The sequence below is a fragment of the Pandoraea sp. LA3 genome (assembly GCF_022696215.1).
GTDB classification, from domain to species: domain Bacteria; phylum Pseudomonadota; class Gammaproteobacteria; order Burkholderiales; family Burkholderiaceae; genus Pandoraea; species Pandoraea capi.
On record NZ_PTPY01000017.1, the window covers coordinates 56,108 to 104,432 of the forward strand.

Consider the following 48,325-nt stretch of genomic DNA (forward strand, 5'->3'; position numbering starts at 1 on the left):
TAGACATGAAACGGCTCTCGACTTAGTGGGGACTGGTATTTGTAATGACTACTGCTGCTGCGGGGTCGCGTACGCGGGCGCATGGCTGTCGTTCGTCATCTTGTTGACGTAGGCCATGACGACGGCGGAAAGCAGGAAGGCACTGTGAATGATCACTTGCCACATGATCGTGTGCGGCGTTTGCTGGGACGCATCGATGAACGTCTTGAGCAGATGAATCGACGAGATGCTGATGAGCGCCATCGACAGCTTCACCTTGAGTACACCGGCGTTCACGTGATCGAGCCACTCCGGTTCGTCCGGATGGCCCTCGACACCGAGGCGGGAGACGAAGGTCTCGTAACCGCCGATGATCACCATGATGAGCAGGTTCGAGATCATCACCACGTCGATCAGGCCGAGCACGACGAGCATGATCTGCGTTTCGTCGAACGTTGCTGCGTGGGTGACCAGATGGAACAGTTCGACGAGGAACTTGTAGACGTAGACGCCTTGCGCGGCGATCAGCCCGAGGTACAGCGGCAGTTGCAGCCAGCGGCTGAAGAAGATGACGCGGGGGAGCGGACGCATGGGACGCGTCGGAGCAGGCGGTCGGCCAGGAGTCGACATGGCTATTTTGACGGGGTGAATACGTTGACCCGCGCCTCGTGACGCGGGCTGTAGTTATCAGTTACGCAAATCGAATTCGGAATACGAAACCACCAAGCCGGGCGCCATCGAGGCGCCCGGGCACGGATAGCGCGTCGCGATATCCGGCATGGGCGGCATTTTACAACGTCTTGGCGGCGCGACCGCGTTCGATTCAGTCGCGCACCGGCAATAGCGTCTTTCGCGAGCCGGCGGAGCGGCCGGGAAGCGCCGCGAGCACAATGCCCGCGACCGTGAGCGCCAGTGCCCCGCCTTGGGCGACGGACAACCGTTCCCCCAGGAAGATCACGCCATAAGCGGTGGCGGCCACCGGCACCATCGCCGTAAAGACCCCGGCGAGCTGTGCGCTGACATGGCGAATCCCGCGCATCCACAGGAAAAACGAGAAGACGCTTGCCGCGAGGCCGTACCAGACGATGAGCGCCCAGTGCCCGACGCTCAGCGCCGAGTAATCCACAGCCATCAGTCCGATGACCCCGAAAGGCAGCATCAGCGCCCCGCCGATCAGATGCGTATAGGCGCAGATGTCGATGGCGGGCAGTTCCGCGGCAAGCCGTTTCGAGACGATCACATAGATGGCTTCGCAGACCACGGCACCGAGCACCAGCGCGTTGCCGAGCCATGCGCTGGCAGTGGCGTCCGTGGCGCCGGCTGCGCCATGGCCGTCGCCGCGCGAGACGTTGAGCAGCGCCACGCCGGCAATCGCCAGCGCGATGCTGAGCAGCGTGCGTCGCGACGGGTGTTCGCGCAGCACGGCCCACGACAGCAGCGCGACGCAGGCGGGCAGCGTGGCCGTGATGACGCCGGCGGCGGTGGCCGTCGTCATACGCACGCCAGACAGGATCAGTAACGTGAAGAGAAACGTGCCGAAGAACGTCTGCACGAAGAGGTGGCCCCACTGGCGGCGCGTGACGCGTCGCATGGCTGACGGCCGGTAGCGCGGGGCGAGCGCGACGATGGCGATGACGAAGCGCCACAGCGCGAAGGCGGCCACCGGCATGACGGCGACCATCGTCTTGCCGATGCCGACGTTGGTCCCGACGAAGGTCATCGCCAGGGCGAGGGCGAAACTCGGGAAGCGGGCAAAGAGGCCGTCGACCCGGTTGGGATGCAAGGCGGCGGCGCTTGCCGTTGTCACGTTGTCGCGGCTCGATGGTGGCGTAGATGTCGAATTCACGGGCGCTCCGGGCGATTCCGGGGTGGCGGGAAGGGGGTGATGAGCGTAGGATTGTAGCGAATACGCCACAGTTTGCTGCAATGCGACAATGCGATCTGCGTGAGTCCCGCACGCAAGGAACGGGAGTCGAATGCACCAGTGTAAGGCGTTAGTAAGTCGCTCGTCTTAATGTGACGTTAGCGATTTGTTTTGGCTTGATTGCAATCGTATTTGCATATCCATAAGAGGGGACAACTCATGGCAGCAATTGAATCGGTATTGCAGGAACAGCGCGTTTTCGCGCCGCCACAGGCGCTGGTCGCCAAAGCGAACATTTCCGGCATGCCAGCCTATGAGGCGCTGTGCGCCGAGGCCGAGAAGGATTACGAGGGATTCTGGGCGCGTCAGGCGCGTGAGAATCTGGCCTGGCACAAGCCGTTCACCAAAGTCCTCGACGAGACCAATGCCCCGTTCTATACGTGGTTCGAAGACGGTCAGATCAACGCATCCTACAACTGCCTGGACCGCCAGATCGAAGCGGGCCTGGGCGACAAAACCGCCATCCTTTTCGAAGCCGACGACGGCACGGTGACCCCTGTCACCTACCGCGACCTGCTGGCGCGCGTGAACCGCTTTGCGAACGCGCTCAAGGCCAAGGGGGTGAAGAAGGGCGATCGCGTGGTGATCTACATGCCGATGTCGATCGAAGGCGTGGTCGCGATGCAGGCGTGCGCCCGCATCGGTGCGACCCATTCGGTCGTGTTCGGTGGTTTCTCGGCCAAGTCGCTCAACGAGCGCGTGATCGACGCGGGCGCAGTCGCGATCGTCACGGCAGACGAGCAGATGCGCGGCGGCAAGGCGTTGCCGCTCAAAGCCATCGTCGACGAAGCGCTCGCGATGGGCGGTTGTGAGCATGTGAAGTCGGTGATCGTCTACCGTCGCACGGGCGGCAATGTGACGATGCAGGCCGGTCGCGACGAAGTGCTGCAAGACCTTGTCGCCGGTCAGTCGGATCAGTGCGAGCCGGAATGGGTGGGCGCGGAACATCCGCTCTTCATCCTCTATACCTCGGGGTCGACGGGCAAGCCGAAGGGCGTGCAGCACAGCACGGGCGGCTATCTGCTGTGGGCATCGCTCACCATGCAGTGGACCTTCGACATCAAGCCGGACGACGTTTTCTGGTGCACGGCCGACATCGGCTGGATCACGGGCCATACGTACATCGCCTACGGTCCGCTGGCCGTGGGCGCCACGCAAGTGGTGTTCGAAGGCGTGCCGACCTACCCGAACGCCGGGCGTTTCTGGGAGATGATCGGCCGTCACAAGGTGACCGTGTTCTACACCGCGCCGACGGCGATCCGTTCGCTGATCAAGGCTGCGGAGCAGACGCCGGAAGTGCATCCCAAAAAGTACGACCTGTCGTCGCTGCGGATTCTCGGGTCGGTCGGTGAGCCGATCAATCCGGAAGCGTGGATGTGGTACTACGAAAACGTTGGCGGCGGGCGTTGCCCCATCGTCGACACGTGGTGGCAGACGGAGACGGGCGGTCACGTGATCACGCCGTTGCCGGGTGCCACGCCGCTGGTGCCGGGGTCGTGCACGCTGGGTCTGCCGGGTGTGGCGGTGGCCATCGTCGACGAGACGGGCCAGGACGTGCCGAACGGGCAGGGCGGGATGCTGGTGATCAAGCGTCCGTGGCCGTCGATGATTCGGACGATCTGGGGTGATCCGGAGCGTTACAAGACGAGTTACTTCCCGTCGGAGCTGGGCGGCAAGATCTATCTGGCAGGTGACGGGTCGATTCGCGATGCGAAGACCGGTTACTTCACCATCATGGGCCGTATCGACGATGTGCTGAACGTCTCGGGACACCGCATGGGCACGATGGAAATCGAGTCGGCGCTGGTCGCGAACCCGATCGTGGCGGAAGCTGCGGTGGTGGGGCGTCCGGACGACACGACGGGCGAGGCCATCGTGGCGTTCGTGGTGCTCAAGCGTTCGCGTCCGACGGGTGACGAGGCCAAGCAGCTCGCGCTCGAACTGCGGAACTGGGTGGGCAAGGAAATCGGTCCGATCGCCAAGCCGAAGGACATCCGTTTCGGGGACAACCTGCCGAAGACGCGTTCGGGCAAGATCATGCGTCGTTTGCTGCGTGTGATCGCCAAGGGCGAAGAGATCACGCAGGACACGTCGACGCTCGAGAACCCGGCCATTCTGGATCAGCTCAAGCAGGCGCAGTAAGCGCGGGTTTGCACACCCAAGCCACCTGCAATGACGCAACGCTCGCGGCCCGGCGCGCCGGGCTCCGCTGACGACGGCGGGACGTCGCCGGACGACACGTCCGGCGGCGCAGCGGGCGTTTCGTCGACATCGTTTGTGGTGCGACGCGGCGATGCCGTCACCTCGCCTTTCGCCTCGGGCGATCACCACGACATCGCGTCGACGTCGGCGTCTTCGGGGCGGCGTGGCGTGTCCCCTATGTCTGCCTTATCCCCTGATGCCACAGGCAGTCATGTCGGTGCACCCGATGGGGCGACGCCGACGGATCTTTCTCCCGACATCGACTGGCATGGTCAGGCGGCGGCGATTGCCGCGCTTCATTGGCGCCGTACCTTGTGGTTGGTGGCCGTGCTGATGGGGATCGGTTTCGTGGTGACGTTCGTGCCGCAGTTCTGGGCGCGCGAATGGGCTGCGATGCGCTTTGCCGGATGGCCGTTGCCGTTCTACATGGGCGCGCAGGGTTCCATTCTGGTAGACATCGGGCTGATCGTTGTCTACGCGTTGTTCCAGCGGTTCAACGATGCACGCTATCGCAAGGCGCTGCATGCGTTGCGCGACGCGCGTCGCGACAGCCTCGGCCTCACTGACGACACGCTGGAGAGCGCAATGGCGCCCGCCACCTCCCGAAGTGCGTCTTCTCGCGCCGCGTCGGCGCACATCTACCGATGAGTTTCACGCGCAGGTTGCTGCGCTACTACCTGTATTACACGGCGGGTTTTCTCGCGTTCGTGTTGATGATCGGCCTGCTCGAAAAGGTCAATGGCCCGGGCGTGTGGATCGGCTATGCATTCCTTTTCGTGACGATTGCCGTCTACGCGGTGATCGGCCTGATTTCGCGGACATCCGACGCCACCGAGTACTACGTCGCAGGACGGCGCGTGCCGCCGATGTTCAACGGCATGGCGTGCGCGGCGGACTGGATGAGCGCGGCGTCGTTCATGGGGCTGGCGGGTTCGCTTTACGTGTCGGGATACGACGGCCTCGCCTACGTCATGGGATGGACCGGCGGCTACTGTCTGGTGGCGTTCCTGCTCGCGCCGTATCTGCGCAAGATGGGGCGATACACGGTGCCGGACTTTCTCGGCACGCGATACGACAGCAATCTGGTGCGCGCGTTGGGTGTCTTCTCGACGATTCTGTGTTCGTTCGTGTACCTCGTCGCACAGATTCAGGGCGTGGGGTTGATTGCGTCGCGCTTCATCGGTGTCGAATTCACGATCGGGATTTTCTTCGGGCTGGCGGGCATTCTCGTGTGCTCGTTTCTGGGTGGGATGCGGGCGGTGACTTGGACGCAGGTCGCGCAGTACATCATCATGATCACCGCATTTCTGGTGCCGACGGCGATGATCGGTCATCAGACGGGCAACGGCTGGTTCCCGCAATTCACTTACGGTGAGGCGCTGGCGAAGGTCGAGGTGCTGGAGAAGCAGCTCAAGAATTCGGTGCCTGAGCAGGAAGTGCGCGATTACTACCGTGAGCAGGCGGAGCAGATGCAGCGTCGGCTAGACGGATTGCCGGACACGTTCTATACGGAGCGAGCGGAGCTTGAGCGGCAATTGCTGGACACGAAGCGTCGCAATGGGCCGTTGCGCGACGTGAAGGTGCTCGAGACGAGGCTGGAGGCGTTCCCGCGAGACGTGGGCGAGGCGCAGAACCAGTGGCTGGAGATGCGCAATCAGTACGTGGAGCGCAGTGAGCCGCCGCGCGCGATGACGGAGCCGTTCCCGGCGCGCGACGATACGACCCGCAGTTCGCAGCGGCTGAATTTCCTGTTGCTGATGGTGTGTCTGATGATCGGGACGGCGAGTTTGCCGCACATCCTGACCCGATATGGCACGACGGCGACGGTGCAGGGCGCGCGGAGTTCAGTGGGATGGACGTTGTTCTTCGTCGCGTTGCTGTATGTGAGTGCGCCGGCGTTGGCGGTGATGTTGAAGTACGACGTGCTGTTGCATCTGGTGGGCGCGCGATACGAGAACCTGCCGGGATGGGTGACGCAGTGGCGGCACGCGACGCCGGTGCAGTTGGACATCTCCGACGTCTATCGGGATGGTGTGGTGCAGTGGGGCGAGATCTGGATGCAGCCGGACATGTTGGTGCTGGCCGGGCCGGAGATCGCGGGGTTGCCGTACGTGATCTCGGGACTGGTGGCGGCGGGCGCGTTGGCGGCGGTGTTGTCGACGGCGGATGGATTGCTGTTGACGATTGCGAATGCGTTGTCGCATGACGTCTACTTCCACATGGTGGACCGGAATGCGTCGAGTCAGAAGCGGGTGACGACGTCGAAGATCTTGTTGTTATGCGTGGCGATGTTTGCGTCGTATGTGACGTCATTGAAGCTGGGGAACATATTGTTTCTGGTGGGGGCGGCGTTTTCGTTGGCGGCATCGTGCCTGTTCCCGGCGCTGGTGCTCGGGGTGTTCTGGAAGCGGACGACGCGACTGGGTGCGACGGCAGGGATGGTGAGTGGGTTGTTGGTGTGCGTGTACTACATCATGACGACGTACCCGTTCTTCACCCGCCTGACGGGCTTCGCGGGTTCCCGCTGGTGGGGCGTGGACCCCATCTCGGCGGGGGCGTTCGGTGTCCCGGTCGGGTTCGCGGTGGCGATCGCGTTCAGCTTATTGGGCGCCCGCCCGAGCGAGCGTGACCGGCATCTGGTGGATCATCTCCGACGCCCATGAGGCGGGGCTCCGAAAGGATTTTTGCCCGAGTCGCCACGAAATGGGTGAGATGTTGCCGCCGACCTGCTATAATGCGCGACCATTCAGGAGAGATGGATGAGCGGTTTAAGTCGCACGCCTGGAAAGCGTGTATAGGTTAATAGCCTATCGGGGGTTCGAATCCCCCTCTCTCCGCCAAAGATGTGAAAAAGCCCTTGATTTCAAGGGCTTTTTTTATTGATGTTTCGATCGACTATCAGTTCGACTATCAAGCCAAATGGCCCCGCTGGGCATTGATCAGCCGAAAATAGCCCGCACATCCAGGTCAAGGGCGCCGACGAATTTTTCCAGAGTATCAAGCGTAGGAAGTTCTTCGGACCGCTCTATCGTGCTTACGTAGTTCCGATCCATCCCGATCATATCTCCCATCGCCTTTTGTGACAGGCCGCGAATCACGCGCGCATCTCTAACCGCGTGACCGAATACTTCAGGCGGCACCGATTTCATTGACTGCTCGGTGTATTCGCCGACGAGCAATGCGCCCGGTTTCGTCTGAAGTGCTTGGGCGATCCGAAAGACCGTTCGGATTGAAACGTTTGGAGCGGTGCGCTCGATGCGGCTAATCGACGTTCTGTCCATGTCCACTTTGTCCGCGAATGCCTCCTGCGACAACTTCAAATGTTTGCGGCGGGCTCTGACCGTTTCGGCAAAGCACTCCCTCAAGCTTCTCATCAAGACCTTCCCGAAGAACGAAGTCCCCGGGATTCTTGGTTGAAACACGACGCGTAACCACGGCACCTATCTTGTAGACATTTTTATTTACAAGACAAATACTACAATTTGTCCTGAATGAAGCAATGGGAAAACGTCCGACGAACTTTCGGGAAACTGAAGAATGAAAAAGATGTTGTATTCGGGGCTCATCGTCCTGCTGGCTGGTGCCGCAGAAAGTGTCACGGCACAGTCCATTCCTCCGGCCTGCCAGCAATACGTCACGGCGATCAATGTGTGTGGGGCGGATTTGGTCAGGCTCATCGAGTTGCGCAGGCCCGCCGACTTGGAAAACACCAAGCGGTCCGTGGACACGCGCGAATTGGTGGCGGATATCCGGGCGCACATTAAGAGCGATGGTTATGACCAGGTGGCTCAAGCCTGTGCAACGACCGCGCGCGATGAACTGCAAAAGGGAATTATCAACGTCACGACGATCCTCACGTTCGGCGGCGGCATGACTTCACGATGCCAGCAGGCTGCGGGGGCAATCCGATGAGTCGAGGGATAACGAGTTCGAATCGCGCGCGAAGCGTGCTGTTGGTCACGTCCGTCGTGATCGGATCTGCTTTCGCAGGTTGGGCGCGGGCCGAGACGTCGCAGCCCTCGTTCGACTGCCGCAAAGCGACGAGTTTGGTTGAGCGTTCGATCTGCATTAACCCTGAGCTTTCGGCGTTGGATCGTCAACTTGCACAGGCGTTTGTTGCGGCGTCGGCCCGGACAACTGACAAGGTCGGGCTTCGAAAAGACCAGAACAAGTGGCGGACGACTATTCGCGACAAGTGTCGTAGCAGCGAGTGCATTGCTGACGCCTACGGCGCTAGAACGAGCGCACTTAGCGTGACCGCAGAAAACGGCCGAGTGCTTGTTCTCCCCGGCACGGGACCAGCCCCACTACCCCCGAAGACGTCCGTAATCGCAGGGGTGATCCTTTATGGAACCCTCGTATTTGACCACGACGCCGCCGGCGGATTTACCGCACTACAGGTGGGTGATCGTCAGTACAAGCTTCGTTACGTCTGGAACGTGCCCGAAAGTGCTGCCGAGCAAATTAACCGGCTCGAAGACGCCTCTCAAACGGTGAGCGTTATCGGGGATCTCCTCGTTTGGCCCGACGGCACGAAGGCATTCGACGAGCGTTCGAGGGCAATGGTGCTCATTCCGAAGAAGTAAGCCGCTGCGGCATTCCTTGCCGATCGAAGTCGGACACATAGGTGGGAAAGAAACATGAATGTTCTGATGAAAAAAGATGAAACCGTCGTCTCAGTGAAGATCGGCGTAGCTTGGTCGTTTTGGTTCGGCTTTGCGTTTCCAATCGTAGCGATTGTTGCGTTTGCAAGGCGCCGTCTGTACATCCCGGCGTTGATCGTCATCGGCTACATCGTCGCGCAAACGTTGCTTCGCACAGGCAATTCGATATGGATTGGGCTCATCGACGTGATACCGGAGGAGCTCGCATATGCGAACAGGGACTTCTACTTGGTGTCTCTGTTGCTGTGGTGCGCGTATGGCTTCTACGTGGGACGTTACGCGCTATGGGGCAACAAGATCACTGCACGAACGCTCGCTCGACGCGGCTACGTTTGCCCGATGGCCGATCATGCTGAGCTCGCCCGGACCGCTTGGTCGATAACTGGAAGCCCGAGCACCGATGTGGGTCCTCAGAAAACATGATTCAGGTGCGGGCGCAATTTCGATAAACGCGCACAGTGTTTTAGTCCGCGCGCATTCAATGGACAGGGCTAATGAGTAATCCGGCAGATTTGCTCTGCGCGATTCAATTTGCGGCCGAGCGGCACAGGAATCAACGTCGGAAGGATGCTGAAGCGTCACCGTATATCAATCATCCGATTGCCGTCGCTCATTTGCTTGCGACAGTGGGTGGGGTTAGCGATATTTCAGTATTGATGGCTGCCGTTCTCCACGACACCATCGAGGATACGGGGACGACGGTTGACGAACTGAGATCGCTGTTCGGGGCGGAGGTCGCGCAGATTGTTTCGGAAGTGACGGACGACAAGACGCTGCCAAAGCAAAGGCGTAAGGATCTTCAGGTGCAATTAGCGCCACAAAAGTCACACAAGGCTGCTCTCATCAAAATCGCTGACGCTACTTGCAACTTGCGCGATCTGGTGGACGCGCCGCCTCCGAAGTGGTCTCTTGAGCGGAGGCAGGAATACTTCAACTGGGCCGCTCGAGTCGTCGCTAGGCTCCGCTGTGAAAATGCCTCACTTTTGCTCGCGTTCAGAATTGCGCATGGTCGGGGCGATCGAGAATACTCCCCCATGGACGTATGAAGTGCGCCGTAAGTAGAACGGCAGAGAATTATGTCCCCTCATTCCTGCCGACTTGAATGACTCAGCATGCTCTTCCCGACATAGGAGCGTCAACTCGCCGATGGCGCGGTTGTACCGAAGCTTGAAAATGGAATGGGCGCTGAATACAAGACATATCACGGCCCCCCCAGCCCATTGAGATATCGGCTATTTCCTGATGCAACGATATAACTGGCCGCACCCGCATCAATTTGACGATGGGACGATCCCCGAGGTTGCGGAATAAATACCTAGCACACTGTCCGAGATGAGGTGACCGCAACGCTACAAGACATTCAGTTGGTGCACCGCCGGTCGGCAGAGCGTTCGGGGAGCGCGTACTAAAGGGGGGCGGTGCAGTACGTCGAAGGCTGCGTGCTGCACTGAGAGTCACCAGTGGTATTGCAAACCGGCTAGCACGATGGGACCTTGTCCCCAGTTATAGGTATCGTCGTTGCACCACGAGATGAAGCGCCAGTCGAGCGGGTTGCTCGCCTTGAGCGAGACGAGCCAGCCGCGCATTCCAGGGAAACGACGGCCCAAGTCATAGCGCAAGCCGCCTCTTAACTGAAGTCCCGAAAGCCCTCTCGCCTTGGCCTGTAATCGGTCCACACATAAGGCCACGTTACGCGGAATGCTAACCGGTGACTTTCCCTGTGCGCTATTGCTCCGCACCTTCACGAGGTTCGTGTAGGTGTAGTTCGCGATCAATTCCAGATTATTCGTGAGACTCGCATGCACCTCGAGTTCGATACTACGCGAGCGCGCCTGCACGGTCTGGGCACCGAAGTTAGTGTGCACGGGGTCGGCCGTCCTCACGTTGTCCTGTGTGAGATGGAAGCCGCTCACGGTGACAGGGCTGTTGTAGCCGCGCGGCTGGAATTTCAAACCGATTTCGCGCTCTTTGCCAGTCGGTGGGAGTGGCTTGCTCGAATAATCCGTGACGAGGCCAGCTTTAGATATTCTCGGGGCCGGCTTTTTCGGCAGGGAGGGGCAGTTGTTTGTTGAGCGAACGAGGGAGCTGGCTGGCTCCTTGTCACTGTGGAATTCACGTCGAAGTTAAAAGGTCCGGATCAAAATTTGAACGAAAAATTCAATCGATCGTTTGAAGTTAGGGTAAAAGTGGTGTGCATAAAACACAAATTGGTTCAATTTTTAAGGGTTTATACTTAGTTGTGCGAATGTAAAATTTAATGTCTTATCTTTGTGGAAAGAAGGCGCTTAACGAGCTGATGTGATGATTATGGATTAACCGTGGAATGTGGGGTGGGAATTGAGAAAAAATGCCAAAGTAATGATTGGGATATTTTTCCTCATCGTAACATCATTTGTGGGGGTAAATTTTAATTCGGTTTTTGCGGTTGAAGAATTATCAATTTTTGATGGGAGAGAGAATAGAAATGTTCGGATGTGTATTCCAAGTGATTTCGGTCCTGCAGTTGGGGATTCGCACGTTACAATCACGACGATTTATCCGTCAATGGCAGCGGCACCTGCAAACGGTGTGATTGGTAACGATAGAATTCGTTTGAATTTTCTGGGGCGATACCGGCGTGGATATGGATTGGAGCTTTCTTTGATTAACGATCCAAATGCTAAGCTGGTCGGAGATGCTCCGGTCGATGGCATTAGAGAATTTGTCCTCCGTGCTCCCCAGGGGGGCGTGACGGAATATTTTGCCTTCAAATCGTCGGATGGAAGAAACGTGCTATTTGTAGATGGAGATGCAAATTTGGCCGCGTTTTCATATTTCACGACCTTCGATTCAGGTGTGTACGTTAGGGGGTCGGTTAGCAAGGGAATTAATAAAAATTTCCGAGATTTGGACGTTTTTATAAAAAATTTTGTTGATAAGATGATTTGCAAATAATATTAATTTGGGGGTGGTATGTCTGATTCTATTAAGCTTACTCAATATCAGCGGGACACAATTCAGCTTTATATAGATAATGCAGACTACGCCAACGGATATTTGTACGTAAAGACATTGGTGGTTGATGAGATTTCCAGTGGAAATCAAGATGCCTCGTTAAAGGGGTTGGCGAATTGGTTCGATTACGCATCGTCGATAAATGAGAATGATGGTCGGTTTGTTAGCCAGTATGTACGCGGGGCCACTGAGGCATTTGCTGCGCTAATGAATAAGCCGGTGGATGATGCGAGATTCCAAGTGGCGTCAAACAATCTGGCAATACGAATGCTTGACTCGATGGTCGCTAGCGGCGAAATAGCAAGCTTGTCAGACACGGTTTCCCTTGATGTGGCCAGTATGTACACGGAATTCGGGTTGCCAACCTGGGGATGGTCGGGAACGACGGTAGATTGGATACCTTTAGATTTGTACCCAACGGGCATTGGGTTGAATGTTTCTCACATCACAGGGGAGGATCCACGTACTGGATATGTGCCTACCGATCCTGAGCAATATCTCCAAAATCAGATGAGTAATGCTGCATTGATTCTGGTTTCAGAGACGATTGGGGTGTATCGAGGACTAGACGTTGGTCTGTCGAAAACTATGGGGGGGTGGCTTCAAGATTTAGCGGACGCCCTAGGAAGAAGATATAACTTCCAGCCTCCAGAGGTGTCTTCCTTGATGTCGGTCAGTGGCGAGGGGATTGACCCAGCGATGGCGGTGATCGGGATGCAGGTGGTTGCGGGGGCCGCATCGTCGGTGCTTGCATTTCCGTTCCTGACTAGCTCGAATGTTTCTGCGAAGCTCTTTGGGAATTTGATGCAAATTTATGCGGCTTTACTTTCTCAAGGTGAGGCAGGACTTTTGGCGATTGGTGGTCTACTGAGGGATATAGCGCAAGCGATCGATACAAGCGAAAAAGATAATGCACGTATGTGGGGCGCAGACGCCTCACTCGTGGCCGCCTTAAGGGCTGAGCGAGCGGCTAACAATGCAAGAGATCCAATTGTCTTGGATTTGAGTGGCACTGGCATTCACCTCACGGAGCTTTCAGCGGCCTCACCATATTTTGATATTGAAGGCGATGGATTTTCTCGTAAGACTGGTTGGATCGGCGAAGGAATGGGGCTTCTGGTTTTCTCGCCAGCAGCGGGCGGAGTCACCACTGGGAAGCAGTTGGTTGCATCTTTCGCCCAGTTGAGCGAGATGGATTCGAACGGCGACGGTGTAATTGACATAAGCGATGCCGGTTTTTCTGCTCTACGAGTTTGGGTGGACGCGAACGGTGATGCCACGAATCAAGCAGGGGAGCTCTTTACACTCGCAGAAATCGGTATCAAATCGATTAGTTTGGCTGCCGTCAAAAGTGACGTCCAAATTGCCGGAAACTCGGTCAATGCTATCGGTACTTATACGCTGCAGGATGGATCTGTACGCGATATTGCCGCTGTTTCCTTAGTCAACAACCCTTCACTCACTCGCCCAGACGAGGCAACGCTCGTTTCGGGGGCAGTTGCCGCACTTCCTCAGTTGGTTGGTCACGGCACCCTCGCCGATTTGCACTCGTCGATGATGAGTAACAATGACCTTAGAGCTCGTGTCGAAGCTTTTCAAGCGTTGCCTTTGTCAAGTGATGCTGAAATCGTTGAGGCCGCCGCTGAGTCTATTTTGATCGCTTGGTCTGGGGTGCCGACGGCGGATACTCAGACGTCGAGGTTGGCGTTTCTTGAAAAATATACAGGGGTCAAATTTGACGGCGGCGGAACAGGCCTATCTGGGGTGTACCACGCTCAACCATCCCTCAATCAGGCATGGAATGCTTTGTTCGACGCTGGTCTCGCCCGCTTGATTCTTCAGTCGCCTAATGGCATTGCGTGGCTTCCCGAGTTTACTTATGACGCCGCGAATGACCTAATTTTTCCAACTACGGACATCGTTACATCAATTCAAGGCGCCCTTGCGCGACTTGGCGCAGTTACGGAGACGAATTTCCACAGTTGGGAAATATTTCTGCGCGCCTTGGATGCCTATCGAATGGAAATTGGGCTTGGTGCCGACACCGCAACTTACATCGTTTCGACAACCACGGATGGTCAACTTGGCTCGGTAGCGAACGCCATTTTCACGAATCTGAGTATCAGCTTGAGCAATCACGGCATTGTCGAAACAGGAACGTCGATTGGTGATGTCTTTTATGCTGGAAACGGCATCTCCGCACTTGTTGGCAACGGCGGGGGAGAGACGTTTGATGACTCCACGTTGGACCACGACACATTTATTTACTCTGTGGGCAGCGGATCAGTGCGCATTGAGGAGTACGACAACCTCGCGGTGCATCCGACCAACAGACTCGAGTTTGGCGCAGGAATCGTTAAGTCAGACGTCACTATTTCAGCGAATAGCAGTGGGGACATTTTGCTCACGCTAAAGTCTGGCGATGTCATAACTCTTGCTGGAATGGCTTATGGGCCTTTCAATGGAGTCCAAGTGGTGGCCTTTTCAGATGGCACTGCTTGGTCTCGATCCCAGATCATGGCTCTTGCGTCGGGGGCTTCGGGCGGGGCGACGTTCAATTACGTGTCGGGAACCACTGGCGCCGATGTCTTGGACGGAGGTGCGGGGCAAGTCTTCGCAGATGGCAACGGCGGTGATGATACCTTTGTTTTCAACGCCGGATATGGCTCGCTAGAGATTGGGGAAACGCAAAGTGCAACGCTAGATGCGGGCGTTCTTCGGTTTGGCGCGGGAATCGAATCCCAAGATGTGAAGGTTCGAGCCGACAGGTGGGGCAACGCCATTCTGACCGTTGGTTCCCCCGGCGATGTTGTGCAGATTGACGGAATGTTTATTGACGGTGCATCAGAGATAAAAACGATAGCGTTTGCCAACGGGGACTCGTGGACAATTAGCGATTTCTTGCAGCGCGAACTTGCTTCCAGCACTAGCGGTGCAGACGTCCTTTATGGAGGGCGCAATGCTGATTTGATCGACGGAAAAGGGGGCGACGATTTTGTTTCGGGTGGTGGCGGTGGCGACACTTTCGTTTTCAATAGTGGGTACGGCAATCTGGAAATTTATGAGCAGGACACCACAGCCTCGACAAATGTCTTGCGATTTGGGGCCGGGATTTCCGCAGACTCGATAACGGTGCGAATTGGTGCGTTGGGCGACCTTCGCATCTATGACGGTATTTCCGGAGACGCGGTGCAACTTGATGGGATGCTCTCAAGCGCCTCTTCTGGAGTACAAGAAGTTCAATTCGCTGACGGGACGGTGCTTTCCCGCCAGCAACTGATCGAAAGAACCACGCTCGGCACTGCCGACGGCGATTACCTTATAGGGACCTCCGCGGCCGACTACTTCGATGGTCACGGTGGGGCGGATACGGTCGTTGGATACGGAGGGGGGGATACCTTTGTATTTAATCAGGGTTACGGGACGCTCACGATCAATGAGACCGATTACTCGCCGGGCCACTTGAATGTTCTTCGACTCGGCGCAGGAATTAACCCCGGTGATGTGACGTTCTCCAGCGACGTATCAGGAACAGGTATCACGCTGACGGCGGGGGCGGACCAGATAGTTATTCAGAATATTCTCGCGAATCCGGGAGCATCGGGGGTTGATCAGGTCATTTTCAACGATGGAACCGTCTGGACGTCGTCAGACCTCATTGCAAAGCTGAACAACGTTTTCGGCAGTCTCGGCAACGACACTATTTTCGGCACCAGCCTAGCGGAGGTCATTGACGGGCGGGGGGGAAGCGACCTTGCCGTGGGCAATGGTGGTCGCGATACGTTCGTATTCAACGGGGGTTATGGTTCGCTCGAGATTCGGGAGTTGGATTACGCAAACGGAAGCACCGCCGTTCTCCAACTCGGGGCGGGTATTGACCCGAATGCGGTGCAAGTCTCTGTTAATGATAAGCACGGCGTTGTACTCCGTTTTGGTAGCGACCAGATCACCATTGACTTCATGGCCATCGGGATTCAGGCCGAAGGCGTGAGCGAGGTTAGGTTTGCGAATGGAGTGATCTGGACACGAAGTGAAGTTCTAGGGAAGGCCGGGCATTCCGTTGGGACGCTGGGCAACGACTCGTTGTGGGGCACGACGGGAGCGGACGTTTTCGATGGACAAGGGGGCATCGATCTTGTGACCGGGAATGGTGGTGCCGACACCTTTAATTTTGCAAAAGGCTACGGTTCACTTGAGGTTGTAGCACAGAGGACGGGGGCATCAGCGGGGAGTACTCTCGCGCTCGGCCAAGGAATTCTGGCTAGTGACATCACTGTTCGCGCGAATTCGGCTCACGATATTGTCTTGCAGATGGGGGCGGACAGCGTCACTTTGGACAGGATGGCGGGCGATGCAACACAAGGCGTTGATCGCGTCACTTTTGCCGACGGCACCATCTGGAGTTCGAGCGATTTGCTCGCATTGACCACTCAGGTTGCCAATCTCAATACCAACGATATCCTCTACGGCACCACCGGCGCTGATTTGTTCGATGGCAAGGGGGGCGATGATTCTATGATTGGCTTTGGAGGCGGGGATACCTTCGTCTTCAATAAGGGGTATGGAAAACTAGAAATTAACGAGACCGATACCTCGATCTCTCCCATGAACGTTCTGCAATTTGGAGCCGGGATACTACCTGGCGACGTGAGTGTTTCGGTTACCTCGGATGCTGCAATTCTGCTAACTATCGGGACGGATCAGGTAAAAATCGACCTTATGTCGAGTCCTGGCGTTTTTGGTGTTCAGGAAGTCCGGTTTGCAGACGGAACAACGTGGGGATTCGCCGACGTAATTCGATTCGCCCGAAGCGTCACGGGGACCAGCGGGAACGATGATCTCTATGGCCCTCAGGGGAATGCTTACTTTGACGGTAAGGGGGGGGATGACACTGTCACCGGTTGGAGCGGGAACAACACGTATGTTTTCAACCAAGGATACGGGCATCTTGAGATCAGAGATATATCTTCGGGCTCGATTCTCCAACTCGGCGAAAACTTGTTACCTGGACAGGTAGTCGTATCGGCAACACAAGATAACGCTATTTTGCTTAGCTTCTCGTCCGGAGACGTCGTCCGAATCGACAATGCGCTCACTTCCCTCCAAGGAGGCTTGAGCGAAGTCAAATTTGCAGACGGCACGATTTGGGACGCTGCGACCGTCGCCCAAAAGGCTCGCACCATCACCGGATCGACGGGTGCCGACATTTTGTACGGGACACCGGGTGGTGATCTCATTGACGGCAGAGGTGGCAACGACACCGCATACGGTCGCGGAGGAAACGATACCTACGTATTCAACGCTGGGTATGGAAATCTCACGATTCATCCTACGGACGGTGCGCTGGCAGAGGTAACGCTTCAATTTGGCGCCGGAATATCGAGCTCGGACCTTGTTGTATCTCGTAACCAATACGACGTGATTCTCCAGGCGGGGACGGATACGATCACCCTCGTCTCGATGGCAAATTCCAGCCTTCTCGGTAGCGAGATGCACTTCGCTGATGGAAGCGTATTGACCGGCGAGCAGATCTTATCCATGTTGAGAAATGTAGTGGGAGGGGCGGCTAGCGATACGCTTTATGGCACCGATCTTGCTGACTACATCGACGGCCACGGTGGAAATGACGTCGTGTACGGAAACGGTGGTGGTGACACCATCGTGTTCAATGCTGGCTACGGCAACCTGGAAATCAACGAACTGGATTATGGATCTGATCCGCATAACGTTCTTCGCCTTGGACCAGGGATCTCGCCAGCTTCAATTTCAGTGTCGATTGATGCGCAGACTTCTGGTTTTGTGCTGACTGACGGAGTTACAGGAGATCGGATACTACTTTCGGGCTCAGCATACGCTTCTACTCGTGGGGTTCAGATTATTCAGTTTTCCGATGGCACCACGTGGACTCGAAGTGACCTCATGTCTAAGATCGGAACGATAGGAACCCTCGGTAACGATTCGCTAGTTGGTACTTCGGCAGCAGAGTATTTCGACGGGCGCGGCGGTGACGACACGGTGATTGGGGGGGGAGGAGCCGACACATTCTTTTTTGATGCTGGATATGGGGCCCTTCACATTACTGCGGGGGACTACAGTAATGTCGTTAGCGTATTGCAATTCGGGACTGGCGTAGATAAATCCAGCGTATCGGTTAGAGCGACCACCAATGGAGATATCGTTGTACGTACTGGTGTGAGCGGCGATGTGGTCACACTTGCCAACGGTGAAATGATTGGGGCAGGGGTTCAACAGGTAAAGTTTTCTGATGGCACGACGTGGACGGGGGACGAACTACGGGCCATGGCGATTGCGCCGACTACAGGTGCCGACACAATCGTCTCATATGTCGCGGGACACTATTTCGATGGGCTTGGGGGAGGCGACTATGAGAGCGGTTCAGGTAATGATACTTTCATCTATAACCCAGGATATGGAGCGCTAGAAATATCCGACTACGCATCCTCGGGGGTCACAAACGTACTTCAATTCGGCGCAGGCATCGTTCCAGAATCAATTACCGTTAACGTTGACGATAAGAATGGAGTGCGCATAAGCGACGGAATCGCAGGGGACGTCATCACGATCGACAATATGGCAATGAGCCCGGGAGTCTATGGTGTGCAAGAAGTGCAGTTTGCCGACGGGACAGTGTGGACCGCCGCAGACCTTATGAGCAAGGTGAAGCCCGCTGATGGAACTACTGGAAATGATCACTTGGTTGGTACTGCTGCCGCGGAACTATTCGATGGTCTGGGAGGGGACGACACGATCGACGGTGGCGGTGGCGGCGATACCGTCGTGTTCAATCCCGGATATGGAAAGTTGCTGGTAAACGAGTTCGACTTTTCGGGAAATGTCGTCGCGAATGTTCTACGTCTGGGGCAAGGGATCACCCCCTCGTCTCTACAGATCAAAGGCGGAGCCGATATCGGTGTGGCGATAACGGATGGAGTGCCCGGTGATCAAATTCAAGTGACATATGGTTTAGCACCTTCCATGGCGGGTTTCCAGACGATTGAATTTTCCGACGGTTCCTTGTGGACGCTCGCAGATATTTTGCAGCGACTCGACACAGGAACCGCCGGAGATGATGCGATGTTTGGTGCGGTTGGGATGAATGATCGGTTCGATGGGCTCGGGGGCAATGACACCATTACCGGTTATGGCGGAGATGACACGTATGTTTTTCATTCGTCTTATGGCCAGCTCAATATCGTTAATGGCTTAGCGTATAACTCCACGGCAAGCGGTGAACTGGATCTCGATGGGGTTGGTGTAAATCAACTTTGGCTCGAACGTGTTGGCGATGATCTCAAAGTCGCAGTGATGGGAACTGGTTCTGCGGTAACTATAGATGGCTGGTACGCGAGTGACGCCAGCAAATTATCCAGTATCAATATCACCGGCGCGCTAGGTGGGGATTGGGTATTGGATAATCAAATCGACCAACTTGTCCAAGCGATGGCAGCTTTCTCGGCTAGCCAGCCCGGATTTGATCCAGCATCAACAGCGAGCTCCGTGATTACAGATCCGACGCTCTTAACCGTAGTTTCGACCGCTTGGCACCATTAGTCACTATATCAATGAAAGCGACGCTCGGAGGGCATCCGAGCGTCGTCTATCTGTCCGTTCTTCGTGATAGCCGCAATCAAATGACGGTAGCGCCGTCGAGCGTGCTTCTCATATCAAAGAAAAACAATGAACGAAAATCCAATCGGGGATTGGGGGCTGACGTCATTGATGGTGATTGCCAAGCTCCATGGCATCAACACCGATGCGGCGCAGGTCCGGCATCAAGCGGGACTTCAAACGGATGTGTTCGAGGAGCGCGACCTCATCTTGGCCGCTCGCCGTATTGGCCTTAAGGCGCGAGCCACGACGACAAATGTTGAGCGCTTGGGCAAGCTTCCCTGTCCGGCAATGCTCATGGAGAAATCCGGGCGTCACTGTGTCCTTGCGGCGGTGAACGGCACTCGCGCACTTGTGCTCGAACCGGGTGCACCTTCACCCAAGATTTTCACGCCTGAGGATCTGGTGGATCGCACCGGGGGCCGTGTCATTCTGTTCGCGTCAAGAGCGTCACTCGCGGGGGACTTGGCACGCTTTGATTTCTCGTGGTTTGTGCCGGCAGTCGTCAAGTATCGAAGACTGCTTGGTGAGGTGCTCGCGGTTTCCCTTCTCTTACAGATCTTTGGCCTCGTCACACCTTTGATGTTTCAGGTTGTGATGGACAAGGTTCTCGTGAACCGGGCCTTCAGCACGCTCAATGTCGTCTGCGTTGCTCTTCTCGTTTCGACGGCTTTCGAGACACTGCTTACACTCCTAAGAAACTACGTTTTCTCACACACGACGAATCGAATTGACGTCGAGTTGGGAGCGCGTCTGTTCCGTCATCTCTTGGCGCTTCCACTTTCATATTTCGAGGCACGTCGTGTAGGCGACACCGTCGCGAGAGTTAGGGAGCTAGAGAACATTCGTAGTTTCCTGACGGGGCAGGCGTTGACCGCAGTGCTAGATCTCTTGTTCTCAGTGGTGTTCCTCGCTGTAATGTGTATCTACAGCGTGAAGCTAACGTTAATCGTCCTTGCATCGTTTCCTCTGTACGTTGGAATTTCCTTCTTGATCAATCCGTCGTTACGAACGCGTCTCGATGAGAAGTTCGCGCGAGGGGCAGACAATCAGTCTTTTCTCGTGGAAACGGTGACTGGTGTGGGAACCGTTAAGGCTGGTGCCGTCGAGCCGCAACTCATTTCTGTATGGAACAAACAACTTGCGGCATACGTTTCGGCGAGCTTCAAGGTCACTCAGCTCGGCAATTTCGGTCAGCAGTCCGTGCAGATGGTTGGAAAGCTCGTCACGGTCGGCACGTTGTTTTTCGGCGCAAAGTTCGTGATCGATGGCAAGCTGACGGTCGGAGAACTCATCGCATTCAACATGCTGTCGCAGCGTGTTGCCGCTCCGGTTTTACGTCTGGCTCAACTTTGGCAAGATTTCCAGCAAGTCGGTATTTCCGTCTTGCGACTCGGCGATATTTTGAACGCGAGACCTGAGGCCGAAGCCAATCGCCAAACCTTGCCCACGCTACGCGGCGAAATCGGTCTCGAATCGGTTCGCTTTAGGTATCGCCCGGATACGCCATACGTGCTGGATTCCATCGATCTCCGGATAACGGCGGGACAGACCATTGGGATCGTGGGCAGATCAGGGTCTGGGAAAAGCACGCTGACGAAATTGATTCAAAGACTGTATATCCCGGAGCACGGCCGAGTGACAGTCGATGGAATCGACGTTGCTCTGACCGACCCGGCCTGGTTACGCAGGCACATTGGGGTCGTATTGCAAGAGAATTTTCTCTTTAACAAATCTATCCGCGACAACATCGCACTTTCCGATCCTGGCGCTGACTTAGCTCGGGTTATCCGCGCGGCTACGTTGGCCGGAGCGCACGACTTCATTTCAGCTTTGCCCGAAGGGTACGAAACGATAGTGGGGGAACGGGGGGCCTCGCTTTCTGGCGGACAACGTCAGCGTATTGCCATCGCGCGTGCGTTGATTACCAACCCAGTCATCTTGATCTTCGATGAGGCAACTAGCGCGTTGGACGTCGAAACTGAGGCCATCATCCAACAGAACATGTCCGCCATTTGCAAAGGGCGAACGGTCATCATCATCGCTCACCGATTGAGTGCCGTCAGGCATGCGCATCACATTGTTGCGATGGAGGGAGGGAAAATCATTGAGCAGGGTACACACGAAGCCCTGCTTGGTCGCGGAGGTTATTACGCTCGGATGGTTTCTGCTCAAGCTGCCTAAAAATATATGCGATTCTTGCGAGCCCAAGCATTCGGGGACCTCCTGCGGAGGTATGGGACTGTACTCAAGGCCGCATGGGGAATGCGGCACCAACTGGATGCAAAAGAACGGCCAACTGATGAGCTTCAGTTCTTGCCAGCGAACCTGGAGTTGATCGAAACCCCACCGCATCCGATACCGAAATGGACCATGCGCCTTGTTTGTCTTCTGGCGGTTGCGGTGCTTCTGACCGCAATTGTTGGGCGATTAGATATCGTTGCGACGGCAAAAGGAAAGCTGATTCCGAGCGACAGGGTCAAGATCATTCAGCCAGCCATAACTGGTGTGGTCCGAAGGATCGATGTGCGAGATGGTCAGCGAGTCACAGGTGGTCAGTCGTTGGTAGTTCTCGATGCGACGCAGGCAGCTGCCGACGCACATAAAGCCAAGACGTCAAAGGTTGATGCGGCGCTTACTGCTGCGCGTGCGCGTGCGTTACTCATTTCAGTCAAAGCGGGAACGCACCCGCAATTGGAGCCGGTGGATGACGCGTCTGAAACGCAACAGCGTGAGGCGCAGAGCTTCGCCAACGGGTCCTTCGACGAATACGTCAACAAGCTGTCGAGCGCTCGCGCCGAGCTTGACCGACGCCAAGCTGAGTTGGCGACAAACCTTCGCGTGCTTGAGAAGCTGAGCGCAACTGCCCCGCTGATGCGTCAGGAGGCCAACGACTATCGTGAGTTGGCGAGAGATAGGTATGTTTCTCAGCACGACTATCTCGAAAAGGAGAGGGCTGCGATCGAGCGGGAGCATGAGTTGGCTGCGCAAAAAAGTCATTGTCGAGAGCTGTCGTCGGCCGTTACGCAACAACAGTCAATCGTGGCTCAGACAGTCGCGCAGTTCCGGCGGGAGCAACTCGACGAGCTGGATAAAGCAACACATCAATTTACGCAGAACCAAGACGATCAAACAAAAGCTGAGACGCGTCAGAACCTTCTCACACTGAGTGCTCCTGTGGACGGAACGGTGCAGCAGCTTGCTGTCCACACCGTAGGCGGTGTCGTGACCACTGCGCAAGCCCTGATGGAGATTGTTCCCGACGATGCAATTGAGGTGGAAGCCAATGTCGAGAATAAAGATATCGGATTCGTGAAGGAAGGGCAGATTGCCGTCGTGAAGTTCGATGCCTTCCCATACACTCGTTACGGTTTTATGGAGGGGCGAGTCATTTCGGTCTCAAACGATGCCGTCCAAGACAAGGGGCGCAAAGGCGAGATGACTTTCTTGGCGCGTATCAAGCTTCCTTCCGGCCACATGAAAGTGGACGGAAAGTCTATCAACCTCACGCCAGGCATGTCGGCAGTGGTCGAGATCAAGACAGGGCGACGAAGTGTCATTGGGTACTTCATGGAGCCGCTACTCCAACACGCGGATGAGAGTCTCCATGAGCGGTGAATTTCAGCATCAATGCATGCAGGCACGGCGAGTCATTCACGTCAAATGGTTCTTCTCGGCAGCGATGATGTTGGCTGTATCGCAGTCCGCATTCGCCTTTGACGTATTCAACACCGAGTCGCAGATGTCGAATCCCCGCTGGATTTCGGGGCAATCGACTATGTCTTACCGAGGCTGTCGGGGCGATGTCGCAACGGAGCCACTTGAACTTGCCGACGCTGTTGATCAGGCGCTATGCAACAGTCCCAAAACGCGAGCGGTTTGGGCCCAGGTAAAAGCACAAGCCGCTCAGGTCGGACAAGCGAAGGCGGCATTTCTGCCCACGATTTCCGCGTCATGGCAGGGCGTGCGAGATGATCAACTGACAGATGTTGCAGATCATCCGACGTTGAGCTCGAACCACCGAGCCACCATTCAAACATCGAGTGTTTGGATGGACTGGGTTCTCTACGACTTTGGTGCTCGGAGCGCAGCGCTTTCTAATACTAAGTCGTTGATGAATGCTGCCAAATATCAATTCGACGCGCAGTTGCAGGAGACCTTTTCAACTGTCGCGACGGACTACTACGGCGCCGTGGCTGCTGACGAGAAATTTGCAACCGCGCGAGAGTCGGCAAGTATTGCCGAAAACAGCCTCAAGGTGGCAGCCGCTCGTGTAGCGAGGGGCGTCGCATCGATAAGTGATGAGTTGCAAGCCAGAACTGCTTATACGAAGGCTCGCCTTCAGGAGACGCAAGCTGAAAAGGCGAAGCTGACGTCACTTGGTGTCTTGCTAAGTGATATGAATCTCATTCCCGATGCGGGGGTGGTGTTGGCGAAGGAGGAGATTGGACCGTCGTCTGCGCAACGTTTCGTTGAGTCTGTCGGCGATTTGATGACAGAGGCGCGACTGACTCACCCGAGCGTGGAAGCAGCACGCGCGCAGGTAGACGCCGCGGAGGCTAGCGAAGCACAGCTCCGGGCGCAAGGGTTGCCCAAGTTCAGCCTCGTCGCAAAATACAGCCGAAACAATCAGCCGGCTAGCTTGGGGTTAGGGTCACCGCAGTTTGCTGCGACGGGACATGATTGGTACGTCGGGTTCCAAGTTCAGATCCCCTTGTTCGAGGGGTTTGGACGCGTCTATCAGGTCCGTGAAGCACATGCGAAAGCAGAGCAGAAGCGATTTGAATGGGACGAAGCAAAGCGACAAGTTGGCCTAAACGTGTGGAAGGCCTATCAGGACCTCCAGGGCAACACCGTGAGTCTGCGCACCGTGGACGAGTTGCTCGATGCGGCACAAGGCGCGTTCGACGCTGCAACGCGGCGGTACGCCATCGGTGCTACGAGCATTATCGAACTGCTCAACGCGCAGGCCTCGCTGGCTGATGCAAAGCAGCAGCGTGTACAAGCTATTGCAGATTGGAACGCATCGCGGCTTCGACTAGCGGCAACGGTTGGACGGCTTGACTCAAACGTGTTTGCCGAGCTCAGCGGAAATCTACCGAGGCGATAGTGTGCAGATCCTTTTCATCCACCAGAACCTTCCGGGCCAGTTTTGCCATCTGTTAGCCCACTTATCCGCAGATCCTAATGTCACCGTATATGGATTGGGCGAGGCGAGACGGATTCGCGAAAACTACAAGCGTCTGCCTCCAACAGCAAAGGTGTTTGGGTATTCATTCGCGCCCGATGACGCTAGCAATCGCGTGGCCGGGGAGGGAGGGCTGAATACTATGCTTCGTCGTGCTCGGGCGGTCGCCAAGAGTCTGCGAGAGTTGCGTCATCAAGGGTTGAATCCGGATGTCGTATACGGGCACCCCGGTTGGGGGGAGATGTTGTATGTACGTGACGTATTTCCGAATGCGCGCATAGTGAATTACTGCGAGTTTTACTTCAATCGGTATGGACAGGATTATGGGTTCGATCCTGAATTCACCAGAGTTGTCGACGACAACTCTGGCGCGTTTTCGGAGAACATGATTCACTCCGCTAGCCTCCTGACAAGCGACTGCGGAATTAGTCCCACGCACTGGCAGGCGTCTCGGTATCCCCTTGAGATTCGGCAGAAGATCACCGTGGTGCACGACGGTATCGACACAACACTGGTACGCCCCGCCGCAAAGGATTGCGTCGCAATACAGTTAGGAGATAAAACGCTTTCCCTCGGAGACGAAGTCATCACTTATGTGGCGCGCAACCTTGAGCCGTACCGAGGGTTTCATATCTTTATGAGATCACTGCCCAGGGTTTTGCGAGAACGACCAACAGCGAGGGTGGTCATCGTTGGGAGTGACGGAGTGTCTTACGGCCGACCACTGCAAGGGATGACATACCGGCAGTATTTGTTACGAGAGGTAGGTGCGCAGCTCGACTTGAGCAGAGTTCATTTTCTCGGGCATCTTCCACATCACCAGTATCTTCAGGTGCTGCAGATGTCGACGGTACATGTGTATCTCACGTACCCCTTTGTTCTCTCTTGGTCGATGCTTGATGCAATGGCGTCCGGCTGCCTGATTATTGGCTCGAGAACTGTACCTGTGGAGGAGGTGTTGCGGCACGAAGAAAACGGACTTCTAGTCGATTTCTTTGACGTTGACGGACTTGCCGATCAGATAATTTTCGCCTGCAGTAGGCGACGAGAGTTGTCTGCGCTTCGCTCGACCGCTAGAGATACAGTGCTTAAATCATATGACCTTCGCGATGTTTGCCTGCCACGGCAGATAGAGATTTTGCGGGGAGACCAGGGGCGTGATAGGGGGATGACGATGTGGACACGTTGCATATCAGTTTGAGCGTGTTCCTGCAACGTTCGACCACCAGCGCGAGAACCACGCGAACTTCAGGTCACGACCTGGTTTTATTTACTGGTATCGACTATCTTGGGCCCTCAGGTCGATATCGGGATCGCGGTCGCACTATGCCGAAGTCTCCGGTTGACCATGAGTAGCTAGGGGCTGCTTCCGATTCGGATTTGAGGTTGACGGAAAGTTCAGCCGTATCTGTTTCGCCGAGTCGAGCATCGAGACGCTCTGATGGCCGCGAACGCTGAGGCTTTTTGATTAGTGCACTGAATAGCAGAAATGGCGGCGCATCCCACGTGTATATATGCGGGTAGACCGTCAAGAGACGGTGATCGACGAGAATTTTCACGTCGATCACGTGTACCGTTGATCAGATATTGATTAACCGGACCCCCACGTATTCGTTCCCTTGCTTGATGCGTTTCTGTTCAATGCCTAGGTTCACCATGCGAGCCCTGAATTTCTGAATGGTAAGCGGTTCGATGTCGAGCTTGCTCGTGAATCTCGAATACGCATCGTAGGCTGTTTGCGCCGCAATTCTGCCCTTTTCCGAAAGTTCGCATTCCGCGTCGATCCACATACGTACAGAGTCGGCACGCTCACGTGCATCTTCCGTTGCCGCATCGACCTGCGGACAGCTTGGCAGTCCACCGGCCTTGAGATAATCGTGAGCGCCAGCGATGAGCCAATTCAGAATTCCTGACGCTTCGGCCGCGAGCTTTTCGTCCAAATCATTGTCACGCGAGGTCCCGGAGAACTGCTGTGTGAACGGGATAACCAGGACGCGGCGCCATAGCGCGTCGCTCTCCCGACTCCAGTCCGGCATTTCGTTCGTGCTCAACAATAATTTGCCGCGTGGCCGAAACGACTCCTGTTCTCCGTAGTTGTGGCGACCGCTCAATTGATCACCACCGGTTAGCTGCTTAAAGAACGGCTCATCAACGCCTCGGCGCTTCTCCGATTCGGTGCAGAACAGAACACGCGGACGTTGGAGTGCCATGAGGGCCGGGGTGGGGCCGTTACCACCGCCCTTATTTGCGCCCTTCAGGAACGCAGGTGAAACCTGTGTCGCATAGCGTTGGCCCATCACGTTTTCGATCGCTCGCGTCAACGTCCCTTTCCCGTTGCTGCCGCGCCCCAGCATAACGAACGCCTTCTGCTCTCGGGTAAGCCCCGTAATTGCATAACCGAGCGCGGTACGAAGAAACATCCGCAGCGACCGATCAGGCATGATGCTGGTTAGAAATTTTCGAAATTCGGGGCATCGCGCGTCCGGATCAAACTTCGCGTCGGTCGTGCACGTGATCATGTCTTGCGGTCGGCCCGCACGGAACTCCTTTGTACGAAGGTCCACGACCCCATTCGGAACCCCGAGCAGATGCGGATCCGTATCAAAGTCTGACGCCTTTGCGTCGAGTTCCGGAAACGCCTGCATACCGGTGAGGATCCGCTGCGCACTCTGATAGGAAGCCATACGTTTGAGGATCGATGCGGCTGTCGAGTTGCCGGCTTCTTCTGCGCAGACTACGAGTTCTTCAATTTCTCCCAAAACAGATCGGCACGCTGCACGTTTATCTTTGCTCCAGTGATGGTCGATGAAGACTCGGCACGATTCATCCTCAACGATCTTCAAATTTTCACCGAGTTTTACTGCGACGAATTTCGCAACGTCGGCATCGTTTGTCGGGAACCAGGATCGTCCCGGACCGTCCCCTGACGCGTTGTATTGATCCGCGTAGTAGCGGACGGTCTTGATTGTTAGACTGCCGTTCGGATCGAAGTCGGCCCAAGTTGATTTTTGTCTAGCCTCGTCGTATTTCTCGGGGGCCGATCTTGACCATTGATCCCAGATCTCGAATCCGGCTTCGGCGTCCCACGAGTGCACGGCCATGCCAATGCGGAGCCACACTGCTCGATCTTGGGCTGGAATCTTAGCCAAAAGTTCTCGTACTTCATCAGCACTAGGGTTCTGATCGGCTCTTCCGCCATTCTGCTTTTTAATGGAGCGCGCAGTCACCGGTGTGTCAGACGGCGGAATCTGGCCGCCCATCGCTTCGATGAGTTCAGCGGCGGTTCCTGCACTAGATCCTGTCCCGCATTTTCGGAGTTTGGTTCTCTGGCCGCGTTTCCAGTTAATGGTGCCCGCTAGTCGAAATGCGTGGGCAGCGTCCGTCGAATTGGGATCGGACTTGAGGGCATTCGCGAGCGCCAGCGAGAACGCCCGGAATTTGGATCGGTCGCATTTCACTCGGTAGTATGCGTGGAATCGACCCTCGGACGTCTCGACCAAAATGTTGGGTTGCACAGGGAGCGCAGACAACGATTCGTGCGTCTGACCTGAGTCGCAGTCGGCAACGAGATATCGAACGGCCTTAATGTTCTCGGCCTTACGACCTTGACCGTCCGTTCGTTGAGGAACGACTGTGATTGCGGCACCACGCTCGTTGAGCGCCGCTAGTTCGATCGCGGTTTCACGAGTTGCCTCAAGATACAGTGATTTGGACTTCACGTTCGAGCCGTCGCGTTCGGGGAATATCTGAATGGCGGCCCACCGGGTGCCGTCGGTCGATGGGCTGGCAACGGCCTTGAGGTGTTGGGTCATGGCCTTGATGTTGCAGTCGGCAACTTTTGTCGGTTTCATGTAGTTCGCTGATTCTAGAGTTGCGGAGCGAGCGATGTAGGTGATGTGGGACAAATCGTGATGTTGGTGCCCGCCCCCTTTTCTTTCCCCTGTCATCAAGGTCAAAAAAAGACGTAGCGTTCTCCGACATCCACAGATCTCCTACATCTCCTACACCCCGCTGCTTGTCGAAGGAAGGGGGCGAAGAAGAGCAAAACTGATTGGGTGCTAGGCCACACTCTGATCGCTGACGGTGATCGTCCGACCTACGGCGATCTTTTCCCGTGCCCAAGCAAGGACCTCAGATTCGATCCAGCGGACCATCCGGGAAGATAGGTGAACCGGTTTGGGAAACTGACCGTCTTTCATCTTCGCGTAGATAGATGATCGTGAAAGGCCGGCAATTCGTTCGACGTCAGATCGTCGGAGAAATACAATCGACGTCTGTTCTTCATTGACCAGTGTTTGGTGCATCGTGCGCTCCAGCAGGCAGTCGTTGCCTGAGTCCGGCATCGGGCAGAGAACCCGAAGCACACCCTATTTACTGAAGCCCGAAAACTTGGATTTCTGACCGTTGAGGCAACCCAAATTTTGCTCGTGAACTGATCCACGATTCCATGGGGCTTAGGCCGCGCAATATAGGGAAAGTGTGGGGAAATCTGGTTTCCTGTATTAAATCTAAGGCTTGCGATGTTGAAGGTATGGGGGGTGTGCCACCACTTCAACCAGCTGTTGGACGTTGCTCGATCACCCGGAAGAGCTCGAAATCTGGTCTCAATCGTGCGTTAGTATTTAATACAGAAAAACATCAAGTCATCGGACTTGGTATTTTCTTATGGTGGTCACGGGTTCTAGAATATGATTCTTGAGATCGGAAGAGATTCGTGTGAACTCAGAGAAGTAATTTAATACAGGAAAATAATGTTATGGAAAGCAAGGGGGATCAGTGGACGCCGCAAAAGCTTGAGCGGTTTCATAGGAGGCTCAAAGAGTTCCGTGAAGCGCACGAGACGGTGCTTCGTAATCGAGCGAAATGTCTTTGGACGATTCAGCCGGAGCGGGGGGCGGTACGTCACATTTTCTTGGTCGCTGACGATGACGCAAAACTCTTGAGTTTTCTGGATCGTAGGACGAGGGCGCTGGCGCATTTGGTGAGCGCAAATCGTGCGTTTGGCGGTCGGTTGGCGAAGAGTTTCTGGGTGCCTTCCACAGCGTCGGGGTGCGATCACGTTTACCTCAAAGCCTATTCGGCATCTTCGGTCAGACCAGTCGACGAAGCAGCGGCCAATCGCTTTATGGGGCGATGCGGAGTCAGGCCACCAAGAGGGGCTTGGGAGTACAAGGTTCGATCAAGCACGGGGAACCGGTATTTTGCGCACGTGCGTACAGAGCTTGGGAAGCAGGAGGTTCCACTGACTGAATGGTCCATATTCGGGGTAACCGACAAGTTCCGGCAGCGTTCGACTTCGAAATTGGTTCACGCCTCGGATTCGGTTGACGTGACGCTGTTGGGGCGTGCTAATGGTTGGCGGTGGATGTGTGGCAAAGGTCAGTCGAACTTATACGGCAGACAAGTCTGAGCCTGATGATCGATTTCAAACATCGAACGCTAAGATTCGGGGGGCATTGGGTTCTGACCGCCCCTCGAATAACTGAGCAATTTGACCTAGAGATTTCCAGCTTCAAGGTGAGCGCGTCGGAACTCGCCCGGAGTCAGCTGGCCTAGCGAACTATGCGGTCTGAAGTCGTTGTAATCCTGTTGCCAGTCTTCAATCTTTTCCCAGGCATTGTCCAACGACAGAAACCAATGCACGTTCAGGCACTCATCCCGGAAACTGCCATTGAATGACTCGATAAACAGATTGTCCGTGGGTTTGCCGGGCCGAGAGAAGTCCACGGTTACGTCATTTTCATATGCCCAGTCATCCAGTGCATGCGAAATGAATTCGCTCTTACGATTGAGCGCCGGTGGAGGGCGGAGCCCCCCGGTGCAGAGGTTCACACCGGGTGGCCGCTTTATGGGTGGGCTTACGCGACGGCCCTGTCGAAGTTCGTATTGTTCGCTGCGGCCGATATCAGAGGCTTGCCGTCGAACGATTCGATGACGTCGTTGATGTCATAGCGAAGCGACGGGCGCTGTTTCACTATGCCGACCACGAGTGGTTTGACGAGGAAGTTGGCGAATGCCTTTTGCGCATCGCTCGCATACATTCTCTCCAAAGCCTGGGGCGTGACGACGCTATTGAGGTTGATGCTCAGGTTGTCTATCTCGGTTTCCGTCAGCATGAACAGGATGGCTAGATATTCGACCTGACGCTGGACGATCTCCAGCATGCATTCGCCGTCTTCTTTCATCATGCTTTTCGCGACGGTGTTAGTCAGCGCTCCCGCGATAGCGCCACCGACAACCCCGCCGGCAATTTTCCCTGCCCAGATCCCGACCGGGCCGAAGGAAGCGCCGAGCGCACCTCCCGCGATGGCGCCGACCGCGCCGCCAGCGGTGCTGCTTGCGGCGACCGCGAGATTCTTGGTGAATTGCGCACCTGACATGCGCCCTCGCACCATTTTCAGCAAGTCCGGTCCCGATGTGACAGCCACGATGACAAGCGATGCGACCACGGTGCCTTGAAAGGCGCGATCGAGTTGCCCACGAGTGGTGACCCCCATGCTCTTCTGGAGGGCATTGGCCATCGGCGCTGATATTTTTCCGACGCTGACGTATTTCACTGCGGCCTGCACTGTCGCCAGTCTGTGTAGTTGCTGTGTGCCAACATAGACGATCAGTGTTCTGCCGAAGGTCTTGCCCCCTTGCATGCAGGCTGCCCGCAAGGCCGCCTTGGTGTCGTTGGTATTCAGGTAGGAAATCGTTGCAGTGATACCGAAGCTGATACCGCCTGCGCCAAGACTGACGATGGCACCTTCCTGCATATCGAAGCGGATCGACTCGAACGTGCCGAACTTCGTGATGTTCCTGGCCTGCTCGTAAGTCAGGTGGCCCTTGACGACGAGTTTCTCGGCCTGATCGGGATTCTTGACTCCGGGGACCTTTCCTTCGCCAATTTTGGACCGCATCGTCTCGACGGCCTTATCGTACTGATCGCGCGGAACCTCGATAGGCATCGGATTGTTGTTCGCATCGTAGTAACGGAAGTTGCCGTCGGTCTTGTTGTCGAAGGCGGCACCGATGCTGCGTGCGCCCGTACTGCAGTATTTCGTTTGAAGTTTCTGACCGTCGACTATGCGGTCTGCGCCGTTCTTGGCATTATCGTCACCGACAATCTTGGCCGATTTTCCGGTGAGTCTGTCGTGCATGTTGTTCGCCTTCTCTGCGGCGAAACCGTGCCCCTGACCACCGGCGGCCACCATCTTATGGTTCTGTGACCAGGCGCCGCCCACGGCGATCGCTACGAAGCCCGTCGTCGACGCCTCGCCTAGGAACTCAGCCAGCGGCTTTTCCCGGATCGTGTTGCAGACCTTCTCAGTGTCTTGGCAAACGGGCGAGCAGTACCACTCGTCGTTGCGTGCGCCGCCGTGCGCCTGAACCACGCCGCAAGAGCAGCAACGATTCAAATCTTCCTGTCTTGTGTGGGCGACGGTATAGGTCCCGTCGGAAAAATCGCACTGATCGGCAAAATCGAGATAGCGATCGAAGTAATCATGTGCTTCGGCCGCAGGCACAGGGAGGAAGTTGGCGATCTGACGGCGCGCGGCTTCAGGGTCATGCCGGAGCATTTGTTCTAGATGGGTCCGGTATTGCGAGATGCCGTTGACGAAGCTGGACTTGTTGAACAGCCAGATGGTCCCGCGAAGTTCGATCAGTTCGGCCAGGCCGGCATTATTTGCCGCGTTTGCGACCCCCAATACGATGGCCTTGACGTCGTCGACTGCGATCTGGGACGCGTGCTTGTGTAGCGAGTTGCTCGTGGCATCGAGATTCAATGCACCGTCGTTCGCCGAAATCGCCGCCTTGATGCCGCGTATAACGCTCGCGTAACCGGCTTCGATGACGATCGCATAGGCCAGCACGAGGCACGACACGCCGTAATAGCCAAGATCGGCCCACCAGAGTTGCGTCGAGCGCCAGAAGACTCTCGTGACCAGAGCGGGGAAGGCGGCTTGCATGACGACAGGAAACAGCCACATGAAAATGCCGCCAAACAGCAATTGGCAAGTGAGTTGTGTCTTTTCCTCAGGCAAACCGATCTCGAGCCCGTCGCGCTCAGCGGACAGACGGCGTTGATGCCACCAAAGCACAGGCAGCGGGAGTACGGCCGGGAGCAGATACTTGAGGCTGTCGATCCCCATTCCGGGGCGCCAGCCGTAGCCGCTGTACCCGATCCAGAGCGCCACGCCGATTGCCAACGCGATGACGCCCAGGGAGGCAGTACGTCGTGCGGTTTGTCCACGAGACAGTTTTTCCAGACCGAGGCCCAATGCGACCGGCACGCCGACCAGCACGGCGAGCACGACGCCCCCCATGGCAGCGACAAGTTTCAGCGCCAAGGGGATGATTTTCCCAAGGAGGGCTAGTGCCAATCCAAGCAGGATCAAGCCGACGATGATTTGTAACATGGAGTCAGTTCGGGGGTGTCGATCGGTGGGTCAGTTTTGCTGCAATTGGGCGACAAGCGCCCGCTGGCGGTCTAGCTCGGCTCTGCGGCGAGTCATATCGGCGGATAGCTGATCAACGGCTTCGTGCTGTCGTGCCAATGCGTCTTGTGTTTCCTGCAGACCGCTCATTTGCTGTTGCACGCGCTCCTGCAGTTCTGCACCCGATTTCTCAATATCGGCGCTCACGCGATTCGTGATGTCGTCGCGTAATCGGGATCGACGTTCCTGAAATGCCTGCTGGATGCCCTTGACCCGGGCGTAATAGGTGTTGCGGGCCTGATCGCTTTCGTCGCGGAACCGCTGCTGTGCCGCAACGTCCTGCTCGCGCAACTGACGATTCTTTTCGGCGGACTCTTCCCGTGGAAGACGTTGCCGGCTCAGATCCTGATATTGCCGCTGCACGCTTTGCATTCGCACCTGATGCGATTGATAGATGGCGAGGTTGCTAGCGTCGAGTTCTCTTTTTGCGCCGTCGAGTTGTGCGCGCATGTCCGACTGCAAATTCATGTCTGCAGCTTGTACTTCCCGGCCGATGGTAGCGTCGATCTGAAGCCGGTTCAAACGTAACTGCTGTTGCTCGCTTTGTACACTGCTTTCCGCCTGTTGCGCGCTGGTGTTATATGCAGCGCCCGCCTCCTGCAATTGCGTGCGAAGTTGCGAAACAGAAGCTTCGTCTTTCACCAGTTGTTGTTCGACGTCACGCAGCGCCGAATTGACCGTAGCGAGAAAGTTGTCGCGATTTTGACTCCCGACAACGAAGACATTTTTTCCATAGGCCGTTATCGGTGCGCCAACGGCGATGCCGGATGCCGAGTCAAAGTTGAATTGGCTCTGCCAATGGAAGTCGTTCTGAATCGCATTGGCCGTTCCCGTGATGTGCATTTCCGAGTCTTTGCGCACGACAGGCCGCAGCACCGATGTGCCGTTCAGCGTTCCGAGATTTTCGTACAGGTCCTGTGTTGGCGCGATATTTGCGGTGAATTGATAGTGCCATCGTGCGGGAGAGCGGTTCGTGATTTCCCAGGAATCGATTTGGAATCTATCTATACGCCATTGCGAGGAAATCTTCTGGGCAAACTCTTCTTTGACGTCGGGGCCGTAGTTGCCGCAAGCCGATAAGCCAAGACATAGCGTCGCCGTCAGAGCTGAACCGAAGTTCAGAATTCTTCTATTTTTATGGGACTGTCGCATGCGTGTGTTGAAGGTAATCAGAAGACACGTACTCAATAACGGCTGTTATTATAAAATCCTTAATTTCTGCCAAAAAAAGCCGAAAGAAAATTTTCGTATTTCCTGCACGGGCATGCTGATCTGCTCCCTGTGATTGGTACGCTGACGGTGTAGAGTCTGCAGGGCTCGTAGAAATTGACACGTTATCTCCATCCTAGGGCAGTGAGTATGGAGAGAAACAACAACTGATTGGCGACAATGCCACGCACCCTATCAAGCGTAAAGCTCATATGGTTTAAGACTTTGAGAGTTTGTGTTGAACTATAAAATGTGATAGGGGTTGCGATCCTCGCGCGAATTGCAAACGCCACGAAATAAAGTCACAAATGAGGTAGCCTATCGGTAATTAGGGGAGGTCCCGCTGCCATAAGCAGTAATTGAACTGTGCATTGGGTGCCCCAAAGGAACCGCGCCGCCAACAGCGAGCATTGGACCAGTTCAAGAAAAACCGGGGAATTCACAATGATTAACGGGGATATCGAACCGACGCCTGCGCCGGTTGAACCGCCACGCGAAGTAAAAATCCAAACAACTGTTTCGATTCGGGTCAATCTGGCCGATTATCAGAACGCAGTTCCCGCAGTTCACGAACTTTCCGTGGTCAATGAAACGGACGACACGTTTCGAAACCTTCGACTGACTGCGCTATCGGAGCCTCCGTTTCTCAAACCTAAGACTTGGCACCTCGATCATCTTGCCGCGGGACAGACCGTTCGCGTGTCGGACTTGGATATTGCGCTGGATGGACCATTGCTCGGACGTCTCACCGAAGCGGAAAAAGCAGTCCTGAAATTTGAACTCACGACAACGGGTGACGCGCTAACGACGGTGTCGAGCAGCGAACACGTTGTTGAACTTCTCCCGCGAAACCAATGGGGTGGTCTTTCATCGCTTCCTGATATGGTCGCGGCGTTCGTGCAGCCAAATGAGCCAGCCGTAGACCGCGTTCTCAAAGCGGCGGCTGAAATCCTGCGTAAAGCAGGAAAATCTGGTGCGATCAACGGTTACGAAGAAGGGCCAAAACGCGCGTGGGAAATCGCGGCGGCCATATGGAATGCCATCGGCGCGATGGGGTTGGACTATGCGTTGCCGCCGGCCAGCTTCGAGCGGGATGGACAAAAGGTTCGAGGGCCGAGTCAAGTTGCAGAGTCTGGTCTGGGCACTTGTCTGGATCTGACGCTTTTTGTCTGTGCCGCGCTTGAGCAAGCGGGACTGAATCCCCTTGTTGTGTTTCAAAAAGGACACGCGTTCCCGGGTGTCTGGTTGAATGCTGAAGAGTTTTCCTCGACCGTCGTCGACGATATCACCGCGCTTCGCAAGCGGGCGAAGCTCAAGGAGATGGTGCTTTTTGAGTCGACATTGCTCGTTCATCGCCCGCTTCCAGTCTTTAGTTTTACCGCCGCGAAGGGGGATGAACACATCTCGGAGGACGAGGAGGGGAAGTTTGAGCTTGCCGTCGATATTCGCCGCGCGCGAATGCAACGCATCAAGCCACTGGCAAGTGAAAAGGCTATTGTGCGTGGCGACAGTGCGCTCGAGGCGATGAGTCCTAGCGAACCCGAGTGGGAGGAGCCTCCCGAACTGGCCTGGGTGGGGGAAACAAAGATTGAGGTTTCTGACGAGCGTCCAGAAGACAGACTCTCGCGGTGGCAGCGCAAGTTGTTGGATCTCTCGCTGCGAAACAATCTACTGAGCTTCAAATCCGGAAAGAAATCTGTCAAATTCGACGCGCCCGAGCCCGGTGCCCTGGAAGATGTGTTGGCCGAAGGTCATGCGCTCAAGCTGTTGAGCCGCCCGGATCTGATGGATGGTGACGACCCCAGAAACCAGGCAATACACGAAGCCCGGGAGCGGGAACATGTTCGCCGCGAACATGCACTGGACGCTTTGACGCGCAAGGAAGTCTTCGTTGGCCTTACACCTGAGGAACTTGACGCACGGCTGGTTGATCTCTATCGAAACTCGCGGACAACCTTACAGGAGAGCGGCTCGAACACACTTTTCCTCGCACTTGGTTTTCTCTCCTGGGCGCGCGACGCGAAGGAAGCCAAGAAGTATCGCGCTCCATTAATCCTGCTACCTGTCTCGCTTGATCGCCGCAGTGCTCGCTCGGGGTTCAGCATCAAGCTTCACGACGATGAGGCACGTTTCAACCCTACGCTTATTCAAATGCTCCGCCAGGATTTCGAGCTGGAACTCGGCATTCGGGACACGGAGTTGCCTCAAGACGATGCGGGCTTGGACGTAGCCGGTATTTGGAAGACGGTTTCCCACGCCGTAAAAGACATTGCAGGATGGGAAGTCGTTGAAGATGTTGTGCTCGCATCGTTCTCGTTTGCCAAGTACCTCATGTGGCGCGATCTGACCGAGCGAACCGAGCAACTTAAGCAGAATCCGGTCGTTCGCCACCTTATCGATACACCGCGCGACTCGTACCAGAGCACGTTGGAATTTCCCGATGCTCGGCGTTTGGATGCGGAGCTCCCGGTTAAAGAGACCTTTTGCCCTCTTCCGGCTGATTCGTCGCAGCTGTCCGCCATCGTTGCCGGAAGCAAGGGCAAAGACTACGTACTGATCGGGCCGCCTGGCACGGGGAAAAGTCAGACTATCTCGAATCTCATTGCTCAGTTCTTGGCGGAACGCAAACGCGTCTTGTTCGTGTCCGAGAAGATGGCGGCGCTCGACGTTGTGTATCGCAGACTGGCAGAGGTAGGCCTCGGTAATTTCTGCCTTGAACTTCATTCAAACAAGGCGCGAAAAACCGAGGTTCTTGAACAGCTCCGAACATCTTGGGACGCGACCGCAGCGCTGGGCCCCGATGACTGGGAGGCGGAGGCTGCTCGCCTAGAAACGTTGCGCGCCCAGCTAAACGGCTATGTCGAACGTCTTCACGCGCGTCACACGAACGGTCTCAACGTGTACGACGCCATCGGTCGTGTAGTCGGAGGACACAGCTTACCGCCACTCCATCTCACCTGGCCAGCACATCAGTCGCACGGTATTGAGGCCCTGCGCGATCTACGGCAAACCGCGGAGTTGCTGGATGTAAATGCCAAAGCAGTCGGCGAAGCAAGCCTCACGCAAAGCCCGTTGTCCCACGTTGTACAGACCGAATGGTCTCCATTATGGGCAGAACGCCTTGTGAATGCCGCGGTCGAGATTCCTCATGCTGTAGCGGGATTTGAGGCTGCCGCATCGGCACTCCAGGCCGCTATCGGACTGGGCCCTGTGGCGATGGAAATCGGCGTGCGCGCGGGACTGGAGCAGTTGGCGGTAGTGTTGCCTAGGGCGTCGGGGTATGACTGGCGTTTTGTTCTGCGCCCTGATGCCAAGGCAATTGCCGACCACCTTCGGTCGGCAACGCCCTTGGTTGAGCGATACCGTACCCTGCTCCGGGAACTGTCATCGCCCGTGAGCAATCAGGCACTCGACGATTTGCGTCTTGGCGTGACCCAGCTTCAACGGGACATTGAAATCCGAGCCAATCTGTCCAAGCCATGGAATGCGGCACTTCGCGAACGGCTGAATGCAGCGATCGCACTCTTGCGCGCCCGGCAGGAAGAAGTCAAGCGGCTCTCACTGCCCTATAGAGAAGACATCCCGTCGAAAACGGTTGGCGAGTTGCAGACTGATCTGAAGGAGCTTTTGGAGTCACCATGGCCGCTAAGTATCCTGCGCAAACGCAATCTCGCTAAGAAACTGAAGGAGCTGGCCACGGGGGCAGGAGAGCCTGATCTCGGAGATGACATAGAACACTTAGCTTGCATCGACCGGCTCACTCTGCAGCTCAAGGATTTCGACGATCTGTCCCTCCCGACAGCGAATGCGTGGGCTGGATTGAAGACCGACATCGACGTCGCCAGATCGTTGCAATCATTTCAGGACGCATTGGAACTCGCCGGCGAGCGCAAGGCCTGGGAGGATGTTGGACTTGATCCGGTCAGTCGTGGCCAATGTGGTGAGTCTGCGCGAGATGATCTGAGTCGAATCAGAGAGCTACGCCAGATCGATCAGGTGGTAGCGCGAATGGAACGCCTTAGCGATGAAACCGCCGGCGTTTGGATCGGCTATCAATCTGATGTCGCAACCATAAAAGCATATCTGGCGTTCCAGGCGGCATTAGTCGCCGCACGAGGCGAAAACCATTGGGACGAGGACGGCTTCGCGGCCATTGAGGCAGGGCGTGCGGGTTCTGCTGCTGCGGACGACCTCAAGAAAATGCGTGAGCTGGTGTCCCTTGGCGCGCGCATTCAGGAGTTTGGTGATCTCTCGAGCAAGACGGACGGTCTCTGGAACGGCCTTCAAACGAAGCTTGAAGGTATTGAACCTGTCCTTTGGTTCCTCGACGCGCTGACCAATGCTTTGGCAAGTCTGGCTAAGACTCCAGAGGCGCTAGCTCAGGTCAAAACTCCGATCTCCTTCCTGTTAGGCGATAGCAACGTGCTCCTTGAGCCGACTGGCTCCATTGTAAGCGCGGGGCGTGTATATGCCGCAGCACTTCGGACGTTCGAACAGGCCGTGGAAAAATTTGCGAACGCGAGCGGTATTCCCGAGGCGGAATACTCATTGCTTTTGAACGCACTGCCCGGGGATATTGCAGACCGCGCGCGTCTGGTGGTGAAGGAGTCGAATCGTCTTCGGGATTGGTGTGCTTGGCGCAAAGTCCGTCAGCATGCCCTGTCCCTTGGCCTCGCGCCGTTAGTTTCCGGAATCGAAGACGGTACTGTCGCCTTGGGGTCGGTCAAGGAGGCCTTCGAGACTGACTACTGCCGATGGTGGCTGAATGCTGTGGTAGATGCGGATGAGGTGCTGAGAACGTTTGCATCGGCGGAGCATGAAAAGCGAATTCATGACTTCCGCGAATTGGATCGGAAGTTCACCTCGTTGACTCAGCAGTGGGTCCGAGCGCAGTTGTCTGCGGGACTCCCATCTCCCGCTAAGGTGACGCATGGCTCTGAATGGGGGCTTCTGCGTTATGAAATGCAGAAGAAGACTCGCCACCTGCCGTTGCGTGAGCTCATGTCAAAAGCATCAGATGCGATCCTGCGTCTCACGCCGTGCTTGCTCATGAGCCCGCTTTCCATCGCGCAGTATCTCCCGGCAGACACAGCGGACTTCGACGTCGTAGTGTTCGACGAAGCCTCTCAGATTCCCGTCTGGGATGCGATTGGGGCGATGGCACGAGCACGCCAGGTGATCATGGTCGGCGACCCGAAGCAGTTACCACCCACCAGCTTTTTCGAGCGAGCCGAATCCGACGTCGATGACACGGATGTCGAAGTAGAGCTGGAGAGCATTCTGGAGGAATGCATCGGGGCGAATCTGCCGACAATGAAACTATCTTGGCACTATCGCAGTCGCCATGAAAGCCTCATCGCCTTCTCCAACTATCGCTACTACGATGGCGATCTTGTGACGTTCCCCAGTCCCGTGACGAATGATCGCGCCGTCAGCTTCACGCATGTCACACAAGGTCAATACGAGCGCGGGGGATCTCGCACGAACAAGCCCGAGGCAAAGGCTTTAGTCGCTGACCTCGTTGCACGTCTCAAGTCTAAGGAGTTCCGCGACGGCGGCTTGACCGCCGGTGTGGTGACATTCAACTCAGAGCAGCAGCGCCTGATCGAGGATTTGTTGGACGAGGCGCGTCGACAGGACCCGTCCATCGAAAGTTTTTTTTCTGATACCGCGCTGGAACCTGTGTTCGTGAAGAACCTCGAGAGCGTTCAAGGTGACGAGCGGGATGTCATGTACTTCTCGATCACCTACGGTCCGGGTATTGATGGGGCGATGCCGATGAATTTCGGCCCGATGAACCAGCAAGGTGGAGAGCGTCGCCTTAACGTTGCCATTACACGCGCGCGGCAGGAGCTGCGCGTGTTCGGTAGCTTCAGACCGGAGAAGATGGATCTTGCGCGTACGCAGGCATTGGGCGTACGGGACTTGAAGCATTTCCTCGAGTTTGCGGAGCGAGGCGCGCGGGCGCTGGGCGAATTTGTCGCAGGCAGCATTGGCGACTTTGACAGTCCGTTTGAGAAGGCAGTGTGCACGGCACTTGCTGAGCGAGGATGGCAAGTCCATCCACAGGTCGGCGTCTCGGCTTTCCGTATCGACCTTGGCGTGGTCGACCCCGATTCTCCGGGCCGTTACTTGGCTGGCGTTGAGTGTGATGGTGCAACGTACCACCGGTCAGCAACTGCCCGCGATCGCGACAAATTACGTGAGCAGATCCTCAACGGATTGGGTTGGGACATCGTGCGAATCTGGTCAACGGACTGGTGGGTCGATAGACACGGAACCCTGGACAAGGTTGATGCACTACTGCACCAGTTGCTTGAGGCAAAACGTTCCGAGGAAAGTGCCGTATCGGAAAGTGTGGCTGCGATCGCTGAAGCGGCGATTGAAGCAGCCAAAGCTGGTGACGTCATGTCATCGGCTACACCTCAAGCGAGCGATACGCTGACGCAGGCCGAGGCGCCGGTAGATGAGCTAGTGGCGGAACCCGTCGTCATGTATGCCAACTCCAGCGCCGTGGCCCAGAGTACGTCAGGAGAGATATTCGTCGAAGTGGATTTGGCGATGACAGAGCACGCTCCCGATCCGGAGCTGTTCTTCGCCAGCAGTTACGACGAGCGGCTGCTTGGCATGATTACGTCGGTCGTTGACGGCGAGGGGCCTGTGCGCGCGGAGGTGTTGGGGCGTCGGATTGCCAGAGCTCATGGATGGGCGAAGACTGGAGGCCGAATTCTCGGTCGCGTAGTCGATCTGGCCTCGAAGCACTTCGAGACCGAATCGGAGAGTGGTGGGATGTTTGTCTGGCCGAAGGCGTTATCGGATAGGTCGACGCTGAAGTTCAGAGTTCCCGGTCCAGGTACTGCACGTCAAGTTGATGAGGTCTCGCTTGCCGAACTGAGAGTGCTTGCAGATCGCTTTCGCGCTGAAGGGCACGACGAGGATTCCGCGTTGAGCGCAATGAGTCGCGAACTTGGTCTCTTGCGTTTGCGGGCTGCAAGTCGTGAGCGACTCGTGGAAGCATGGCGGACAGTGTGAGGTTTCTTGCGGGACTTTTCGATCAGCTTGATCTCACGTGCCGCAAGCTTCGAGTTCGACCGCGGTTGTGACGCGCCACGGTAGGCGTCAGCTCTCCTCGAAACCACAGCTCAACTCGGTTTTTATGGCTGGATTCTTTTGTCGAGATGCCATCGGAATATCGTCGCGATCTTCCGGTGGGTTTCCTGCCTGAACAATGAACACAACATCAAGCGCAACAACGAAACCGCGCTAATCGGGGATTTGGAATGGACTCGTTGGGCATTATTCTGATCGCGATTGGCGTGCTCACCTTCTTCGTTGGAGTATCTGGGTTTGCCGACACACGAAAGGTCGATCGACGATATAAAACGGGATATAAGAACAACGCGCCGGACAGCAGAAATTTCCCCCGGGCTAGGCGGAGGGTGCTCTGGGGTGTCGGGATCGTCATTGTCGGCTTTGCCGTGAACAGCGTGAGCGGAACTCATAACGTTGCACCGCAAGCAGAGTCGACGCCAACGATTAATGTGCCTGTACAAGCCGGCAGCAGCCCGATCGCCTCACCCAATACTGAGGCGTCGACCCAGCCTGCCGACACAACGCCAATCCATTCAATAAACAGCGAACTGGCCTCTAGTGAGCGAATCGTCACTTCGTCGCTTTCCTCGCCCGCGGAACCACCGCAAGCGCGCTTAGAACGGCAGGGCGTAGTCACGCCGACGCGAACATTTACCACGAGCTTTGATTGCACGCGTGCCGTTTCCGATGATGAGATGGCGATCTGCTCGGACCCTGGACTGGCAGCCATGGACGTTGAGCTTGGGCGGCTTTATGGCGATGCACAAATGTCGGCGAGAGATCCCGCTTCACTCCGGCAATCTCAACTGGAATGGCTTGCGTCTCGCCGCGAATGTGGAAGTGAGCTTATCTGTTTGCGGCGCAAATACGGCGAACGAATTGGTCAGTTCAATGGGTCTATGGGGGTTGCACCGCTAGTATCCACTGCCCCGGCGAATGAGAAGCCGTAATCGGAGTAATGCCAAAGCAACATCCTTGTCAAACGACTGAGTTCGGAGCGTCGCGTTTGCGCGTATAAAAAGAGGATCAGTGTTGAACTATTACGAGATTCTGGGCGTTGCCCGCACGGCGACCCAGTCAGAGATCAAGGCGGCTTATCGGCGTGGCGCAATGCGTTGGCATCCCGACCGAAACCCTGGCAATGAAGAGTATGCTGCCCAGCAGTTCAAGGACCTGGCACATGCATACGCTATTCTTGGCGATTCGGACAAGCGCCGAGCCTATAACGAGACCTTCACGGCGCAAAGCGGCAAGCAGACGGAGCCTGGGCGGCAGGATGATGACATCGACATGGAAGAGGCGGCTCAAATCTTCCTCAAGGAGATGACTGAGCTCGCAACGACGTTGGCGGCGGGCGGTCACAATCCAGATGTGATTTTCGGTGCCCTGCTGTCACAGGGATGTCCGGAGTCAGTGGCCAGACGGATCGCCCATATGGCCGCCAGTAACCATCGCAGCAATTCGGATGCACGAACGAAAGCTTATTCGGCCTCGACTTCCAAGTCATCCCTATTGATCACCCCAGTGTTGATGCGGGGTCTTGCAACGGTGAAGCGGTTAGCGCTCCGACTGACAGTGGTCATCGTTTGCGTCATGGTCGGCAAGTTCATCATCGGTGTCATGAAGGACGAGTCGACTCGGTCCTATAACCCCGCATCGGTAAGTAGCCCGAGTCTCCAGCAACCTGAGCAGGCTGCACCGATGCTGTCGGCCATTCAGCAGCAGATTCCAGGTTACGACGAGACGACACAGAGCGGGACAATCTTCTACTCGGAAGGGCCAGTTAATGCAGATTGGTGGGGCACCGCCAAGAACTACTTGGGAACGCCGTTCACGATTCGGCTTATGCGCAAGGAGGAGGTTCCGCAGAGTCCGTCGACGACTCTCTACTTCTTCACCTCGACGCCGAACACTTCTGACAAATTCGAATGCCATGTTTGCCGGCCAATCGTCAGTTTGATGATGGTCTCCCGTGACGAGCAGGGCAGAGAGAAAGTGACCATTCCCCTGACGCCTGTAGACGCGATGGGAGGCTTTGGCAACTACACAATGGCCGATCAACCAACGAAATTTGTCGAGATCGGGGCGAACGGCAAGCTCGGCATCGCATTCTTTGATAGCTATATGGGAATGGGGGAGCGGACTAGCTGGTGGACCATCGTTGCCATTGAGTCGAATGCCTTCAGATTACTTGGCCATTTGCCGGATGCGTTTGAACATAGTGGCCGCTTTGACTGCTCCGTGCCCGGTAATTGCGCGAAGTGGGGCACCAATCTTACGTTTCAGAAGACTGCCAACGCAGAATACTATCCAGTACTCGTCACAAAAAACGGCTTCGAATACGACGACGACTATGAGATACAGCCAGTAGAGGCTCCATTCGTTCTGAGGTTCGATGGTGCGAAGTATGCCCGCATCGAACCGCCCGTCAGACGTACGCGACCAGACTCGGTGGGAATGGAGTTGGACTGTTCTGAGCCCAACCAGGTGCAAGGGTGCACGTCTGGCCGGGCCTACTTTGAGGGGAACGAGAAGTTCGCCAAGGCGATGCGATCGGTGATTGTCACCAATGACTTGGATCCGAGTCTTATGCCCGGCACTTGGGGCGGACTAGTCGGTGTGCGAATCTCGGGCAACGCTTATACGGCGTCGTACGTTTGCCCCATGGGCAGATGCGAGGATAGCCGCCTCGATTTCCTGTACTTGCCGTGGTATCACCGCGTCGTCGGTATCTACCGAGGCAAATCGGTGACGGGCGAGGACGTTCGATCGATCATCGGAAATCCCACTGATGAGGAGAGACGTATCCTGTTCGAACTCACCCCAAGGTCTCAAGCCTGATGAAGGCTAGGGCTTCATAAGATGCATGTGCAGTGTTGAACTATCAATGTGCGAGCCAGCTTGAGAGATCGGCAGGGGCATGCCCTTGGTGTGGTGGGTTGAACACAGGGGGATGAGCACTCAAACTTCACGCATAAGAAGAACGCACGAATTGTCGACGATCCTGATGAAATTGTCGAAGGTCCGCTCCTGGTCGAAGCAATTCCGTGCAACCGGTGGCTCTCGCCTTCGCAGGTACGCGATAGAAGCGGTTAATCGCGCCTGAGAGTGAAGTAAAGAAAAGTGCGATATAGGCGGCGATGAACACGCCGAAGTGAATATCGAAACACCGCTGCTCGTTGATCGCTGCTATCTGTATGCGAGCATTGCGGACTCATCGGACGAACACTGAAAGCAGAGTCATGATTGCGCCCAGTCCGACGTAGTAGACGATCAGCGTGCGCGAAAATATCGCGGATAACCAACTATTCCGTCTTCCGCTCCGGTACGGCTCCGTGTCCATCGAAAAGTCGATCGAGGCTTCATCGCGCGTTCGCACATCTTCGTACAACGCACGAAAACGCCGCTCCCTACTCAGGAAATACCCATCTAGCATCCAGAAGATGAAGAGGGGGAAGTAGGCAATGACGATGTAGCTCTTGTTTGTGTCCTTGGCCGCCAGGGCGAATAAGCCTGCTATCAGCGTGATGCTCCAGCCTTTGAGCAGAAACAGATTCCCAGACATCCGACTGATGGATGCCTGGATGAACTCCAGATGCTTGTGTTTGTTCAATGCGTCCATCACTTACGCGCAGTAATGGCGCTATCGACCCAACTCGCCAAGTTATCTTTAATGTGCGTATATGCCGAGCTGGCCGGTGGGTCATACACTGGCGGCGTAACAATCACACCATTCTTTTCCTTGAACGTGAACTGGGCGAAAGGGTTGGTCCCTTTGGCGCAGGTACCATTATTCGGACAGTTCAAGTTGTGGATGTGAATGCCCAGAAGGGCGCGCCCGTCCGTCCACGCCTTCTTGATTTCATGTTTTACCCAGGGGCGCTTGTGGGTATCAGTGCCAATCAGCACGACAACACAACGTTTGTAGCTCATGTGGTCGTTAATCCACTTCTCTATGGCAGCGTCACCGCTCTTCTTGACTGTCTCCCAGTCGTTCTTCGAGACCGGTTCATTGCCGTCGACCATGCCCATGTTACGGATCAGTTGAACGCGCATTACGTCGTTGTCGAAGTGAAAGCTATAAAACACGGGAACTTTGGCCATTGTTTCCTCCTAGGTGGCCTTTTTGTATTCTCGCTTTTCGCGAGGACGAATTCTCAGTTCGTGATAAAGCAGTGCGACGAAATCGAGCGGAGCGGCATCAACGCCTGGGGCGTACCCAATTCGCTGAGCCAGCTCACGCGTGGCGCCACCCGTCAGCGCAAGCGGAATACAAGCCGCGTTAGGCCATTTGGTGACGAACATCTCATACTCTTGGTTGACCCCGTCCATGCCGCCAATGAAAACCGCCGCTTCAAATTCGCATGATGTCAGCATGGCGGTGCGCATGGCGGCAAGGCTCTTCACCTTGTCTCCATCGACCGCGTCAACATAGGTGACGTTGGCGAAGTGCTTGTTCTCGTCTGGAAAATCATCCTCGTAAAGCCGCGACTGGAACAACTCAACAACTGCGGCATACTCGACCCCGACGGCTTGCGCTGCAGCCCACAGAAGTGGAGTGATGGCCGGGTGGCCACCCCAAACGAGCTTCTTGCGGCCAAGCGTTACTTGCGCCAACGCACTGACGGCCGCCTGAATCTCTTGCGGCCGTGCATCTGCGTCATAAGGGGGGCGTACTGGAACGCTGGCAGAGAGAAATATTGCGCCCATGGCTAGTGTGTAATTTCAGCGAGAAGCCAGGCGGCTTCGCGTCGTTTCAACCATTTGACATTGCCGACACGGGCGGCCAGCCAGTCGAGGTGGCGGTGCCAGTCGTTGCTGATGCCAAGGTGATCGTAGATCACCGCGGCTGATCGCGTATCGCTCAGATCTATGCATTCCTGAACATCCACCGACGTCGGAACGCCGACCACCGGGTAAGCCACAAGCGGCTGTCCAGATGGCATCCTCAACACCACAGAGCGCTTCAGACCAACCCCTTCGACACTACCGCCGAGATCCTCGATGGCGGTACGTAGGGTCCCAACCATGTTGGCGTGCCTCAACGCCACGCTCACGCTGCGCACGCGCTCAACTTCCAGTGCGATGTCGGTAACTGTCTCCGCTGTAAGTTTCTCGCCCCGAAAATGATCTGCCGAGAGCCGTTTCAGCGTGGCGAGGCGCGAGTGCCTCGATGGCTCATGGCCAGGCCAAACCAATTGAAGCATCGAGATGTCTTTGGCAATAGCTTTGCCCCATTCCTGTGTCGTCCATCGGCTATTGAAGTAGTCCGGTGTGTCGAGCATGATGAGCACGTCCGAGTCGCACAGCCGGTGCCACAGGACCGCCTGGAAATCCGCGGCGGCTGAGACCGAGTGGGTATCGAGGAAAACATCAAAGTGACGAGCCGATAATGCCTCGAAAAGCTGTAGCGCCACGTCGGCTGATTCCTCACGGCGATAGGACACGAAAACGCGCCGCTGCGCTGGCAGCAAGCCCAAACACTGAAGCGCCGCACCGACAACGCGCGTCAATGCTAGGTCTACCGGGTCGGCGATCAATGCATTGATACTCCGTAATTCCGGCGGTAACTCGACGCCAGCATGTGCTGCGGCGGAAATCACTGGCACCACGGGAACCCCCAGGCGTGCCATTGTTGGTGCCTCCGGGTAAACGCTTCCGAGCGCACCAAAGAATATGGCTACAGTTGCCGTTGCGTCGTTGAAGTGCGCCGGCAACCCCCGATCAACCGTGTATTCCCGTCCACGCTCCAAGCCGAACAACCCGAGACATTCATCCAGGGTCGATGAAAACGTCATGGCTTGCTCCGAGGTTGGCGAACCAAGGATAAGACATTGATAAAGCGCCACGATAAACTCTCAGACGAAAGGGATATTTCGGACGTACTGCCCCTGATAGCTGCCGGCAGGAAGCCAGAGCAAATCTCCGGTATTCGTCGCGTCAACTCGCCGGTATAACTCCACGTACTCATTCCCGTGAGTTGTCGCGCCATCACTAGTTGGCACGACCGCTATGCGATCCAGTGGCTTTTCACCATCGGCGTAGCCCAGCTCCCAAGGACACCAGCGAGATGCCATCGAGTTACCGGTGGCCAAAAACAGAAACCAGTCACAGGCCTTAATCCGATACTGCAACCGCGCCGCGGTTTCGCGGTTCGGCGCAGGGGGCATCGTTGCGTCCTGCCAGTCGATGTAGAGCATTACACCTTGCTCGGCAAGCAACGCCTGCAATCCCTCAGCCAGTACAGCATCCTTGTGGCTGTGGCACAGAAAGGCCGTTTTCTGCGTCCCCGCGCGGACTTGGGATTTCAGGAACGGGTGCCGTTGGTGTGCACGGCGTAATTCAGATTGAGCTATTGCCATTCTTGTTATTTTCCTTGCGGCACTTTAGATTGTTTTGGAATTTTTTGTCGCCGATTTTCTCTTGCCCTATCCAAGAGAGACATTGCGTCAAAGTCTTTTCTTATACCCCCATAAAGTCTCAGTGTGATTTTACAGCATCGCCCCTATGCGCGGAAGGCATAATTCTTTGCGATGCCATAGGGATGTTGTCAAAATGATCATTCATTTTTCTGGGGAAAAATCCTGATGTCAGTTCAGAGTCAATTGCCTCCAGCTACGAAGGGCGATCCGAAGCGGAAAAAACATCTGTTTAGTGTTAACGTAAAGCAGGGAAGTGGCTTTGTAGGTCAGATGTATGTCTTACGCGCCGTTTGGTGTCGATGTTTTCTTAAATCGCCGCTAGGGCGGGTTGCTGCTGACCTGCCCCCTACAAACAGGGCCAGCCGGAGTCTAGTAAAGTTCGTTTTCGGAGAGGAAGACGAACATGAAGAAGCGATTTACGGAACAGCAAATCATCGGGTTTCTGAAGGAAGCTGAAGCCGGGATGCCGGTCAAGGAACTGTGCAGGAAGCACGGGTTCAGTGACGCGTCGTTCTACACCTGGCGCGCAAAGTTCGGCGGCA

General features: G+C 56.0%; 31 protein-coding genes, 1 tRNA gene and 1 pseudogene (1 of these 33 only partly in view). 18 read left to right on the top strand and 15 right to left on the bottom strand.

Annotation, left to right across the window (positions count from 1 at the left end; all coding sequences use genetic code 11):
• From C5N93_RS02495 to C5N93_RS02505, 3 genes are all read right to left on the bottom strand, one after another.
• Positions 1-7, bottom strand: partial view of a fumarate hydratase gene (locus tag C5N93_RS02495; protein ID WP_069341402.1) — the 5' end (the start) only. The gene continues 1,517 nt to the left of window position 1, outside the view; the window shows 7 of its 1,524 coding nt (coding positions 1-7); the start codon lies at positions 5-7; the stop codon falls past the left edge of the window.
• A 41-nt stretch (positions 8-48) separates the two neighbouring features.
• Positions 49-609, bottom strand: coding sequence for a TIGR00645 family protein (locus C5N93_RS02500; RefSeq protein ID WP_242558132.1), 561 nt, complete (start codon positions 607-609; stop codon positions 49-51).
• Positions 610-802: 193 nt separating this feature from the next.
• On the bottom strand, positions 803-1,762 hold the full coding sequence (locus tag C5N93_RS02505; RefSeq protein ID WP_277990181.1) for a DMT family transporter: 960 nt from the start codon (positions 1,760-1,762) through the stop codon (positions 803-805).
• Positions 1,763-2,062: 300 nt separating this feature from the next.
• Between C5N93_RS02505 and acs the strand changes: the two genes are divergently transcribed.
• The 4 genes from acs to C5N93_RS02525 all read left to right on the top strand — a co-directional run bounded on the left by acs (position 2,063) and on the right by C5N93_RS02525 (position 6,945).
• Complete coding sequence (gene acs, locus C5N93_RS02510; protein ID WP_242558133.1) at positions 2,063-4,045, top strand: acetate--CoA ligase; 1,983 nt, start codon at positions 2,063-2,065, stop codon at positions 4,043-4,045.
• A gap of 30 nt (positions 4,046-4,075) precedes the next feature.
• Entirely contained in the window at positions 4,076-4,753 is a 678-nt protein-coding gene (locus C5N93_RS02515) for a DUF4212 domain-containing protein (RefSeq protein WP_242558134.1), read from the top strand.
• Complete coding sequence (locus tag C5N93_RS02520) at positions 4,750-6,768, top strand: sodium:solute symporter family protein (RefSeq protein WP_069341397.1); 2,019 nt, start codon at positions 4,750-4,752, stop codon at positions 6,766-6,768. Before C5N93_RS02515 ends, C5N93_RS02520 begins: the two co-directional genes overlap by 4 nt.
• An 86-nt stretch (positions 6,769-6,854) precedes the next feature.
• A tRNA-Ser gene (locus C5N93_RS02525) sits at positions 6,855-6,945 on the top strand.
• A gap of 99 nt (positions 6,946-7,044) precedes the next feature.
• Here the strand turns inward: C5N93_RS02525 and C5N93_RS28420 are convergent.
• On the bottom strand, positions 7,045-7,479 hold the full coding sequence (locus C5N93_RS28420) for a helix-turn-helix transcriptional regulator (RefSeq protein WP_347403286.1): 435 nt from the start codon (positions 7,477-7,479) through the stop codon (positions 7,045-7,047).
• A 163-nt stretch (positions 7,480-7,642) separates the two neighbouring features.
• Between C5N93_RS28420 and C5N93_RS02540 the strand changes: the two genes are divergently transcribed.
• The 4 genes from C5N93_RS02540 to C5N93_RS02555 all read left to right on the top strand — a co-directional run bounded on the left by C5N93_RS02540 (position 7,643) and on the right by C5N93_RS02555 (position 9,815).
• The gene (locus C5N93_RS02540) at positions 7,643-8,017 is read left to right on the top strand and encodes a hypothetical protein (protein ID WP_242558135.1); all 375 of its coding nucleotides are present in this window, start codon (positions 7,643-7,645) and stop codon (positions 8,015-8,017) included.
• Between the two features lie 35 nt (positions 8,018-8,052).
• On the top strand, positions 8,053-8,691 hold the full coding sequence (locus C5N93_RS02545; protein ID WP_242558136.1) for a lysozyme inhibitor LprI family protein: 639 nt from the start codon (positions 8,053-8,055) through the stop codon (positions 8,689-8,691).
• Positions 8,692-8,745: 54 nt separating this feature from the next.
• Positions 8,746-9,192, top strand: a complete 447-nt coding sequence (locus C5N93_RS02550; protein WP_242558137.1) for a hypothetical protein — start codon at positions 8,746-8,748, stop codon at positions 9,190-9,192.
• Between the two features lie 71 nt (positions 9,193-9,263).
• The gene (locus C5N93_RS02555) at positions 9,264-9,815 is read left to right on the top strand and encodes an HD domain-containing protein (RefSeq protein WP_242558138.1); all 552 of its coding nucleotides are present in this window, start codon (positions 9,264-9,266) and stop codon (positions 9,813-9,815) included.
• Positions 9,816-10,223: 408 nt separating this feature from the next.
• Here C5N93_RS02555 and C5N93_RS02560 read toward each other — a convergent pair whose 3' ends face one another.
• Positions 10,224-10,820, bottom strand: coding sequence for a TonB-dependent receptor (locus tag C5N93_RS02560; RefSeq protein WP_347403288.1), 597 nt, complete (start codon positions 10,818-10,820; stop codon positions 10,224-10,226).
• Between the two features lie 286 nt (positions 10,821-11,106).
• Here C5N93_RS02560 and C5N93_RS02565 point away from each other — a divergent pair, with 286 nt between their 5' ends.
• The 6 genes from C5N93_RS02565 (at position 11,107) to C5N93_RS02590 (ending at position 25,781) form a co-directional block, all read left to right on the top strand.
• Entirely contained in the window at positions 11,107-11,703 is a 597-nt protein-coding gene (locus tag C5N93_RS02565; RefSeq protein ID WP_242558140.1) for a hypothetical protein, read from the top strand.
• 18 nt (positions 11,704-11,721) lie between these two features.
• A complete protein-coding gene (locus C5N93_RS02570; protein WP_242558141.1) occupies positions 11,722-19,335 on the top strand; it encodes a calcium-binding protein in 7,614 nt (2,537 codons plus the stop codon).
• 126 nt (positions 19,336-19,461) lie between these two features.
• A complete protein-coding gene (locus tag C5N93_RS02575; RefSeq protein WP_242558142.1) occupies positions 19,462-21,576 on the top strand; it encodes a type I secretion system permease/ATPase in 2,115 nt (704 codons plus the stop codon).
• An 81-nt stretch (positions 21,577-21,657) separates the two neighbouring features.
• Positions 21,658-23,010, top strand: coding sequence for an HlyD family type I secretion periplasmic adaptor subunit (locus C5N93_RS02580; RefSeq protein WP_347403287.1), 1,353 nt, complete (start codon positions 21,658-21,660; stop codon positions 23,008-23,010).
• Positions 23,000-24,502 carry a TolC family protein gene (locus tag C5N93_RS02585; RefSeq protein ID WP_242558144.1) on the top strand — a complete coding sequence of 501 codons (1,503 nt, stop codon included), beginning with the start codon at positions 23,000-23,002 and terminating at the stop codon, positions 24,500-24,502. The genes C5N93_RS02580 and C5N93_RS02585 overlap by 11 nt, the downstream gene beginning before the upstream one ends.
• 1 nt (position 24,503) lies before the next feature.
• Positions 24,504-25,781 carry a glycosyltransferase gene (locus C5N93_RS02590; RefSeq protein WP_242558145.1) on the top strand — a complete coding sequence of 426 codons (1,278 nt, stop codon included), beginning with the start codon at positions 24,504-24,506 and terminating at the stop codon, positions 25,779-25,781.
• Between the two features lie 379 nt (positions 25,782-26,160).
• Here the strand turns inward: C5N93_RS02590 and C5N93_RS02595 are convergent, their stop codons facing one another.
• The 5 genes and pseudogenes from C5N93_RS02595 to C5N93_RS02615 form a co-directional block, all read right to left on the bottom strand.
• Positions 26,161-28,431 (bottom strand): phage/plasmid primase, P4 family, encoded by a 2,271-nt coding sequence (locus C5N93_RS02595; protein ID WP_242558146.1) that lies wholly within the window; start codon positions 28,429-28,431, stop codon positions 26,161-26,163.
• Positions 28,432-28,638: 207 nt separating this feature from the next.
• Positions 28,639-28,923, bottom strand: coding sequence for an AlpA family transcriptional regulator (locus C5N93_RS02600; RefSeq protein ID WP_347403289.1), 285 nt, complete (start codon positions 28,921-28,923; stop codon positions 28,639-28,641).
• Positions 28,924-30,076: 1,153 nt separating this feature from the next.
• Positions 30,077-30,361 (bottom strand): annotated as a pseudogene (locus C5N93_RS02605) (integrase core domain-containing protein); the annotation flags it as partial.
• Positions 30,362-30,438: 77 nt separating this feature from the next.
• Positions 30,439-32,982, bottom strand: a complete 2,544-nt coding sequence (locus tag C5N93_RS02610) for a hypothetical protein (RefSeq protein WP_242558147.1) — start codon at positions 32,980-32,982, stop codon at positions 30,439-30,441.
• A gap of 30 nt (positions 32,983-33,012) precedes the next feature.
• A complete protein-coding gene (locus tag C5N93_RS02615; protein WP_242558148.1) occupies positions 33,013-34,212 on the bottom strand; it encodes a hypothetical protein in 1,200 nt (399 codons plus the stop codon).
• 501 nt (positions 34,213-34,713) lie between these two features.
• Here C5N93_RS02615 and C5N93_RS02620 point away from each other — a divergent pair.
• The 3 genes from C5N93_RS02620 to C5N93_RS02630 all read left to right on the top strand — a co-directional run bounded on the left by C5N93_RS02620 (position 34,714) and on the right by C5N93_RS02630 (position 44,202).
• On the top strand, positions 34,714-41,301 hold the full coding sequence (locus C5N93_RS02620) for a DUF3320 domain-containing protein (protein ID WP_242558149.1): 6,588 nt from the start codon (positions 34,714-34,716) through the stop codon (positions 41,299-41,301).
• 257 nt (positions 41,302-41,558) lie between these two features.
• Complete coding sequence (locus C5N93_RS02625; protein WP_242558150.1) at positions 41,559-42,311, top strand: lysozyme inhibitor LprI family protein; 753 nt, start codon at positions 41,559-41,561, stop codon at positions 42,309-42,311.
• 82 nt (positions 42,312-42,393) lie between these two features.
• Positions 42,394-44,202 (top strand): J domain-containing protein, encoded by a 1,809-nt coding sequence (locus C5N93_RS02630; RefSeq protein ID WP_242558151.1) that lies wholly within the window; start codon positions 42,394-42,396, stop codon positions 44,200-44,202.
• A 373-nt stretch (positions 44,203-44,575) separates the two neighbouring features.
• Here the strand turns inward: C5N93_RS02630 and C5N93_RS02635 are convergent, their stop codons facing one another.
• From C5N93_RS02635 to C5N93_RS02655, 5 genes are read right to left on the bottom strand one after another with little or no spacing between them, the layout of a single operon-like run.
• A complete protein-coding gene (locus C5N93_RS02635; RefSeq protein WP_242558152.1) occupies positions 44,576-44,983 on the bottom strand; it encodes a hypothetical protein in 408 nt (135 codons plus the stop codon).
• Entirely contained in the window at positions 44,983-45,465 is a 483-nt protein-coding gene (locus tag C5N93_RS02640; protein ID WP_242558153.1) for a TIR domain-containing protein, read from the bottom strand. The genes C5N93_RS02635 and C5N93_RS02640 overlap by 1 nt, the downstream gene beginning before the upstream one ends.
• A 9-nt stretch (positions 45,466-45,474) precedes the next feature.
• On the bottom strand, positions 45,475-46,071 hold the full coding sequence (locus tag C5N93_RS02645) for a hypothetical protein (protein ID WP_277990178.1): 597 nt from the start codon (positions 46,069-46,071) through the stop codon (positions 45,475-45,477).
• 2 nt (positions 46,072-46,073) lie between these two features.
• Entirely contained in the window at positions 46,074-47,210 is a 1,137-nt protein-coding gene (locus tag C5N93_RS02650; RefSeq protein ID WP_242558155.1) for a toll/interleukin-1 receptor domain-containing protein, read from the bottom strand.
• A gap of 9 nt (positions 47,211-47,219) precedes the next feature.
• A complete protein-coding gene (locus C5N93_RS02655; protein WP_242558156.1) occupies positions 47,220-47,723 on the bottom strand; it encodes a toll/interleukin-1 receptor domain-containing protein in 504 nt (167 codons plus the stop codon).
• Between the two features lie 463 nt (positions 47,724-48,186).
• Between C5N93_RS02655 and C5N93_RS02660 the strand changes: the two genes are divergently transcribed.
• A partial coding sequence (locus C5N93_RS02660) for a transposase (protein ID WP_143179020.1) occupies positions 48,187-48,325 on the top strand: 139 nt, incomplete at its 3' end.

What these genes read in the sequence shown, in the direction of transcription:
- C5N93_RS02500 (WP_242558132.1), bottom strand. Translation starts at nt 609, where the DNA reads ATGTCGACTCCTGGCCGACCGCCTGCTCCGACGCGTCCCATGCGTCCG.
- acs (WP_242558133.1), top strand. Translation starts at nt 2,063, where the DNA reads ATGGCAGCAATTGAATCGGTATTGCAGGAACAGCGCGTTTTCGCGCCG.
- C5N93_RS02515 (WP_242558134.1), top strand. Translation starts at nt 4,076, where the DNA reads ATGACGCAACGCTCGCGGCCCGGCGCGCCGGGCTCCGCTGACGACGGC.
- C5N93_RS02520 (WP_069341397.1), top strand. Translation starts at nt 4,750, where the DNA reads ATGAGTTTCACGCGCAGGTTGCTGCGCTACTACCTGTATTACACGGCG.
- C5N93_RS28420 (WP_347403286.1), bottom strand. Translation starts at nt 7,479, where the DNA reads ATGAGAAGCTTGAGGGAGTGCTTTGCCGAAACGGTCAGAGCCCGCCGC.
- C5N93_RS02540 (WP_242558135.1), top strand. Translation starts at nt 7,643, where the DNA reads ATGAAAAAGATGTTGTATTCGGGGCTCATCGTCCTGCTGGCTGGTGCC.
- C5N93_RS02550 (WP_242558137.1), top strand. Translation starts at nt 8,746, where the DNA reads ATGAATGTTCTGATGAAAAAAGATGAAACCGTCGTCTCAGTGAAGATC.
- C5N93_RS02555 (WP_242558138.1), top strand. Translation starts at nt 9,264, where the DNA reads ATGAGTAATCCGGCAGATTTGCTCTGCGCGATTCAATTTGCGGCCGAG.
- C5N93_RS02570 (WP_242558141.1), top strand. Translation starts at nt 11,722, where the DNA reads ATGTCTGATTCTATTAAGCTTACTCAATATCAGCGGGACACAATTCAG.
- C5N93_RS02575 (WP_242558142.1), top strand. Translation starts at nt 19,462, where the DNA reads ATGAACGAAAATCCAATCGGGGATTGGGGGCTGACGTCATTGATGGTG.
- C5N93_RS02580 (WP_347403287.1), top strand. Translation starts at nt 21,658, where the DNA reads ATGCGGCACCAACTGGATGCAAAAGAACGGCCAACTGATGAGCTTCAG.
- C5N93_RS02585 (WP_242558144.1), top strand. Translation starts at nt 23,000, where the DNA reads ATGAGCGGTGAATTTCAGCATCAATGCATGCAGGCACGGCGAGTCATT.
- C5N93_RS02595 (WP_242558146.1), bottom strand. Translation starts at nt 28,431, where the DNA reads ATGAAACCGACAAAAGTTGCCGACTGCAACATCAAGGCCATGACCCAA.
- C5N93_RS02600 (WP_347403289.1), bottom strand. Translation starts at nt 28,923, where the DNA reads ATGCCGGACTCAGGCAACGACTGCCTGCTGGAGCGCACGATGCACCAA.
- C5N93_RS02610 (WP_242558147.1), bottom strand. Translation starts at nt 32,982, where the DNA reads ATGTTACAAATCATCGTCGGCTTGATCCTGCTTGGATTGGCACTAGCC.
- C5N93_RS02615 (WP_242558148.1), bottom strand. Translation starts at nt 34,212, where the DNA reads ATGCGACAGTCCCATAAAAATAGAAGAATTCTGAACTTCGGTTCAGCT.
- C5N93_RS02620 (WP_242558149.1), top strand. Translation starts at nt 34,714, where the DNA reads ATGATTAACGGGGATATCGAACCGACGCCTGCGCCGGTTGAACCGCCA.
- C5N93_RS02635 (WP_242558152.1), bottom strand. Translation starts at nt 44,983, where the DNA reads ATGGACGCATTGAACAAACACAAGCATCTGGAGTTCATCCAGGCATCC.
- C5N93_RS02640 (WP_242558153.1), bottom strand. Translation starts at nt 45,465, where the DNA reads ATGGCCAAAGTTCCCGTGTTTTATAGCTTTCACTTCGACAACGACGTA.
- C5N93_RS02645 (WP_277990178.1), bottom strand. Translation starts at nt 46,071, where the DNA reads ATGGGCGCAATATTTCTCTCTGCCAGCGTTCCAGTACGCCCCCCTTAT.
- C5N93_RS02655 (WP_242558156.1), bottom strand. Translation starts at nt 47,723, where the DNA reads ATGGCAATAGCTCAATCTGAATTACGCCGTGCACACCAACGGCACCCG.